Annotated in this window: 32 protein-coding genes and 17 pseudogenes (1 of these 49 only partly in view); 22 read left to right on the top strand and 27 right to left on the bottom strand. The window is 59.2% G+C overall.

Annotation, left to right across the window (positions count from 1 at the left end; translation table 11 throughout):
- Positions 1–267: 267 nt before the first annotated feature.
- A pseudogene (locus MF410_RS33740) lies at positions 268–447 on the bottom strand (IS3 family transposase); the annotation flags it as partial.
- Between the two features lie 528 nt (positions 448–975).
- Here MF410_RS33740 and MF410_RS33735 point away from each other — a divergent pair.
- Positions 976–3,039 (top strand): recombinase family protein, encoded by a 2,064-nt coding sequence (locus tag MF410_RS33735; RefSeq protein WP_097622254.1) that lies wholly within the window; start codon positions 976–978, stop codon positions 3,037–3,039.
- Positions 3,040–3,062: 23 nt separating this feature from the next.
- On the opposite strand, the pseudogene MF410_RS33730 reads toward MF410_RS33735, so the two are convergent.
- The 6 genes and pseudogenes from MF410_RS33730 to MF410_RS33705 form a co-directional block, all read right to left on the bottom strand.
- Positions 3,063–4,077: pseudogene (locus tag MF410_RS33730) on the bottom strand (IS3 family transposase); the annotation flags it as partial.
- A gap of 321 nt (positions 4,078–4,398) precedes the next feature.
- Positions 4,399–4,542 (bottom strand): hypothetical protein, encoded by a 144-nt coding sequence (locus MF410_RS33725; protein ID WP_170961552.1) that lies wholly within the window; start codon positions 4,540–4,542, stop codon positions 4,399–4,401.
- Between the two features lie 47 nt (positions 4,543–4,589).
- Positions 4,590–4,895: a hypothetical protein gene (locus MF410_RS33720; protein WP_097622224.1), complete on the bottom strand. Its 306-nt coding sequence runs from the start codon at positions 4,893–4,895 to the stop codon at positions 4,590–4,592.
- Between the two features lie 507 nt (positions 4,896–5,402).
- A complete protein-coding gene (locus MF410_RS33715) occupies positions 5,403–5,822 on the bottom strand; it encodes a hypothetical protein (RefSeq protein ID WP_170961528.1) in 420 nt (139 codons plus the stop codon).
- Between the two features lie 170 nt (positions 5,823–5,992).
- Positions 5,993–6,982 (bottom strand): type VI secretion system tip protein TssI/VgrG, encoded by a 990-nt coding sequence (tssI, locus tag MF410_RS33710; RefSeq protein WP_239621168.1) that lies wholly within the window; start codon positions 6,980–6,982, stop codon positions 5,993–5,995.
- Positions 6,967–8,019 (bottom strand): annotated as a pseudogene (locus MF410_RS33705) (phage late control D family protein); the annotation flags it as partial. The pseudogene MF410_RS33705 and the gene tssI, both read right to left, overlap by 16 nt.
- 547 nt (positions 8,020–8,566) lie before the next feature.
- Here MF410_RS33705 and MF410_RS33700 point away from each other — a divergent pair.
- Positions 8,567–8,703: pseudogene (locus MF410_RS33700) on the top strand (CoA ester lyase); the annotation flags it as partial.
- Between the two features lie 153 nt (positions 8,704–8,856).
- On the opposite strand, the pseudogene MF410_RS36725 reads toward MF410_RS33700, so the two are convergent.
- From MF410_RS36725 to tssA, 8 genes and pseudogenes are all read right to left on the bottom strand, one after another.
- Positions 8,857–9,243: pseudogene (locus tag MF410_RS36725) on the bottom strand (type VI secretion system baseplate subunit TssG); the annotation flags it as partial.
- Positions 9,137–9,781 carry a type VI secretion system baseplate subunit TssG gene (locus MF410_RS33695; protein WP_275593051.1) on the bottom strand — a complete coding sequence of 215 codons (645 nt, stop codon included), beginning with the start codon at positions 9,779–9,781 and terminating at the stop codon, positions 9,137–9,139. The pseudogene MF410_RS36725 and the gene MF410_RS33695, both read right to left, overlap by 107 nt.
- Positions 9,745–11,631 (bottom strand): type VI secretion system baseplate subunit TssF, encoded by a 1,887-nt coding sequence (gene tssF / locus MF410_RS33690; RefSeq protein WP_096772083.1) that lies wholly within the window; start codon positions 11,629–11,631, stop codon positions 9,745–9,747. The genes MF410_RS33695 and tssF overlap by 37 nt, the downstream gene beginning before the upstream one ends.
- Positions 11,631–12,137 carry a type VI secretion system baseplate subunit TssE gene (gene tssE / locus MF410_RS33685; RefSeq protein WP_054185915.1) on the bottom strand — a complete coding sequence of 169 codons (507 nt, stop codon included), beginning with the start codon at positions 12,135–12,137 and terminating at the stop codon, positions 11,631–11,633. Before tssE ends, tssF begins: the two co-directional genes overlap by 1 nt.
- 84 nt (positions 12,138–12,221) lie before the next feature.
- A complete protein-coding gene (locus tag MF410_RS33680) occupies positions 12,222–12,755 on the bottom strand; it encodes a type VI secretion system tube protein Hcp (RefSeq protein WP_007636660.1) in 534 nt (177 codons plus the stop codon).
- Between the two features lie 115 nt (positions 12,756–12,870).
- Positions 12,871–14,358, bottom strand: coding sequence for a type VI secretion system contractile sheath large subunit (gene tssC, locus MF410_RS33675; protein ID WP_007636661.1), 1,488 nt, complete (start codon positions 14,356–14,358; stop codon positions 12,871–12,873).
- A 2-nt stretch (positions 14,359–14,360) separates the two neighbouring features.
- Positions 14,361–14,915: a type VI secretion system contractile sheath small subunit gene (gene tssB / locus MF410_RS33670; RefSeq protein ID WP_096772082.1), complete on the bottom strand. Its 555-nt coding sequence runs from the start codon at positions 14,913–14,915 to the stop codon at positions 14,361–14,363.
- A gap of 33 nt (positions 14,916–14,948) precedes the next feature.
- On the bottom strand, positions 14,949–15,941 hold the full coding sequence (gene tssA, locus MF410_RS33665; protein ID WP_007636664.1) for a type VI secretion system protein TssA: 993 nt from the start codon (positions 15,939–15,941) through the stop codon (positions 14,949–14,951).
- A 126-nt stretch (positions 15,942–16,067) separates the two neighbouring features.
- Here tssA and MF410_RS33660 point away from each other — a divergent pair.
- Both MF410_RS33660 and MF410_RS33655 read left to right on the top strand, forming a co-directional pair.
- Positions 16,068–16,282: pseudogene (locus MF410_RS33660) on the top strand (IS3 family transposase); the annotation flags it as partial.
- Positions 16,283–17,710: 1,428 nt separating this feature from the next.
- A protein-coding gene (locus MF410_RS33655; protein ID WP_096772081.1) for an IS3 family transposase occupies positions 17,711–18,930 on the top strand; the annotation gives its coding sequence in 2 pieces (ribosomal slippage) (positions 17,711–18,047 and positions 18,047–18,930; 1,221 coding nt in all).
- On the opposite strand, the gene MF410_RS33650 is transcribed toward MF410_RS33655, so the two are convergent.
- Positions 18,921–21,401 (bottom strand): hypothetical protein, encoded by a 2,481-nt coding sequence (locus tag MF410_RS33650; RefSeq protein WP_239621081.1) that lies wholly within the window; start codon positions 21,399–21,401, stop codon positions 18,921–18,923. The two genes, MF410_RS33655 and MF410_RS33650, sit on opposite strands and share 10 nt — an antisense overlap.
- A 1,925-nt stretch (positions 21,402–23,326) precedes the next feature.
- A pseudogene (locus MF410_RS33645) lies at positions 23,327–23,893 on the bottom strand (transposase); the annotation flags it as partial.
- Between the two features lie 590 nt (positions 23,894–24,483).
- Between MF410_RS33645 and tssK the strand changes: the two are divergent.
- The 12 genes and pseudogenes from tssK (at position 24,484) to MF410_RS36910 (ending at position 39,400) form a co-directional block, all read left to right on the top strand.
- A complete protein-coding gene (gene tssK, locus MF410_RS33640) occupies positions 24,484–25,839 on the top strand; it encodes a type VI secretion system baseplate subunit TssK (RefSeq protein WP_007636670.1) in 1,356 nt (451 codons plus the stop codon).
- A 7-nt stretch (positions 25,840–25,846) separates the two neighbouring features.
- Positions 25,847–27,028 carry a type VI secretion system-associated FHA domain protein gene (locus MF410_RS33635; protein ID WP_275593050.1) on the top strand — a complete coding sequence of 394 codons (1,182 nt, stop codon included), beginning with the start codon at positions 25,847–25,849 and terminating at the stop codon, positions 27,026–27,028.
- Positions 27,028–28,317 carry a type IVB secretion system protein IcmH/DotU gene (gene icmH, locus MF410_RS33630; RefSeq protein WP_096772079.1) on the top strand — a complete coding sequence of 430 codons (1,290 nt, stop codon included), beginning with the start codon at positions 27,028–27,030 and terminating at the stop codon, positions 28,315–28,317. The genes MF410_RS33635 and icmH overlap by 1 nt, the downstream gene beginning before the upstream one ends.
- Positions 28,318–28,326: 9 nt before the next feature.
- Positions 28,327–31,932, top strand: a complete 3,606-nt coding sequence (gene tssM, locus MF410_RS33625; protein ID WP_239621080.1) for a type VI secretion system membrane subunit TssM — start codon at positions 28,327–28,329, stop codon at positions 31,930–31,932.
- Positions 31,933–32,228: 296 nt separating this feature from the next.
- Positions 32,229–33,845: a hypothetical protein gene (locus MF410_RS33620; RefSeq protein WP_239621079.1), complete on the top strand. Its 1,617-nt coding sequence runs from the start codon at positions 32,229–32,231 to the stop codon at positions 33,843–33,845.
- A 99-nt stretch (positions 33,846–33,944) separates the two neighbouring features.
- A pseudogene (locus MF410_RS33615) lies at positions 33,945–34,115 on the top strand (SIR2 family protein); the annotation flags it as partial.
- Between the two features lie 56 nt (positions 34,116–34,171).
- Positions 34,172–34,588: a transposase gene (locus tag MF410_RS33610; protein ID WP_345774743.1), complete on the top strand. Its 417-nt coding sequence runs from the start codon at positions 34,172–34,174 to the stop codon at positions 34,586–34,588.
- Positions 34,585–34,935 carry an IS66 family insertion sequence element accessory protein TnpB gene (gene tnpB / locus MF410_RS33605; RefSeq protein ID WP_096772364.1) on the top strand — a complete coding sequence of 117 codons (351 nt, stop codon included), beginning with the start codon at positions 34,585–34,587 and terminating at the stop codon, positions 34,933–34,935. Before MF410_RS33610 ends, tnpB begins: the two co-directional genes overlap by 4 nt.
- A 59-nt stretch (positions 34,936–34,994) precedes the next feature.
- Positions 34,995–36,629, top strand: coding sequence for an IS66 family transposase (locus tag MF410_RS33600; RefSeq protein ID WP_096772363.1), 1,635 nt, complete (start codon positions 34,995–34,997; stop codon positions 36,627–36,629).
- Positions 36,629–36,928, top strand: coding sequence for a hypothetical protein (locus MF410_RS33595; protein ID WP_096772366.1), 300 nt, complete (start codon positions 36,629–36,631; stop codon positions 36,926–36,928). The genes MF410_RS33600 and MF410_RS33595 overlap by 1 nt, the downstream gene beginning before the upstream one ends.
- 943 nt (positions 36,929–37,871) lie before the next feature.
- Positions 37,872–38,198 (top strand): annotated as a pseudogene (locus tag MF410_RS33590) (carbamoyltransferase N-terminal domain-containing protein); the annotation flags it as partial.
- Between the two features lie 192 nt (positions 38,199–38,390).
- Positions 38,391–39,400: pseudogene (locus MF410_RS36910) on the top strand (LysR substrate-binding domain-containing protein).
- Positions 39,401–39,610: 210 nt separating this feature from the next.
- Here MF410_RS36910 and MF410_RS36905 read toward each other — a convergent pair.
- Both MF410_RS36905 and MF410_RS33575 read right to left on the bottom strand, forming a co-directional pair.
- A pseudogene (locus MF410_RS36905) lies at positions 39,611–40,186 on the bottom strand (radical SAM protein); the annotation flags it as partial.
- Positions 40,187–40,462: 276 nt separating this feature from the next.
- Positions 40,463–40,666 carry a transcriptional regulator gene (locus MF410_RS33575; RefSeq protein WP_096772326.1) on the bottom strand — a complete coding sequence of 68 codons (204 nt, stop codon included), beginning with the start codon at positions 40,664–40,666 and terminating at the stop codon, positions 40,463–40,465.
- 284 nt (positions 40,667–40,950) lie between these two features.
- On the opposite strand from MF410_RS33575, the pseudogene MF410_RS33570 reads away from it, so the two are divergent.
- Positions 40,951–41,218 (top strand): annotated as a pseudogene (locus tag MF410_RS33570) (nuclear transport factor 2 family protein); the annotation flags it as partial.
- A 142-nt stretch (positions 41,219–41,360) separates the two neighbouring features.
- Here the strand turns inward: MF410_RS33570 and MF410_RS33565 are convergent.
- From MF410_RS33565 to istA, 3 genes are all read right to left on the bottom strand, one after another.
- Positions 41,361–42,248 carry a host specificity protein gene (locus MF410_RS33565; protein WP_096772325.1) on the bottom strand — a complete coding sequence of 296 codons (888 nt, stop codon included), beginning with the start codon at positions 42,246–42,248 and terminating at the stop codon, positions 41,361–41,363.
- 792 nt (positions 42,249–43,040) lie between these two features.
- On the bottom strand, positions 43,041–43,775 hold the full coding sequence (gene istB / locus MF410_RS33560) for an IS21-like element helper ATPase IstB (RefSeq protein WP_222135253.1): 735 nt from the start codon (positions 43,773–43,775) through the stop codon (positions 43,041–43,043).
- Between the two features lies 1 nt (position 43,776).
- The gene (istA, locus tag MF410_RS33555; RefSeq protein ID WP_222135254.1) at positions 43,777–45,276 is read right to left on the bottom strand and encodes an IS21 family transposase; all 1,500 of its coding nucleotides are present in this window, start codon (positions 45,274–45,276) and stop codon (positions 43,777–43,779) included.
- 2,100 nt (positions 45,277–47,376) lie between these two features.
- Here istA and MF410_RS33550 point away from each other — a divergent pair.
- The 4 genes from MF410_RS33550 to MF410_RS36890 all read left to right on the top strand — a co-directional run bounded on the left by MF410_RS33550 (position 47,377) and on the right by MF410_RS36890 (position 52,676).
- Positions 47,377–48,864, top strand: a complete 1,488-nt coding sequence (locus tag MF410_RS33550) for a Ulp1 family isopeptidase (protein WP_239621076.1) — start codon at positions 47,377–47,379, stop codon at positions 48,862–48,864.
- A gap of 787 nt (positions 48,865–49,651) precedes the next feature.
- Positions 49,652–50,005: a hypothetical protein gene (locus tag MF410_RS36900; RefSeq protein ID WP_345774742.1), complete on the top strand. Its 354-nt coding sequence runs from the start codon at positions 49,652–49,654 to the stop codon at positions 50,003–50,005.
- A 103-nt stretch (positions 50,006–50,108) separates the two neighbouring features.
- Positions 50,109–50,534 carry a hypothetical protein gene (locus tag MF410_RS36895; RefSeq protein WP_345774741.1) on the top strand — a complete coding sequence of 142 codons (426 nt, stop codon included), beginning with the start codon at positions 50,109–50,111 and terminating at the stop codon, positions 50,532–50,534.
- Between the two features lie 663 nt (positions 50,535–51,197).
- Positions 51,198–52,676, top strand: coding sequence for a Ulp1 family isopeptidase (locus MF410_RS36890; RefSeq protein WP_345774740.1), 1,479 nt, complete (start codon positions 51,198–51,200; stop codon positions 52,674–52,676).
- 396 nt (positions 52,677–53,072) lie between these two features.
- On the opposite strand, the pseudogene MF410_RS33540 reads toward MF410_RS36890, so the two are convergent.
- A pseudogene (locus tag MF410_RS33540) lies at positions 53,073–53,745 on the bottom strand (leucine zipper domain-containing protein); the annotation flags it as partial.
- Position 53,746: 1 nt separating this feature from the next.
- On the opposite strand from MF410_RS33540, the pseudogene MF410_RS33535 reads away from it, so the two are divergent.
- Positions 53,747–54,085 (top strand): annotated as a pseudogene (locus MF410_RS33535) (AIR synthase-related protein); the annotation flags it as partial.
- Positions 54,086–54,863: 778 nt separating this feature from the next.
- On the opposite strand, the gene MF410_RS33530 reads toward MF410_RS33535, so the two are convergent.
- The 4 genes and pseudogenes from MF410_RS33530 to MF410_RS33515 all read right to left on the bottom strand — a co-directional run.
- Entirely contained in the window at positions 54,864–55,169 is a 306-nt protein-coding gene (locus MF410_RS33530) for an autotransporter (RefSeq protein WP_096772359.1), read from the bottom strand.
- 77 nt (positions 55,170–55,246) lie between these two features.
- Positions 55,247–56,885: pseudogene (locus tag MF410_RS33525) on the bottom strand (MFS transporter).
- A 211-nt stretch (positions 56,886–57,096) separates the two neighbouring features.
- A pseudogene (locus MF410_RS33520) lies at positions 57,097–57,192 on the bottom strand (integrase catalytic subunit); the annotation flags it as partial.
- Positions 57,193–57,535: 343 nt separating this feature from the next.
- A pseudogene (locus tag MF410_RS33515) lies at positions 57,536–57,671 on the bottom strand (IS30 family transposase); it runs 843 nt beyond the window's last position.

Genomic DNA, 57,671 nt, shown 5'->3' with positions numbered 1-57,671 from the left:
TATTGCCTCATTGGCGAATGCCTCAGCGCCATGCAATCACTGGCTCACGAGACTGCTCCTTTCGCCACCCGCGTAATCGGTCTAAACCCTCGGACTGAATATCTTAGCTGAAGGTTTTGATGCATTTTCTAGCCGGGAAGAAACGGGAGACAATGAAAGGTACAGTAGTTTTCGGTCACGCAGAAAGTGTAGCGTTTTAGCGTCGTATGGAGCGTCCTCAAATATTGAGGTCCAAATTGAGAGCGCCGATGACCTGCCACTGAATTTTCATCCAACGGCGATTAGAGCCCCGGCGGTTTTGAATACGCCAAGTGGCGCGGTGTGAGCAACCGGCGGAAACGCGAAGCTTTCATCTCGCGCAGCGTTGGAGCCGGTTGCGGCAATTGTATCGGCATAGCTTGCCGGGGTCTGGTATCCGAGCGATGAGTGTGGCCGGAAATGGTTGTACAACACGACGACAGAACACCCACGGGACCGAGGTTCGCGAGCTTCTGTATCCGTGGCATCCCTGGTCCGGACGGCTTGTTCACGTGCATGAGGCGGTGTCTAAAGGGACGCATATTTTCCGCTGCAGCCTTTCTGGTTCTTCTTCTGGTCGACTTCTTGAGGTCCCGTCGTGGATGTTCGACCGATCAGTGAGTGGTTGTTGGCGCAGCCTGGCGGTCCCGCACGTCGATCTCGCAAGCCTGCATTCTTTGGCAAGATTGCTGAAGGACGCTGATGCCTCATCGCAATCTTCGGTAATGGGCGCAGCATTGGTCTCTCACGAAACGAGTCGGAGAGATGTTCATGCCTCGCCAGCCCATGACATGCCAGTTCGATCTGTTCTCGGCCCCGCAGCGGGGAAGACGGCAGGGACGCCGCAATGGCCGGAGTTGCCGGAGGAGACCCGCCAAGCGTTGACGGTGCTCATCGTGCGGCTGTTCGTCGATCACGCAAAGTGCGGACATGCCTGCCAACAGAAGGAGGCCGGTCATGATGCATGAGAAGATCGCGCCGCATCATCTGGAGCGGAAGGCCATCCTCTATGTTCGGCAGTCCTCGGCTCACCAGGTTCTGCACAATCGAGAGAGCAGCGCCCTCCAGTACGCCATGCGCGACCGTCTGGCAGCGCTTGGATGGTCACATATAGAGACGGTGGATGACGACCTTGGTCGTTCGGCCGCCGGCGGCGTGACCCGCGCTGGATTTGATCGGATGGTGGCGGAAGTCTGCCTTGGCAAGGTAGGCGCCGTGGCCGCGCGTGAGGTATCGCGCTTCGCCCGGAACAGCCGCGATTGGCAGCAACTCATCGAGATGTGCCGCGTTGTCGATACCGTCCTGGTCGACCAGGAAGCAGTTTATGCGCCCCGCCAGGGCAACGACCGCCTGCTCTTGGGTTTGAAGGGCAGCCTCAACGAGTATGAACTCGATCTCTTGCGTCAGCGTTCCCTTTCCGCCCGCTATGAGAAGGCTCGCCGCGGTGAACTCGTCGTCACTGTTCCGGCCGGCTTCGTAAAGGCCGGTGACAGGATCGAGAAGGATCCCAATCGGCGCATCCAGGAAGCCATCGCACTCGTCTTCGACAAGGTCACCGAACTCGGGAGTGCCCGGCAGGCCTTGCTATGGTTCCTTGAGCAGGGATTGGACCTGCCCGTCAGGTGCGCCAACGGTGACGTCATCTGGCGCAGGCCAAATTATGCCACCATCCACCGGATGATTGCGAACCCGATCTACGGCGGCGCTTATGCTTATGGTAAGAGTCGTTCCGTACCAGGATACGATGGCCGATCTGGAATTCGCCGCAAGGCGCGTGATGAATGGCTGGCGCTGATCCCGGATGCGCACGAAGGTTACATCAGTTGGGAACGGGCGGAGGAGATCCGCAAGATGGTCAGCGACAATGTACCGGCCAGTCGCCATCATGGAGCGCCGAAGCATGGCGACGCTCTGCTTGCCGGCCTGTTCCGCTGCAAAAGGTGCGGCCGGAAGCTGACGGTTCGTTACACAGGAGCCAACCATAACATCCCGCGCTATTCCTGTTGGCGAGGGTTGCTCGACAACGGCGAACCACGTTGCATCGCCTTCGGCGGTCTGCGGGTCGATGACGCGATCGAAGAGGCACTTCTCGGCGTGGTCGAGCCAGGAGCCATTGCCGCCGCCGTCGAGGCGGAACGCAATATGGCCAACCAACGCGATCAGGTTCAGGATGCCCTGATGCGCGACCTCGAGGCAGCACGCTATGTAGCCGACCGGGCATTCCGGCAATATGACGCGGCCGATCCAGAGAATAGGCTGGTGACGTCGGAGCTGGAAGCACGCTGGAACAAGGCGCTGACTGGCGTCGGTGAGATCGAGGCCAAGATTGCCAAACATCGGACAGTTACGCCGCATCCGTTCCCCATGTCCGCATCACAGGTAACCGCACTTGCGGGAAACCTTCGCGCCGTCTGGACGGCGCCGACAACCGATGCAAGGCTGAAGAAGCGCATCGTGCGCACGCTCATCAATGAAGTGGTCGCCGATCTCGATGATGGAACCTCTGAGATCGTCCTCGTCATTCATTGGGTTGGAGGCGTCCACACCGAACTGCGCCTGCCGAAGCGACACCGTGGCCAAAGAAATGCGACCCCTGACGACATTGTCGACGCTGTGAAACAGCTCGTCTTGATCGCCAATGATGATGTGATTGCCGGTGTCCTCAATCGCAACGGACTGACGACCGGCAATGGCAATCGCTGGACACGGGAGCGGGTCACCGCGCTGAGGTCATATCGCAAGATTCCGGTCTTCCGTCCGCAGATCGACGGGGTTGAGCCATGGCTTAATCTGGGCGGTGCGGCGAAGTTACTCGGGATATCGCCAAAGACGCTGCGTCTGGCGGCCGAGGCTGGCGATATTAAGGGGGCTCATCCGCTACCCGATGGCCCATGGATCTTCAGCCGTTCCAAACTCGCGACCCCGCAAGCACGTCAGATTCTCGATCGTGCCCGGAAGAACCCTCGCCACCCCGCGGGATCGCCTCCAGATCAGGAAAATCTATTCCTTTCAATGACATAGAAAGATGGGTGTTATGAAACAGGATTGTAATCGTCGGCCCATTCAGCAATGGCGCTTCGGGCATGGTCGAGGCCAAAGAACAGGCTTTCGTTGAGCAGTTCGTCGCGCATGCGCCCGTTGAAACTCTCAACATAGCCGTTCTGCATCGGCTTTCCCGGCGCGATGTAGTGCCACTCGACCTTATGATCCTTCGACCAGGCAAGGATGGCATTCGAAGTGAGTTCCGTGCCGTTGTCGGAGACGATCATTTTAGGTTTGCCGCGCCGTTCGATGAGGGTCGTCAGTTCGCGAGCGACGCGACGACCGGAGATCGAGGTGTCCGGGATCGCCGCCAGGCATTCGCGCGTCACGTCATCGACGATGTTGAGCACGCGAAACCTCCTTCCGCAAGCGAACTGGTCGTGCACGAAGTCCAGCGACCAGCGGGCATTGGCCTTCGCTTCGACCAGAATCGGAGCTCGCGTGCCGACAGCACGGCGTCTGGCTTTGCGCTTGCGGACAGAGAGACCCTCCTCGCGATAAAGGCGATAGATGCGATTGACCCCGGACGGTTCTCCCTCCCGCCGAAGCAGGACGAACAGCCGCCGGTAGCCGAAACGCCGCCGCTCATTGGCGAGGTCACGTAGCTTTGCCCGCAGTTCTACCTCCGGCGGTCGACTTGACCGATAACGGATCGTCTTGCGGTCGGCGGATATGATCTGGCAGGCCCGCCGTTCCGAAAGACCCATGACGGTCTTCAGATGCGTGACGGCGTCACGCTTGGCGACAGGCCCTACCATTTTTTGAAAGAAGCTCGCGGAGTGCTGCTGCGTCCAACATCTGCTCGGCGAGCAGCTTCTTCAGCTTGGCATTCTCATCTTCAAGCGCCTTCAGCCGCTTCGCCTCAGAGATCTCCATGCCGCCGTATTTGGCTTTCCAATTGTAAAACGTGGCTTCCGAAATTCCGTGCTTGCGGCAAAGGTCGGCCGCCTTCGCACCAGCCTCCTGCTCCTTCAGCACCCCAATTATCTGCTCTTCGGTAAATCTCTGCTTCTTCATTCGTCCGTCCTTTGATGGGCCGGACTCTAATCAATTCTGGAGGAAATTCGCAGGGGCAGGTCACCGAAAGACATGACAATTATCATCGAGGCAAGGCCACGGCTGCAACGGTCATCGACGCGGTCAAGGGGTTTCAAGCTGATATCGGCAAGCCTGCTGGTCTTGCCGCGGTGATTGTGGGCAACAATCCGGCAAGCCACGCCAGTTGCTACAGGATCGCGGGAAGGCCGCCGTTAGGGGCAATGGTGACATTGCCACCATTGATGAAAAAATCGGTGAGGCTGCTGCCGCCCCCGATCCGTGGCTCAGAATGTCAGCGGCTTATTGGTTATGGAGACCCCTGTCGAGACCGCACTCGAAATGGTCGAGCGCCACTTGCTGCGCGGTGAAGTGATCATCGAGCAGCAGCGCATGCTTGTCCAGCGCCTCCGAGAGGCAGGCGCGTCGACGGTCCAGGCTGAGCATGTTTTGGACGCGCCAAATAAGATCGACACCTCGTTTGGGCGAAAGGGTTATTCCTTTGCTGCAAAGCCTAGCTCAACGCGGCTTACATCCAAGATCGCCCGAAGGACGTCGATGCCGAATTTGAGGCTTTCTACCTCGACATCCAGCGAGATGCCCTCGGTGACTGTGCCTTTTGCGTTAGCGATTACCACCTCCTCCAGGTCTTCGAACCACTGAGGATTGTTCCCTTTGTGAAGCTTCGATAGTTCCGCAATCGCGACACTAAATGCCGATTGGACCGCGATTAGAGCGGCGCCGAGCTTTCGTTCGTCCACACCCGAGATGCAAACAATGGGGCTGTTTTTCTCATCCATGGGCTGTCCCTCTGCTGGCTCGCCACGAAACCCTATTTCAACTGATAGGCGACAGAGTCCTCGATCGCCGATGAATCCAAAAAGGCCCGTAGGCTGGAGTCTCGGGTAGTTAGATCAACGAATACGCGATGCTGGGATGTGGAAATGGCCGATGCGCTTGAGGACTGTTGGTATCGGGTCCAGCTTGCGAGGTTTCCAACCGGCAGCAAGGCCTCTAGGCCATAAGCATCGCACCTTTCTGATACGCGAGAGCGGGTAATCCTTTCTACAAAGTGGCTCGCATGCAAGTTCGCCCGAAGGACACAAGTGCCGAGCCTGGGCTTCCTTGTTCGGAACTATTGCCACCACCCCCCTGCCTTCTGCCGTACATTGCGACGCTCCTTAGGTCATTGCGTCACTGCTGATGTTATTTCCGTCGCGACCTTTCCTTCCAATACCAAATTCGTATCCCGTTATGCTTCGGGGGCATGGCCAGCGGCCTTCCTCGAGCTGGACAGCGCATGATTCTTATCGCGACGTTGACCAATTCCACCATTGACATGCTGCGCGAACTCGGCCTGACAGGCATGGCCAGCGCCCATCAGAAACTCGAAACGCAAACGGAAGCGAGACACCTTCGAGCATGGCGAAAGGCTTCGACTGCTGCTCGAGGCGGCCACGCTCCGCCAGAAGCGCTTCGAGGCGAGAGGCCGCCCTACAAAGCAGCGCTATGACGCCCAGATCGAGAACGCTGATTTTTGCGCCGCCCGCGCCCTGATGGCAATTTCGTGACGCCGAGTGATAAAGGTATTTCATCCTCATCGATGGGCTATACTCCAGCTTGGTGGAGACATAAACTAGACGCATTTGGAGCCGCTTGCGGCCGATTTCGCGAGGCAACTCCATCAACTGAGGCGCAAGTTCCCGGAACAAACGCTCACGCACCATAACCTTTCCTCATTTTCGGGCAATCTCGCGGTGTCGCGTTGATTCGGTAGGTCAGCTTACGACGCCGAAGCCGTTCCGCTGTTGATCTCTACGCCTGCAGGGCCCTGACGACTTAAAGGCAACGACTGCCGGACAGCCCAGACCCAGAACCAGTTCACCTTGACATCGTGTCACTCGGGCGTCACAGGCGGCAGCCCGAGTGTCGCAATAAGCTTCATTATCGACGGCGTGGGTGGACCCGGTGTCGGCGGCGGCATGGAGACGATGGACCCGAGCCGCGGAGGCGTTGCCATAACGCCAATCATCGTGCCGATAATGGCTATCCCATCGGCGCTGATTTCGATGGCCTGGGGGCCGGTTCTGCCCGATACTACAAGGCGGATCTTGTCGGGTGTTACCTCGACGCGGCTACCCAAGGCCGCTGCGGCAGAGGACGCGGGCGCGGCGACGCCCGAGGTCAGGAGGAAGTGTCTCTTGACGTCGATGCTGTAGATATTCCCGACCTCGACGGTATGATTCTTCTGCGCCTTCAAATAGACCTCCTCACGGCCTTGCTTGTCCTCAAAGCGCAGTTCATTGTACGCATTAGCGGCGCCGCCATCGGTATGCGTCCGGAAAGTCGACCGCGTTTTGTCAGTCGGCAGGGTTTCAGGCGGCAGATTTGAGCCGTTGTATACGACGCCGGTCACCAGGGGCGTGTCGGGATTGCCGTGGATGAAATCAACGACGACCTCATGGCCGATCCGTGGGACGACCAGGTTGCCAAAACCCTTACCAGCGAAGTTTTGGGCCACCCGAATCCAGCAGGAGCTGTTCTCGTTCTTTTCGCCTTCTCGATCCCAGAAGAACTGAACCTTCACACGGCCGTACTTATCCGTCGCGATCGACTCGCCCTCGGGGCCTACGACGACGGCCGTCTGCGGTCCGTGAATCAACCGCGCCGATGTGCGGCGCCTCGGGCGGTACTGGGTGGTCGCGGGGATAATCTCTACGTTGCTGTGATAGAGGAAGCGCTCGCCCTTCCCCCCACGGTGTCCGCAGTGAGATCGTCCCCCACCTCTCCGATGACAGTGAAGTCCTGTCCGACTGCCAGAAAGCGATCGGTGGGTTTCGGCCGGGAACCGACCTGGCCGTAGTAGAAGGGATTTGCGGCCTTGAATAATGACCCGGTCGTTATCTGGCGCGCAGTGCTTTCGATCCGCGCGCGATAAGCGTTGCAGGCGAGTTCCTCGGCACGGATGGTGGCGTAGAAATCGCCATCGCTTTTTTTTGTATAGTGGCCTGGATACTCGAAGACCTCCCGCATTGCCGTGCAGCCGCTGCTTCCCGACGAGGTCTCGCCCGTTCTGACCGCCACGCTCTCCGGCGGTCGGGTGATGGCGCTTCCCGTGAGCTTGCGGGGCGGAATGCCGCCTGTCCTCACGGGAGGAACGCGCGCGACAGACGTGAGTTCTGCCATCGGCTTCTCATGGTCATAGTCCCTGAGAACGACCTTGTTCGGCTGTAGCGAAACGACCTCGTCCCAATGCAGGATGACGTCTTCTTGGTAAAGACTTCGGGCAGGCCTGAGATTGTGGTGGGTCTCCACGATCTCAGGCGTGCAGGCCATGTGGCTCGCGGCGTTGTCGACCAGCACGAGGTCATGTTGGTCCTCAGCATGTTCAAAATAGTAGTAGATGCCGTCCTGCTCCATGAGGCGGCTGACGAAGGCCAGATCCGTTTCATCGTACTGGACGCAATATGGGCGCTCTGGGAACCGTCGGGCGGTCTGATTCTTGAAATTGCCTTTATGTTCTCGAAAAATCGTGGTGATGATCTCGATGCTGGTCTTGTTCTGAAAGACCCGACTGTTAGAGCGATGCTCGAGCAATGAAATCCACGGGCGCACCTGCGCCACGTAGTTGAGGTGCTCGGTATCGTCGAGGCCGAGATATTGGAAGCGCGTAACAACACCGTTGAAGAAGCGCGTTTGCGAGTCCTTGAGCTTAAGCCCGATTGTCAGGCTTTGACCGGGAATCGTAGCAAAGTTCTGAACTGGATTGCGGCTGGCGAGCTTCACCTCGTAGAGGAAAGGTTCCCCCAGCCGCTCGGTGCCACTGAGCCGTCGGAGAGAGATTTCATTCAACTCGGACGCGGCCGAAGTGACCGCAACAAAACGATTGTGCCTTAAGAGACTCTCGATTCTTGACAGGACCATGGTGGTGTGTGTTCCGCAGATTTGATGAGAAGGCGCGGTTGCGCCCGATAGCGTGAGTAAGATGCCGCCGAAGCCATCGGCGAAGATGCAGAAAGGCGTTTATCTCGTGCATCGAAATCGCAGACCGTTGCTCAGCCAAGATGGCTTGCTGGCCCGCATCGTCAGAGCCAAGCGGGGGGGCGGGGCGAAGAAAGCGTGTGGGCCTCTTGGAACTCACCCACGCTAACTCCCACCCAAATCTCGCCATGCGGCCTTAGAACATCGATGAGTTGGCGGATTCCGGCGGTGCTAGCGACGACGTATCTCCTGGAATTCTCAGCCAGGCCCAGGGCGCAGCGCCCTAGCGGACAACCACGGTGGTCGAGTTTCGCCGCGATCGTCGCCTCGATCGGCCTCTCCGCTGCTGAAGCCTCAAGGGCGTCAAAATGGCGAGAACATTCCAAAGAGGCGTCACGGCGAATTTTGCAAAGGGCCTTGGCGGTCTCATTGCAGTTTGCGTTGAGCTTACTGAAGATAGTCTGGCTTCCGATGCTTGTCATAACGGGCCTTCCAAGCCGCCGCCCGCCGTGCCGCCGCACTTGGCATCGAGGGCACGTGGGCCATTCATCCGATCCAGATCGATCTCGCCAACGAGATCTTCTCCCGCCCGAAAAGAAGGTCGAGCGGGCCCGCCGCATCATGGATGTCCGTTTCGGGAGAGTGCCATGCGGCAGCCGGTGGGCCGCGGTCAGTTGGGGTAGTTGTCAAGTCATCGGCGTGCTGGCGCCTTTTCCGCTTGCCCATCCAACTGGACCAACCGAGTCTGCCGCAGCGACCCAACTGCACTTCCGGGACCTGCTCCTGACGAAGAACGAGGTTAATCTCCCAGTCCAGTTCATCTCCAAGGTAGTTGGAGATGATCTGCGCTATCGACTTGAGGCCGGGAGTTGCGGGCAGAAGCGACTCGTAATGAGCCAGGCTGAGGGGACCCACAATGAGTCGGAACCGATGGTGCCACACTTTGATCCTCGCACCTGCAACAGCCGTGCTGTTCAGCGTACCCGTGCCCGGGTCGCGGCCCAGGAGGCAGAGCGATATGCGGGGCAGCTCGACCCATTTTGGGACAAATTCACGGATATCAACCGGCGCCTCGACGAAGCTGGCGAGGATGGCAGCGAGCCCCTCGGCGTTGCGGGTGTGTGAGGCGAGACGGCCGGTGAAGTGGAGTTTGGCCAGATCGGGCATAGCATCCCGCGCGCGCAGGGAGGTCATCCCGAAGCCGGCTAGCGCGCCGAGTCTGAAGGGCAAATCGATCTTCTTGTGGCCTGTCATAGCTCACGGTCGGTTCGCCCTCCGCCCATGCGCGGAAGAAGAACGAGGCCATTCGATGATGAAAGGTATCAGCAAATCGGATCAGCGTCTCATCCGCGGCGTTGTGCTGCCGGAGAAGGGCGTACTCCGTCAGATGCAATGGGAGGGGACCGTGGGGTCCAAACAAGCCGAAGGCGTAGGTGGAGATTACGGGATCGTTCTCCTCGTGCGCAGTCACGCCCGCGATCGATCGAGTCGGAAATGCAAGGGAGGGCTGCTGGGCGATCCGCACACGATCCAGGCTGGGACCGCTCGATTCTCCCAGCCGAGGCCGATCTGAGCTGATTGCATCGATCCGCCGCAGAGCCTGGAAGAAGTCGCAGGCATGCGGCTCGGCCCCAAGCGAGCTTAGGAAGTCGCCGAGTGCCCCCGAAATCAAAGGATCGCCCGGCGGCCGGCCATCGTCGGCCATCGCATTACCTCCCCGCGCTGTAGCGTCGAGACGACCATCTCGGTGAAGCTGTTGATGGATACGTATTTTGCGAAGAACTGGTTGAGCACGGAGGCGAGCGGAAAGATGCCAACGCCTTCGAAGGCCGCTTCGTCCAGGATGATACCAACCTCAATCCCACGTGCTACGGCGGCTTGTCCACCGCTGGACAATCGCCTGACCGCAGGCCTGGACCGGATCTCCCGGATCCCGTCGATCTGCCGTGAGGCGAAGGCATTGACTGGATCGACGTAGAGGCGGAGGAGTTCACGCAGCGCTTCTGCGCCCCGGTGGTCGTTCCTATCGGAATTGCTGATCGAGAGGTAGTTCAGTGAGAGATGGCTAATTAATCGCCAGGTGATATCGCCATTGGCGAAAGAGTGGCGCGGTCGGCTCGGGGGCGATACGCACCGGGTGGCGGTAACTGGAGCGCCGATTTCCAGGGTGAAGTCTGTCTCGTCCCGGCCAATCGGCAGCAGCAGCGCCAGGTCCCGGTTCGAGCACAGGCAGTTTACAGACAAATGCCGGAGTTCCGCCGAATAGGGAGCCGCCTGGCGATCAACTAGAGAAACGAACGTCTCGCTGCCGATATAGCCAGTCCGCGCGCCATTTAGACGCTGGTGCTCCGACATGAGGCGCTGCTCCCGCCGGATCGCGTAGTATCTGGAATGCTGCTCCTCCTGACCGTGCGCGCTGATGCTATAGAACGGGTAGAACCTCACGGGAGCCGCTTCGTTTTTCGCCCCGTCTCCGCTCATCTCGAGGATCGAGTGGACCTCAAAGTCGAGCGGCCTCATCCTGTCAACAATCACATGATGTTCGGTGTTCTTGTCGCTCACGTGGACGAGATCTGCCTGGCGTTCGAACAGATTAATCGCGGGCGTTGCGAAGAGAACGATATTTTGGGGTCCGAGCTGTCGTTCCAGCCGTGGCTCGACACGTCCAAGTGCGAAGACGATCTCAAGGGTCTCGGCAGTTGACAGGGCTACTGCGTCTGCCAGCCCGCTAACCTCGACGAACAACGTCCGCTCCGCGAGGGCGAAATACTCCTGTAGGAGACGGTACCCGTCGAAAGAGCGTGGCACCTCGGGCAGGAGAGCACAGCTCGGCTCCAAACCGCGCTGCTGCAGCGCATGAACCGGAATCTTTTCCTGCCAAGGGATGGGCCGGCCGACCGGACGGGCTATGATATTGCATGCGTCACCGAGAAGCTGTTCGGCGAGTGCGGCGCCGATGCCACCGGGGCCTGTTAGGTGCAGTGTGAGAGCGTCTAGTGCGAGTCTATTGAACGGCATGCCATTGGTGGTGCGAAGGCGTAGTCGCAAAGCAGCCTTCGCATCTTGCCGGGCCGGAAGATCCAGTGCGGCGATCTGCCCCGGCGTCGAAAAATAATCGGCAGCGCTTACCACAATTGGCCAGAGATGCACATCATGGGCCGTGCGGAACTCGCAATGTGTGACGGCACCCGGAGCAAGGCGGCCCAAAAGCTTGGTTCCCCGCGGCACGACGTATCCATTCTCAAGTCGTCCGGCCTCCTGGTCGGGCTCGAAGCGCACGATCGTCATCGACGGGAGCGGCGGTAGAAAATGCGGATAGACCATCTCCAGGAGGTGCTGGGTGAATTCCGGAAAGCGAGACTGAAGCTTCAATTGCACCCGCGCCGCCATGAAAGCGAAGCCTTCCAGAAGCCGCTCGACGTAGGGGTCGGCGACCTCCACTGATTCCATCCCGAGCCGGGCGGCGACCTTCGGGAATGCGCGGGCGAACTCGGCCCCCATCTCGCGCATATAAGCAAGTTCATCGTTGTACAGTCGCAGGAGCCGGGGATCCATCAGCTTATCTCTGTACCGAGATGAAGGACGCGGGCGGATGCGAGCTCGGAGTTTACCTCCGTACGCATCACCATTCGCACCGGCAATGGCTGCGCCCACAGATCGGCTTCGATCCTAAAGCGAAAAGTGCCGCAACCCTGACCATCGTCCAGGACCGTCACCTTGAGGGTGTCCGGTAAGAGACGCGGCTCAAAGCGCTGAAGGCTCTCGATTATCGCTTCGCGCAATGCGCTCTTATCCATGCCTTCGCGAATTTGTCCGCTGAGAGGCCAGGCACCATAATTAAGTGCACTGGCCGCTACGTGAGGGTACGCTTGTAGATCTACGGTTGCACCCAATTGGTTGGTGTTCAACAACCAGGAAACATCGCGTAGAATCACCTCTTCCAGTTGGCGAACAGAGAAACTGCGCTTGTCCTGCGCTTCACACGAGCTGCGCGGCTCATCGTCCGTAAGCCGGTCCAGGAGGGATGGTTGCACGAGATCCCGCTTAACATCTCTGCCCATGTTACAATCTCCAGGTGCAATATCGAAGAGGCGATCCGCCGTTTTCGCGCGCGGCCCGGAATATTCCCGTTCCCGATGGCCCCATCAGCCGACGAGCCTATTGAAGTCGGTACTGTTCGCGATTTGGTTCCAGATGCCCTCGCCTGCTTTGGTAAGAGCGCCTTTTTCATCCTGCCTGTAATAGATGACCTTGCAGGCGCCGAACCGGAATGTGATCGTCTCCTCGGGGGCCTCTTCCGCATAGGACCACTCGACCTTCTCGACTACCAGCATATTGAAACTCCAGTGCAAGAACAGGTTCGATTCTGATGTAGCTTGTCCGCTCCCCGTCGCTTTGAAAAGTTTTAGTTCAACGTTATTGAAGTGGGCGCCGCGACCGCAGGCAACGTACAAAGAGGGCGATGACGTATCCACCTGCTTCTTGATAGTGAAGACCTCGAATTCGGCCTTGCCCGCGCCCGCCCCGGCGGTATGAGGCCCAATGTTCAGCTTGTTTTCGAGTGAAAAGCTCCATTCGTCCGCTAGCGTGATACCGTCCTTTAGAATGATAGATTCGCCCTTGGGCAAAATGCCGTCCTTGGACGCCTGCGTGAACTTTATAACCGCGTCGAACGCCATGATGGATTTTCCTTATCTCGTTGATCTGATTGGGCCTGGATTGCATCGGCCAGCCCAGGGCAGCCATTCCCGAGTTTTGGCGCCGAGAACGGAGCACAATCATCTGCGGGTTTTCTCAGCCCTTGCGGGCGGATGGCAGGCGCGAGACCAGTCTCAAAGAGATGGTTAGGCCTTCGAGCTGATAGTGTGGCCGCATGTAAAATCTCGCAACGTAATATCCGGGATTATCTTCGACCTCTTCCACCTTGACCTCGGCCGAGGAGAGCGGCTGCTGTGCCTTACTCTCTTCGCTCCCAAGCTCGGGCGAGGGGTGGACGTAGCCCTGAATCCATTGGTTGAGCCACTCCTCGACCTCGTGGCGCTCCTTGAACGTGCCAATCTTGTCCCGGACCATACACTTCAAATAATGTGCGAAGCGGCAGGTTGCGAAGATGTAGGGTAGCCGGGCACTGAGTTCGGCGTTCGCTGACGCGTCGGGGTCTTCGTATTTGACCGGCTTGTTAATAGTCTGAGCGCCAATAAATACGCCGAGGTCCGTGTTCTTGCGGTGCAACAGCGGTAGAAGACCGTTTTTGGAGAGTTCGGCCTCACGGCGGTCGCTGATCGCGATCTCAGTGGGGCATTTTAGGTCGACGCCACCGTCGTCGCTGCGGAAGGTATGTACCGGCAGGCCCTCGACGAGGCCGCCGGATTCGACGCCACGAATTCTGGAGAGCCAGCCATAGAGCTTGAACGAGCGCGTGATATTTACGCCCATGGCGTAGGCTGCGTTCGTCCAAAGGTATTTCTCGCTGTCGCCGCCGTCTGTGTCCTCCTCGAAGGCGAATTCATCGACCGGGTTGGTTTTGGCCCCGTAGGGCAGCCGGCCAAGGGTGCGTGGTAAGGTCAGGGCCACGTACCGCGAGTTCTCGCTTTCGCGGAACGCTCGCCAAGGAGCATGTTCGGGAGTGAGGAAGATTTTGGTGATGTCACGCGGGTTCGCAAGCTCACGCCAAGAATCCATCTGCAGCAGATGTGGTGAGACGGCAGATATAAGCGGTGAGTGGCTCGCCGCCGCGATCTGCGCGAGTCCCGAAAGCAACTCTACGTCCGGTGGGGTATGGTCGAAATAGTAGTCGGCAATCAGGCAGCCATAGGGTTCACCGCCGATTTGGCCATATTCGTCTTCGTAGATTTTTTTGAATAGCGGACTCTGATCCCAGGTGACACCCTTATATTTCCGCAAAGTTCGGGACATCTCCACCTTTGAAACTGGGAGAACGCGAATCTTTAACGTCTCATCGGTTTCGGTGTTGAGGGCAAGGTGATGCAAGCCCCGCCAAGCTGATTCCACGCGCTGGAAATTTTCGTGATGGAGGATCTCGTTGAGTTGCGCAGAAAGCTTCTGGTCGATCGAAGCAATCATTTTTTGGATAGTCGCGACGACATCGTCGCTGATCAGCGACGTGTTTTGAAGTGCCTGCTCGGCCAGTGTTCGGACGGCACTCTCTACCAAGTCACGGGAGTGGTCCGAGCGGATCCTGAACTCGAATCGAAGCATGCGGGTGAAATCGCCGAGATCAACGGTGGCGACCTGTACATCTGTGGCATCTGCAGGCGTCACGATCAGTTCTCCTCTGTGTCTGGGGATGCCAATGGCGGAGCGGCAACCACTGCATCAGGCTTCTCAGTCTCGATGCCACTGCCGAGGGCGCTTAGCAGTGCCGAATCGGCGAGGAAGTGGGTGAGCAACTCTTCGGCACCGTTCTTCCCGTCCATGTAGGCCAGCAGATTGGAGAGCTCCGTTCGCGCTTCGAGCAGCCTGCTAAGGCTGTCGACCTTGCGCGCCACGGCCGCCGGCGAGAAATCTTCGAGCCGCTCGAAGGTCAAGTCGACAGCGAGTTGGCCTTCTCCGGTCAATAGGTTCGGCACCCGCATCACCACCCTGGGCCTCAGCGATCTGAGCCGATCATCGAAATTGTCGATATCGATCTCCATCATCTTACGCTCCGCGACAGGAGCAAGCGGCTCGGCAGCATTGCCAGCGAGATCGGACATCACGCCGACCACGAAGGGAAGCTGAACCTTCTTCTGAGAGCCATAGGTCTCCACGTCGTATTCGATCTGTACGCGAGGCGGACGAACCCGCGCGATGAACTTTTGACTACTCGCCTTTGTCATGTGTTCCACTCCTGATTAGGAAGATTACGCACGTCACGTGCCCTCATCGACCGCCAGGCCGGCAATCGAGCGGTACTGGGCAACCCCTTCTGGCGCCAACTCTTTGACAAGAGCCATGAAGTCCTTCGAGACAAGTCGCTGCGCGCGCTCCAGAAGGGCTGATAGCGGGCTCGCGGGTTCGTTCACCTGGTACCAGTGGCAAATGCGGCCAAGGATTTCGACAACGTCATCGCGGTTGCGGATCACGTCGGGGTATGGGGCCTTGCTGGAGTCTGGCAATGGAGATGCCGCGGCGGCAGGCTGGGCCCTTTTCCGATGGACGTCGACCAGATCCTTGGCCTGGGTGAGTAGCACTATCAGAGGGTCGAATCGAACGGCCTCGTCACTCGCAACGTGCCGCCGAACACTCGCGTCTAGATCGGTGGCGGCTGCTAGGCTGGCGTCGAGACCAGTGCTGATCTGCTCGAGCTGCAGTGGGTCGGTGTCGGTGAAAGCGAGCTCGATAGTCGAACGATCAACTTCCGCAGACTGCGACCGTAGCGCACCAGCCCAATCGCGGAGCGTAAATGCCCCGAATTGCCTGGAGGCGGTGAGTGGAACTTGGCGTATTTCCGCCAAGATCCCGGAGAGATCGCAGAGGCTTGCCAGAGCGTTGAGGCGAACGGTCTGATCTCCGTCATCTTCTGGATCCGGTCGCGGATGTAGCTCTGACCAGTAGAGCTCGACATAGGCCGCGAGCAGCTCAAGCCCCTGACTTAGACCAGGGAAGCCGAACTGACTGAGGGCGGATCGTGTGAGCAAGATGCCGACTCTTAGATCCTTAGTGCGGGCAGAAAGGTCGAGGCCAAGCCGCCACACCTCTGTCCAATTGGGAGCTTCCTCGGTGGCGATGGAGTCGCCTATCTGCTGGTGCGGCTTGCCATGCGACGCGATCTCGAGCTCCAGGAAGCTCAGATCGTAATCGAGAGCATCCCCGCATGCGTTGCCGTCGCTGATCGGTTTTAATAAATGATCTGCATCGAGCATGACCAAAATCCCAGTTTTCCCGACATTAAAGATCGTCGCGCCTCTGTTTCTCAACGTTTAGCAATGAGCAGACGCGATTGCTCATGCACAATCGACATTCGTATATGTCGTGAATGCTTGGGGCGTGAACGCCGCCGCTTCGGATCTTGATGCAGCTATGTGCTGAGGCGCAAAGGACACCTTGTGAACCACAAGAAGCTCTTCCGGCTCCATCGGGAGGAGAAGCTCACGATGCGCAAGCGCCATGGCCGGAAACGAGCGAAAGGCAAGCGTTGGTGTTGATCCCGCTGGCTGCCAATGATCGTTGGTCGCTGGACTTCGTGTCGGATCAACTCACCGATAGCGCGGGGGGCAGTCGGTGCAAAGGGCAACCTGCGGAATACCGTTGCAAACGTGAGCCGGAAGGCCTCCAACTACGGAGTCTTCGCGCGGCCGCCTCCGCGCCAGCACCAGGGTCCGCACCAAGGCGACGGGCTTGGTGTGATACATGTGAAGCTCAACGCCAGCTGGCCTCGAATTGACCTGATGAGGTATACGAGATTGCCGACGTGCGAGGTCCACGCCACCCGGTCAAACGCTTCAGCTTGCTAGCGCGAGAAAGCCTCGGAGCTGCAACCATTCGGCCGTCTGCCGCTCTGCCTAGTGGAGGATTCGAAGCGCAGAGTGTGCAATGGGTGCTGCATAAGGTGGATGGCGTCGTCGGCGATCGGTCTTGGGGGTGTCGGGGCGCGGCCCCACATCGAACGAGCGGCCAGCCGGCGGGTCCATCGCGCGTGCAGCGACCCGCCGTCAGTGGTAGAACGCCTCGAGCACTTCAACGGCATGTAATCTCCTGCGCTCCGCCGGACCGCCGCACGAGGCTTATAGGGCGACAATCTAGATGAGATCCGTATTGACCGCATGTAACGATGCTCCCCGAGATTCGCACGTTGCCTCATTCATTTCGCTCCCAGTTGGAGCGAAGGAGTGGGGTGCGGAGATGGCGGGGTTTCGCAGCGGCCGGCCTCCTTCGCGAGCGCCATTGCCGTTTTCGACGGAAGTCGAAGTCTAATAACCATCGTCGCGGTATATTCTATTGACAATGGGTGTGATGCGGCTTTGCGTGATCTTCTGAAAGGAATCGAATCCCGCCGCCAATCTCCCGTTCTACCGCGCACCTACCGGACCCCAACGTGACTGTCGACCCTGCTTCCATTAATCGTGCAGGGCAACCACGCGGTCTCTCGTGCAGATCCCTGCGATTTCGAATTGACGGACACCGAACCCGTTAGACGGTCGTGGAGTGCACGCACTTAGTCACCCTAGCCGCCCGGGCACTGCAACCCCGCTGTACCGATCCTTCTACCTCTATGCTAAAGAACGTTTTGGGAAAACTTGCCTCCTCGTCATCGTTCGACGGCGGCCTTGGCGCCAATCTTGCGAGGAGCAGGCCGATGGTCGCAGCGGCATGCGAGCCGACATTCTGCGATCCGCGCCGTCGAAGACGAGGTCGCTCTCGGCGTGTTAGTCAGCCGGAATGCGCCGGCCGTCGTGCCCCTAAATCTCGATCTCGAGCCAGGTATTGGCCTCCAGGCTGAAGAAAAATTCGGCGCTCTCACATGCTCATGCAATCCCGTGGTGGACAACCAACGCACATGATGGTGCAGTTCCTAGGGAATGTGGTGATGAGCCATGAGCCGTCCTATATCACCTTGAACGCTGAATTAGCCCCCGAAAGGTCCGGACATGCTCCACCACTTAGCTAAGTGGGTAGGAGTAATGTTGGTAATATGACTAGCAGCAATTTTAAGATGGAAGTCCTCGGGGGGCCGGAACGTCGGCGGCGCTGGAGCACGGCAGAGAAGCTCGCGATCATCCACGAGACCTATGAGGCGGACGCGACGGTGAGCATCGTCGCGCGTCGGCACGGCATCCAGCCGAACCAGTTGTTCGCCTGGCGCAAACTGGCGTCCCAAGGGGCTCTGACGGCGACGGCCGCCGAAGAGGAGGTTGTTCCGGCTTCCGAATACCGGGCGCTTCAGGCCCAGGTGAAGGAGTTGCAACGCCTGTTGGGCAAGAAGACGATGGAGAGCGAAATCCTGAAGGAAGCTCTCGAAATCGCCGGTGGCCCAAAAAAACATCTGTTGCGCTCGCTCTCTCTTCCGAGGGGGATTTTGGAATGAAGACCGTCTGCGAAACTCTAGGTGTCGCCCGCTCGAATATCGCCGCGCGTGCCGCAAGCTCCCCTTCCAGAGCCAGAGGACGCCCGCCACTCCCGGATCGAGAACTGGTGGAGCACATCAAGGCCATCATCGCCGACATGCCCACCTACGGCTATCGGCGTGTCCATGCCATCCTGCGTCGGAATGCCCGGAAAGATGGGCGTTCGTGGCCCAATGCCAAGCGTGTCTACCGGGTGATGAAGCTGCACAATCTGCTGCTGGTGCGTCATACCGGAGCGGTCGATGATCGCCTTCACGACGGCCAAGTCGCCGTCGAGCGTTCGAACGTCAGATGGTGCTCCGACGGCTTCGAGATCGGCTGTGACAACAAAGAGAAGGTCCGCGTCGCCTTCGCCCTCGACTGCTGCGACCGCGAGGCAATCGCCCATGTCGCCACCACCCAGGGCATCAAAAGCGAAGACGTGCAGGACCTCGTGATCACCGCTGTCGAGAACCGTTTCGGCCGCATCAACGTGCTATCCGAGCCCATCGAATGGCTCACCGACAACGGCTCCTGCTTCATCGCGAAGGACACCGCATCCTTGCTACGCGACATCGGCATGGAGCCGTGCACGACACCGGTGCGAAGCCCACAGTCGAACGGAATGGCGGAGGCGTTCGTCAAAACCTTCAAGCGCGACTACGTCTCGGTCAATCCAACCCCGGATGCTGAAACCGTCATCGCTCAACTGCCATTCTGGTTCGAGCATTACAACAATCTTCATCCACACAGTGCTTTAGGATATCAATCGCCGCGCGAGTTCATCAGCTCGCAATCTCAAACCTGAGCATGTCCGGTCTTTTGGGGGCAACTCCATATCACCTTGAACGCTGCCCTCCTGGCTATCCGTTTCTTTGAGGCACCCACAATTATGGCGGCATCGGCGGCGCTGAGATCGGGATGGGCCGCCTTCAGCGCGTCCGCCCAGGCCGCATTGCTCTGCCCCGGCAGCTGCGGTGTCTGCCTCGCGATTTCGTCCAGCCTCGCCTGGTCCTGCGCCGACACCGTCTGGAACGCCGTCCTCACGGCGATATCGCGCCTTACGGCACCCACGATTATGGCGGCATCGGCAGCGCTGAGATCGGGATGGGCCGCCTTCAGCGCGTCCGCCCACGCCCCCTTGCTCTGCCCCGGCAGCTGCGGTATCGCCGCCTTGATCTCGTCCAGCCTCGCCTGATCCTGGGCCGACACCGTCCGGAACGCCGCCCTCCTGGCGATATCGTCCTTAAAGGTGCCCACAATTATGGCGGCATCGGCGGCGCTGAGATCGGGATGGGTCGCCTTCAGCGCGTCCGCCCAGGCCGCATTGCTCCGCCCCTGCCGCGGTGTCGCCGCCGCGATTTCGTCCAGCCTCGCCTGGTCCTGGGCCGACACCGTCCGGAACGCCGCCCTTTTGGCAATATCCTGCTTTACGGCACCCACGATTATGGCGGCATCGGCAGCGCTGAGATCGGGATGGGCCGCCTTCAGCGCGTCCGCCCAGGCCGCATTGCTCTGCCCCGGCAGCTGCGGTGTCTGCCTCGCGATTTCGTCCAGCCTCGCCTGGTCCTGGGCCGACACCGTCCGGAACGCCGCCCTCCTGGCGATTTCGTCCTTTGCGGCGCCCACGATGGTGGCGGCATCGGCGGCGCTGAGATCGGGATGGGCCGCCTTCAGCGCGTCCGCCCACGCCCCCTTGCTCTGCCTCGACTGCCGCGGTGTCTGCCTGGCGATTTCGTCCAGCCTCGCCTGATCCTGGGCCGACACCGTCCGGAACGCCGCCCTCACGGCGATATCGTCCTTTAAGGCGCCCACAATTATGGCGGCATCGGCGGCGCTGAGATCGGGATGGGCCGCCTTCAGCGCGTCCGCCCACGCCCCCTTGCTCTGCCTCGACTGCCGCGGTGTCTGCCTGGCGATTTCGTCCAGCCTCGCCTGATCCTGGGCCGACACCGTCTGGAACGCCGCCCTTTTAGCAATATTATGCTTTACTGAACCCACGATGGTGGCAGTATCGGCGGCGCTGAGATCGGGATGGGCCGCCTTCAGCGCGTCCGCCCACGCCCCCTTGCTCTGCCCCGGCAGCTGCGGTGTCTGCCTGGTGATTTCGTCCAGCCTCGCCTGATCCTGGGCCGACACCGTCTGGAAAGCCGCCCTCCTGGCGATAGCCCGCTTTACGGCGCCCACGATGGCGGCGGCATCGGCGGCGCTGAGATCGGGATGGACCGCCTTCAGTGCGTCCGCCCAGGCCCCCTTGCTCTGCCTCGACTGCCGCGGTGTCTGCCTGGCGATCTCGTCCAGCCTCGCCTGGTCCTGGGCCGATACCGTTTGGAACGTTGTCCTTTTAGCAATATCCTGCTTCAGGGCACCCACGATGGTTGCGGCATCGGCGGCGCTGAGATCGGGATGGGTCGCCTTCAGCGCGTCCGCCCAGGCCGCATTGCTCCGCCCCTGCCGCGGTGTCGCCGCCGCGATTTCGTCCAGCCTCGCCTGGTCCTGGGCCGACACCGTCCGGAACGCCGCCCTTTTGGCAATATCCTGCTTTACGGCGCCCACGATTATGGCGGCATCGGCGGCGCTGAGATCGGGATGAGCCGCCTTCAGCGCGTCCGCCCACGCCCCCTTGCTCTGCCTCGACTGCCGCGGTGTCTGCCTGGCGATTTCGTCCAGCCTCGCCTGGTCCTGGGCCGACACCGTCCGGAACGCCGTCCTCCTGGCAATATCGTCCTTAAAAGTGCCCACAATTATGGCGGCATCGGCGGCACTGAGATCGGGATGGGCCGCCTTCAGCGCGTCGGCCCACGCCCCCTTGCTCTGCCCCGGCAGCTGCGGTGTCGCCGCCTTGATCTCGTCTAGCCTCGCCCGGTCCTGGGCCGACACCGTCCGGAACGCCGCCCTCCTGGCGATAACCCGCTTTACGACGCCCACGATGGCGGCGGCATCGGCGGCGCTGAGATCGGGATGGGCCGCCTTCAGCGCGTCCGCCCACGCCCCCTTGCTCTGCCTCGACTGCCGCGGTGTCTGCCTGGCGACTTCGTCCAGCCTCGCCTGATCCTGGGCCGACACCGTCTGGAACGCCGCTCGATCGACGAGATCGCCCGTTGAGGCCCCCACGATTATGCTGGCATTCGCGGCGCTGAGATCAGGCGCCAACGCCAGCGGCCTTTGAGCATATAACCTCTGCTTGCGGCTGGGCCTGGGATCTGCGCCCTTCTCAGTAGTCTGCCTCTTGCGCCCGCCACCGGTCGGATCGCCGGGCTCCGCGGGCACCTCGGACATGGCCGAATGCTCCTCTCTTTCACCTGTCACCTCGGTCGGCCTGGCAACCGCCGAAGCTTCAAAATTATAAAACTTTTGCTTGCGGCTGGGCCTGGGATCTGCGCCCTTCTCAGTAGTCTGCCTCTTGCGCCCGCCACCGGTCGGATCGCTGGGCTCCGCGGGCACCTCGGACATGGCCGAATGCTCCTCTCTTTCACCCGGCACCTCGGTCGGCCTGGCAACCGCCGAGGCTTCTAAATTCCCAAGGCCATGCAGCCCCCTGCGCTGAGGGCCAGTCTCCAGCGGCTGTCCCTCGACGAGGTGAATAATGCGATCGGCATTATTGTATTCATCTGTTGTCCTCGTGAGGTTGAACGCGGTCTCTGCCGGGACGACCGGAACTCTCATCAGTTCCGTCATGTCAGCCATCATTTGCGGGGTTAGTTCTTCAGGGCTTTGAAGCTCGGTCGGCGGGCTTGGCTGGTCGACGCTTAACGCAGCCCAAGAGGCCGTTTCAGAAGGCTCCAGCCAGAAGTCCTGCGAATTGAAGCTGCCGGCTGACAGCGGACCGGCTTGATCCGTCGCCTGCCAAAGCTCCTCTTGATCGGCAGACGCCACTGAAGGCTGCGGGCTTTGATCCGTTGGCTGCCGAGGGCTGGCTCCCGCCGCTGTCGCGCTCGCGAGGTTGAACGCGGTCTCTGCCGGGGCGACCGGAACTCTCATCAGTTCCGTCATGTCAGCCATCATTTGCGGGGTTAGTTCTTCAGGGCTTTGAAGCTCGGTCGGCGGGCTTGGCTGGTCGACGCTTAACGCAGCCCAAGAGGCCCACTCAGAAGGCTCCAGCCAGAAGTCCTGTGAATTGAAGCTGGCGGCCGACGGCGGACCGGCTTGATCCACCGCCTGCCAAAGCTCCTCTTGATCGGCAGACGCCACCAAAGGCTGCGTGCTTTGATCCATTGGCTGCCGAGGGCTGGCTCCCGCCGCTGTCGCGCTCGCGAGGTTGAACGCGGTCTCTGCCGGGGCGACGGGTACTCGGGTAAGCCCCGTTAGCCTTTCCACGTAACGCAACATCGGATTCTCTTGCCAGATGTCGTCCGAATTGAAGTTGTCGGCCACGTGATCGACACGCGCCACTGAAGACTGCGCTCTTTGATCCGCTGGGTGCCGGCCCTCCTTCGCGCGCGAAGAGCCCTGCCCTTTAGTCCGAGGGTCCCAGTCAACCATGCTCACCCCCCTGGGATATGGCCTTCAGGAAACAAGGGGTCAGCTGTCGAGCACCGACTGCTGACGGGAGGTCAGAATTTATCAGGGGCTCAAGCGACTTAACCAGATCGCAAGGGACGCGACTGCAACCATCGACCGCTCCAGGTTGCCGAGCCTCGTTCGGACGCCGCTCAATCACCGTGGGTCCCGTTTTCTGCTGTTGTGGCATGGGGCGGCTCTGCGGAATCGAGCTCAGGTGACGGGAGGCCGGCAGATCCCGAAGACATGGCCAGGCCGTTGATAGCTGGTGGCGTGAACGCATCATTGCAGCAGAACCTCGAAAACCACGGAGAAGAGCCCGCGATTCAAACTAGCGCAGTCCCGGTATTGGATTGCATGCACAGGTGATATGCTCGCATCCAGTTAGTGAGCGGCTATGGCGCAGCTCCTGCGTGAACCCGTAACGACAGCGGCGATCCTTCGAGAGATGCAGCGACGACCCGTTCTCCAGACCGGAGGTCCGTGCTTGATGTGGCGATCGGTACGGATTGCTATCAACGCTGACGGCCGCCGGTGCCGCGCAAGCCAGTTACGACGCGAACATCGACATAATCTCTTCTATGGTGGGATTGATTGGCCCACCGATACCAGGGTAGTGGCAACTGTCACCAATTGCGGCGCCAGTGAGGTCGGCCCTTCGTCTTCGAACTCTTTGCTGGCTTCCGCTAAACAACGCGGCCTTATCACAAAAGACTGGGAGATTTAACGATAATCCCGGCATCCGGACTTCTGCGCATTGCCGGCCGGTAATAGCGCGAAAGACTTGCAGCAATCGCAGCGCCGGCGGCACCCGTGACCAGTATCCGCACTGCCTGGCTCGTAACAATGCGCTGTGACCAGCGGAAGCCGATCTCGTGGCAAGACAAGGCATGCTGCGGGCTGATATGATGAAAGACGCCGGCAATGGTGCGGCGGACCCGGGACTTGAAACCTCCCACCGAGTTGACGTGGGCGGCGTCTCGAACGAATTCGCGGCTCGAATGCTTTACGTTCTCATGCGTAGCGAAGCTCTTGCCAATCGCCATGAACGCCTCACCGCCCATCAAGCAGGCATGCGGTTCGATCCCTTTTCGCCGTCGCGCGCCCTGCACGTATCGAAAGGCCTTTTCGGCCCCGTCCAGGCGGTAGACCGTCCGGATTCTTCTCGGTCGCTCACCGAGATGAAAACGGTCAATCTCCACCGTGCCATCGAGCATGTGCTCGCGCGCCAACATGAGGCGCAGCGCATATCCCATTCGCTAGCTATTGGGCATCACCAAATGTGCAAATGCCTATCTTCGCCGCATGAATGATCCATGCCGCCAGAGCTGCTATCCCGCTAATCGCTAAACTAGTCGTCAAGGTGCTTTAGGGGCGGCGGCGCGTGAAGACGATGTTGGCGGCGGCACATGCCTTCGGCGTATTCACGAACATTTTCGACGAGGCAATGCGCATCACGTGTCACCTTGCCTGTTGCGCTGCACTTTTGGCCCCGTACTTGCGGCGCCGGCTCTCAAGGCTTCCGGGCGGTCATTTGCAAGATTCATCCCGTACGAGCGACAGGACAGGCCGAATTGGCGCGTAGTAGGTCAGTGTGAACATGAACGACCAATACGGCTCTGAGGGCAACGGGCTGCTGAGCGACAGTCTAGATGAGATCCCTTGCGTGTCGCGCTGCAAGGGGGGCTCATGACCAATCCTGATGAGCTTAGGCACTTGCATATCTGAGCTGTCTCGACACGCGATGCTCTTCTACCAGCGCATTGTTGGATATCAGATGTGCATGCAAGGGGGCAGTGAAGCTCTGCTACTTTTTACGGAGAAAGCCGTTCTGTCAGGTGGACGCGAGGCGAGTTCTTGAATGTCGTGGAATAATAGGGTCGTCTGGTCGGAGGGCTTATTCCTCCGCCCCCAGCATTTTCAGCAGGCCGATCGTCACGTCGAACAGCTGGTGCGTAGCAGGACGGCGGTTTTGCATGGGTACGGGTGGGGTATCAGCGAGCTGCGGCTCAATCGAGAGCTACTTGGTCTCGGCAAGATCGCCATCGAAGCGGCTCGCGGCGTCTTGGAGGACGGCATGCCCTTCAGTATTCCTGACGAAGCCAACCAGCCAACTCCCTACGACGTTCCGCGGGATTTTCGAGATTCGCTTATTCACTTGGCGGTACCGTTTTATCAACCCGGCGCTCTTGAAACCGACGCGCAAGCGGGAATTGACGTACCTATCCGCTTCGCAGTCTCCACTGAGGATGTTGTCGACACCAACGCTGGCGAGCGGGGCAGCGCCTCCATCGACGTAGCGCGGCTGGATTTTCGACTGCTGCCGGACGCGGCAGACCGGTCTGGCTACACTTGCATCCCAATCGCCCGTATCATAGAGGTCCGGGCCGACCGACAGATCATTCTGGACGAGACGCACGTGCCGCCAACCCCCGACTGCGCCAGCTCCCGGGTCCTCTCGAACTACATCACTGAGATCACCGGCCTGCTTCACCATCGTGGTGAAGCTCTGGCTACTCGGGTCTCCCAGTCGGGCACGAACCGGGTTGCAGAGCTCGCGGACTTCCTTCTGCTGCAGGCGATCAATCGGTACGAGCCGTACTTCTGCCACCTGTCCAAGGCCGCCGTTGTAAATCCGGAATCGCTGTATGTTCTCATGCTCCAGCTGGCGGGTGAACTAGCCACGTTCGCCCGCCTCGATAAACGTGCCCCGACCCTTGGTGTTTACAAGCACGACTCTCTCGCGGAGGCGTTTTTGCCAGTGATCCAGTCGATCCGGGCTTCGCTGGGTGCGGTGATTGAGCAGACTGCGGTCTCCGTACCGCTGCAGCGGCAAAAATACGGTATCCATGTGGCTGAGGTGGCCGACCGCTCTCTCTTTACGACCTCGAGCTTCGTGCTGGCTGCTCGGGCTGATATTGAGGTCGAGCGCCTCCGGCGCGAGTTCCCGTCTCAGATTAAGATCGGCCCGGCGGAGAAAATCACGGAACTCGTCAATGTCGCACTGCCCGGCATTATCATCAATCCCCTACCGGTCGCGCCGCGTCAGATCCCGTTCCATGTTGGATTCAGCTATTTCGAGATCGATCAAAATAGCCGCTTCTGGAAGGATATGCCCCAATCCGCTGGCTTGGCGCTGCACGTTGCTGGCGACTTCCCAAATCTCGAAATGGCTCTTTGGGCCATCCGAGCCGGACAGAACCCAAATTTGAGTTAGCCCACCAATGCCCCTCACGCTACGTGTACACTGCAATAGATGCAGTTTTCCGGAATATCTCGTGCCGGGCGACGCGGCTGGTGGGCTGACTACCAGCCGAGCAGGCAACAGCCTCGTTCTGCCGGATGATCAGCAGATGGTCTCGAAATACCACTGCTCAATCGAATGCATGGCACGGCGATACGGACTGATCGACCGAGGCCGCGGCAACACATGTCTGAGTGACGAGGCTGTGCCGCTTCCGTCAGAGGCGCCGGTCGCCCGGAAAACCAGCGATGTTATTCAGATCGGCGCCTATAGGATCGATGTCGTCGTGTCGCCTTCGATATCCATTGCGGAGAGTGCCGCCGAACCGGAGGGACAACTTGCAGCGACAAGTGAGGAGTTGAGTTTTCTTGGCCCCCTCGAAATGGCCTCGTCGCTCCTGGCGGGCAATTGCACCCGGGGTGAAGAAGCGCTGCTGGACCTGAGGGACGGCGATTTCCCACCATTGCCAGTCTTAGACACTCGGTTTGACGCGCTGGCGGGCATGATGAGAAGTCCGTTGGATATCTACGCAGACAGTGTGCCGGATCGGGCCCCCATCTTGGCGCAACCCAAGGTAGATCAATCATCTCGACAAGAATCATCGGGCGGCCGTCACGGCTTTTCTTGCCGCCTGCGGCTTATCATTGGCAGATGTCCGGAATGCCGGCATCGTAAGCGTGCTGGATCGTGCAGGGAAAATGCTTCTGTATTCCGCCGCGCTGCACAGCATTCTCTCCGAGCGAGAGCTGGCGAACAATCATTCAGAAATAAGAGTCCCGACGAAAAACCCCTGAGGTTCGTTCCGGATGTCAGGGGGTTCCTCCGCGGAGACCTGGCCATTGAGCATGCCTTCGCCGACCGTGGGACGCATGACGTGTTATTCGCGGCTGTGCAGAAGGCTCTGTCCAGCGTCCGTGCACGCTTGTCCCTACCAGGGATCGAGAAGGCGATGGGGCGGACCCGTTCCCTTTTGCACTGCAACCATAAGGCGCGAAACCGGAGTGCGTACGTGCGTGTCTTCAATGACGTCGTATCGAACATCGAAACTGATTTGCTCCGGAGCTTCGGCGCCGACTTCGCGCGCCCAGTGCGAGAGCGTCGCCGACCCGCCCGCCGATCCCACGATGAGAGCGTCCGCTCCGAAGGGAAGTGGGCGGGTTGATGATGGTGATTGAGGAAACGATGCCAAAATCCCAGCCACTCGTCCTCCTCCACGCCGAGGAGCAGTTGGCTGTCCCTTCGCCGTCATCGCCAGTGCCGGACGAACTTACCTGGGAGATGCTTGCGCTCGACCGACTTAATCCACTGGTCGCCGCCGCGGCGGCGCTGCTGGGTCTCAGCGCTCAGCTCAAGAGCAGTGCTAGCCATATCGACGTTGAAGCACTGCGCCTTAGAGTGCTGCAGGAGATCGATGCTTTTGAGCGTCGGATCACGCCGCTCGGATTGCCATCGCGAGCGATCAAGGTCTGCAAATACGCCCTCTGCGCGACCATCGATGACATCGTTCTGAACACAGTCTGGGGCAGCAACAGCGTCTGGACGACGCGCAGCTTGGTGGGATCGCTGTTCAGCGATACCTGGGGCGGCGAGCGTTTCTTCGATCTACTGACGCAATTGAAATATGAACCGGCCATCAATATTGAACTGCTGGAGCTGCTCTACTACTGCATGAGGTTGGGCTTCGAAGGCCGCTACCGCGTCACTGCGGGAGGAGCCGCAGAGCTCAGTGTGCTGTGCGAAGACGTCTACCGCCTGATCCGAGCAGCCCGTGGTGACTTCGAGCGCGAACTATCCCCGCACTGGCGGAGGAACTCTAATAATCCGAAGCCACGCCGCACAATCGTTCCAATCTGGGCTGTCGTAGCGTTTGGGGCAGGGTTACTCCTCTCGATCTATACCGGACTCCTGCATGCATTAAATGCCCGCGCCGATGCTGTCTTCAACGATCTCGCGACATTGCCGCCGAACGGCGCTGTCAGATCGGTGAGAATCGTATTGCCGCCAAAGGTTGTGATGAGCAGCGGCCGACTGCGTAACTTCCTCGAGCCCGAAATCCGCGAAGGGCTTGTCACTGTGTCCGAGGACCCACAGCAGATCGTCGTTACCATTCGCGCCTCCGGGATGTTCGATTCTGCTAGTCCGGAAGTGAAGAAAATGTTCCTGCCGCTTCTTTTACGAATTGGTCGTTCTCTGAACGATGAGTCGGGAGCAATCCTCCTGACCGGGCACACCGACGCCATGCCGGTGCAATCGCTCGCCTTCCCTTCAAACGATTCCCTTTCGCTCGCGCGTGCGAGGACAGCTGCCGAGATTATTAAATCCATCATGGATGACCCAGGCCGCGTGCGAGAAGAGGGCAGAGGGAGCGGTGAACCGGTCGCTTCGAACCATACGCCCGAGGGCCGCGCGCGGAACCGTCGGATTGAAATCATCATCACAAAGACACGATGAAGGCAGGCCATGCAGTCAATCAAAAAAGCGCTTAGGTGGCAATGGCTCCGTGTCGGCGGGGCAGGGATCGTGTGTGCCTTAATCTTCACGCTCGGACCACACATCTCGGTCGGAGGATTTGCGCCGCTTGACAGCCTTCGCAGCCAGATCGCGGCATCGATGCTGATTCCGGTCGGATACACCGTGATCTACTTGATCCAGTCCCAGCTTTACAAGGTTCAGGCCTATTTTGAAGACCTCGTCCAATCACGAGTGTCGGGAGCCCTGGACGAGGTTGGGGCCGAGCAGAAGAAGGGAGACCCAAGGCCTTCCGACCGAAGTGTGGGCCAAGCCAGCACGCTTGCTGAAAGAGAGCTTGAGGCGATTCGTCATCGTTTCCGCGAGGCCCTTACCACACTCAAGGGGCGCCGCTACGCAGGAGGTATCAGCAGGCGGTGGCTCTATCAGCGGCCATGGTATGTGATGATCGGTCCGCCCAACTCGGGGAAGACCACAGCAATAGTCAATTCCGGGCTCAGCTTTCCGCTGGCGGCAAGGTCCGGTCTGAGAGCCGCCGGTGGGGTCGCGGGTACGGAAAACTGCGACTGGTGGATCACCGATGACGCGGTGTTCGTCGACACTGCTGGGCGCTACACGATACAGGAGGGTGATGCAGACCGGGACAAAGCGGTTTGGCGTGGCTTGCTTCGTATGCTCAGACGCTCCCGGCCACGGCAGCCGCTGAACGGGGTCTTAGTCACGATCGGGATCAGCGAGCTGAACTCGACATCCGAGGAAGTGCTCGCCGATCGCGCGCGCTGTATCCGTGAGCGGCTCCTCGAAATTTACAGGGAGCTTCGCCTGCAACTGCCGATTTATGTGCTTTTCACTAAGAGCGATCTGCTGGCGGGATTTGTTGAATTCTTCGACGATCTGGGTCGCGAGGGGCGGGAGGCGGTGTGGGGGTTCACCTTTGCGCAAGAGGCTTCGGAGGACGAAGACGATCCGATGGCGTTTGCCGCAGCATACGATGCGCTGGTTGGCCGCCTAAACGAAAGGCTGCTTGAACGAATGCAGCATGAAAGCAACCTCCAGCGTCGCGCGCTCATGTTCGGCTTCCCACAGCAGGTCGCTAGCCTCAAGCACCTGACGCAACAGTTCTTGAAGGAAGCCTTTGGCGGGAATTCGTTCCAGGAACCGCTTATGCTCCGCGGCGTCTACTTCTTAAGCGGCACGCAAATTGGCATGCCCTTCGATCGAGTTGCGAACGCCAGATCTCAGACCTTCGAGATCGCTCAGCCGCCCTGTACAGCGCTTCGTGGCCCGGGGCGTGGTTATTTCATCAGCCGGCTGCTGCGCGAAGTCGTTTTCGCCGAAGCTGGGCTCGTCGGTGCCAATCACCGCTTCGATCGGCGCCAGCGGCGGATCCGATATAGCGCCTACACGATGATAGCGGCGGTCATCGTTAGCGCCGGCGTCTTGTGGACGTTCAGCTATATTCGGAATGTTGAGCGGATCGAGAGCGTTCGCCTAATGGCTGGCAGCTATGCCAGAGGGGCCGAAAAGCTGAAGCTCGACCGGGTTGAGAGTGGCGATCTTCGACCCATCCTGCCACTGCTTCAGCGGCTGCGTGATTCTAACGGCGACAGCGCGGGCGGCCGCCTATCAAGTTCGGGTCTCGACCAGAGTAAGAAAATCAAGGTTCAAACGCTCGCGGCGTACCGCCGCGCCTTGAACACCGTCCTGCTGCCGCGGCTGATCTTCCGGTTGGAAACCTTACTGGCCGAGCGGCACGACGATGATCAGTTCGTCTACCAGGCGTTAAAGGTTTACCTGATGCTGGGTCAGCAGGGTCCGCTCCAGCGCGCGGTCGTCAAGAACTGGATGGCTGCCGACTGGGGAGTGATGTTTCCGGCCGAAGCCGATGCCGGCCTGCGCCGCGCGCTCGCTGATCATCTGGATGCCCTCATGGAAGGGCCGCTGCCCCATAGTGAGCTTAACGGCGAACTGATAGAGAGGAGCCGCGCGAAGCTCCAGGCCGTCTCGATGGCGCGCCGCGTCCTCGACATCATCGCGACCAGTCCCGAAGCCTCGCGGGCGCCAACCTGGCGTCTGGCCGACCATGCCGGGCCGCTGGCGCAGGGCGTCCTGGCTCGCAAATCGGGACAGCCGCTCAGCGAGGGGGTTCCTGGCATCTACACGAGGGCGGGGTTTTACGGAATTTTTCTGCGATTGCTGCCGCAGGTGGCTGACGCTGTCGCTGCAGAAGGCTGGGTTCTCGACGCACAGGTAGTCGCGCCGACCGCAGCCGATGATGTGAGCCAGAAGCTGCGGCGTTCGGCGGCGGATCTCTACGCTCAGGAGTTCGCGTTGCGCTGGGACCAGCTCATTGGCGATATGTCGATCCACCCGTTTGGGGGCATCGATGACGCGCTGCGCACCTTGAACACGCTGTCCGCGCCGACGTCACCAATGCGCCTGTTCCTTTTCGCGGCGGCGCAGGAGCTAAAGCTCAAGCAACCACCGGCTCCCGAGGACGGCTTGACGAAAGGTGACAGTGTCCCCCAGGGCGAGGTGTTGCCAAGCGAGCTCGAGGCACTGTTCCGCTCTCAACCGGCCGCGGACACGCCTGAAGCTCACGTCCGGCTCTATATGGGCGATCATTTCCAGTGGCTGCACCAGTTGGTCGAAGTGCCGTCGAACAGCCAAGCGGGCGCGCAGGCGCCGATCGACAGTGCTCTCCGCGATCTGGGCGAACTGTATCGCTCCCTCAGCCAGGCGCAGGGGCTGGCGGGTTCGAACATCTTGGAACACAACGGGCAGGCGGGCGTCGCCATCCACCAGATCGAGGCGGGAGCGACCAATCTGCCCGAACCCATCCGGCAATGGATCCTCGGCCTCAGCCGCCACAGCTCGGACCTAACCGTCAGCGGCGTGAGGCGCGAGTTGGCGAGCGGTTGGGCGGGCGGCCCCGGCGATTTGTGCCGGCGGGCTACGGAAGGACGGTATCCCTTCGCGCGCGGATCCCGCCGGGATGTCCCTTTGAGCGATTTCGCCCGACTGTTCGGCCGCAAGGCGGAGATCGACACTTTCTTCGCCGAGAACCTTTCCCCCTTCGTCGACAAATCCACAGGTTCGTGGCAGTTTCGGCCAACGAGCGGTGTCGATTTCCCTATCGGCCGCAATACCTTGGCCCAGTTCCAACGGGCAGCCACAATCCGCGACACCATGTTCGAGGATACCGGCCAGTTGTCAGTTGGATTCCTGCTCACCGTCGCCGAGACCGATCCGTTGACAGACCAGGTGGTGGTGGACATCGACGGCCAGCGCCTCGAACATCGACGAGGAACGGCCGCCGCGGCCATGCATTTCCATTGGCCCACGGCCAGCGGCGTCGGCGGCGCTTCCGTCGCTTTCATCGGTTTTCAAGGCGCCATTCTCTCCAAGAGCGGCCATTGGGCGCTATTTCGCCTCTTAAATGAGGCGGACAAGCGGCCCTTGGGAGGAGGGGACCTTATTCAGGTACGACTGGTGTCGGGTGACCATTGGGCGGTTTTTAACCTCCAGCCTGACAGCGTGATGAGCCCGTTGTCCCGCAATCTGCTGTCAGAATTCCGATGTCCAGATTTCTTATGACCGCCGGGATAGCATCCGACTTGCGCTGGGAAGGCCCTATGGGATCACGAGACGCCCACGCAGGTCCGCGGCGGGAGAGGTCGGCATTTCGGTTGCCGGCCGGATCGGAGGCGGTCACGGCTGCGACTGGCGGCGATCGTTGCTTGATCTCGGCGCGCCGCTTTCCGGCTCGACTAGACCGCTGGAGAGCGCGGTCACCTCCATCAGGCAGATCTTCGGGAAGTTGGGTGATCAGATCCTGTCCCATCCTATCAACCGACGTACACTGATCTAGAACAGGAAACTGGAGAGATATAATGGCCGGAATGAAGCACAATAGGACAAGAGCAAAGAAGTTTATGCAGTTGATCGACCAGACGAGGAACAGTGCGGATTTGGAGTTCTGCTTTGCGGTTGGCACGGTTGGCGATCTGCGGAAGCCTGCTGTCCTGGTGAGTAAGAAAAAGCTCAATGGATTGGCACAAACTTTGAAAAGCATGCCTTTTGAAGATGATGAGGATAGTGGTAAGGAGACCTTTTCGCTTCTGCGGAGAGGCACGGGCAGGATGAACGAAAACGGCGTTATCCTCGTCAAGTTGGCTGATGGTGGAAAGGCCGGGTTCCCGCAGGTCCAAAAGGTGATGAAGAAGTATTTCGTGAACTTCCGCATGAGGCTGCCTGACATGCAGGAAGCAGGAATTTTAACTGAAGAAGACATTCAGCAGTTTGAGATGAACGCCGAGGAGAACTCTCAATTTCTTCCACCCGACAACTCTGAAGAATTAAATCGGCCGATGGCGGCACTCGATAGCGCGGAAGGGAACTCCGCAGGGAGTGTTGAGGAAACTGAAGAGAGAAGCAAGCGTGAAGGCGGGGCTGAGTTCCTGGAGCAGCTTCTCCCGGAAGTGAAGGAGGGCATTGCCGCCGCGGCAGCGACCATTTCCAATCACGCAGTAAGTCTCAGCGCGCAAATTGGCGCGGGACAGACCGCAGAGTTGTCCCATCTGACCACGAAGATCGCGGATTGGCTGCAACGTGTGCTGGCTGCGACGCCTCAGGAAGAGCAGGAGGCAACGCTGCACAACTTCGCCGGCCGGCTTCTGTTGATGCTGGCCTATCCTGAGAATCTGCGAAATCTTCAATATGTGGATGACATGCCCGATGGGGCGGGGCAGGGCGAGACAAACGGCGACCGCCGCGAAGAGGTCGTGGTGAATGGGATCGATCTGAACAGAGTCCCAACGGGTGCTCTCGATCAAGACGAGGTAGTAGAGTCCTTGTTCCGTCTGATCAAGGCAAAGGCTCAGGAGCGACAGCTTTCTTATCCGCTAGAGAACGCGAATTCTGAAAGGATTGCGAAGATAGTGTCGTCGCAATGGCCGAAGGAACTAGGCGATGCAGCCCGTAGGCGCGCGGTTGTGGAGCGTCTGATCGCAGCGGTGGTCCCGCGGCTCGGTAACGATGATCAACTTCTGGTCCTTCTTGGCATCACAGACCAGCCCGAAAGGACCAAGTCCGTCGAAAACTCGGTCGAAAGTATCATAGCTGCATGGCAGGCTCATCTCGACACTGCCTTGACGCTGAGGGATGAGGTAAAGAGCAAGATCAACCAGATGGTCGATGTGGAAGCCCGCGGCGGAACGTGGAGGTATGTCGACGACATCTTCCTGCAGTTCGGTGGAGAGCTTTCGGATCAGCTCTCCGCCATCACCGAACGCAACGGTGACGCAATGTCGAGCGCGACCGAGCGTGTCAGAACCACAGTCCAGAAGAAGCTCGACTATCTCAACGGCAGCGACATTGTAGCCATGCTTGACAATCCTCCAATCGACATCGGTCCGGGCACTATAGGGCAGACGCTGCGGGAAGGGCTCGCCGCCATCACCGATGGACTGAAGCGCATCGAAACCTCGCGCGCCGCGCCCGCCGCGTAGTGATCGCCTGCCTCGATGCCGGTCGGCCCACCGGAAGGCCGGCCGAGCACGCCATCAACGGCTGCATCAGCGACGGAAGGAGTTCCGCCGCTCAGGTGGATCAGCGAAGCGGTGAAGGAGCGGCGCACCAACAGAGGCTTCTTCATCATCGGCTGCCGCTTCAACGACCAGATGCTGCGCACCTACGCCCGACAGATCACGAAGCGATCCAACGCCCCACGTTTGGCGGTGCTGGATGCGGCAGCGCTGACCAACAACGAACGCCGTTTCTTTGTACCCATCCGGCGAAGGCCGTCTGCCGCGATTTGCTGATTGGCTTTAAGTGCATGCCTTATGTCATGCGCTACAATTATTTCCCCATTGAGGTCTTGTCCGCCGATGATCTTGGTCGCCGGCGGGATTGGTCGGACGAAGAGAAAGTTCGGATCGTCGAGGAAAGCCTGCAAGGTTTTCGTCAGGGGTCAGCGACGGCGCGACGATATGGATTGTCGCGATCTTTGTTGACGGCCTGGCGTCGACAATACCGCAGCGGCCTTCTGAGTGTTTCAGCGTCAACGGGTTTCGTGCCGCTTACGATTTCGCCACCGCCGCCGGCGGCATCTGCGGAGATGACCGCGCCGCTGCGTTCTGAAGACGACATGACGATCGAGATCGGCCTGCCGAACGGCCGACGGCTGACGATCCCGGCCTCACTTGATCCGATCGTCCTCGCCCGGCTGTTGCCGATTCTGGATATGTCATGATCGCATTTCCCGCGGGGGTGAAGGTGTGGATCGCGGGCGGCGTGACAGACATGCGTTGCGGCATGAACAGTCTGGCGCTGAGGGTGCAGGAAGGCCTCGGCCGCGATCCTCATGGCGGTGAGGTCTTCTGCTTCCGGGGTCGCAAGGGTGACCTGATCAAGGTCCTCTGGCATGACGGCGTCGGCATGTCGCTTTACCTGAAGCGGCTGGAAGCTGGAAAATTCATCTGGCCGGTCAGCCAGAATGGCTCCGCCGTGTCTGTATCGTCGGCGCAGCTCGGCTATCTCCTGGAAGGGATCGACTGGCGCAACCCGCGCTGGACGCAGCGGCCTTCGAAGGCAGGCTGATCGCCTGCATTGCTCTGTTTTTGTTGGGCTTTCGACATGCGGCATGGTAGCTTTCGGCCATGGATGATGCTGCTTCGGAGATAGCCAGACTGCGCGCCGCGCTTGCGGCATCGGAAGTGCGTGCCGCCTCTGCCGAGTCCGACCTCGCACAGGTGCGCGCCTTCGTGACGACCTCCGAGGCGATGATCCGGCACCTCAAGCTCGAGATTGCCAAAATGCGCCGCGAGCAATATGGCCAGAGTTCGGAACGGCGCGCCCGGCTGATCGACCAGATGGAACTGCAGCTCGAAGAACTCGAGGCCGATGCCACCGAGGACGAGATCGCCGCGGAACGCGTGGCGGCGAAGATCACAAATGTCTCTGCCTTCGAACGCCGTCGCCCGGCACGCAAGCCGTTCCCGGAACATTTGCCGCGCGAGCGCCTGATCATCGAAGCTCCCTCGATTTGCACCTGCTGCGGCTCGGCGCGGATCGTGAAGATGGGCGAAGACGTCACTGAGACGCTGGAGGCGATCCCGCGCCAGTGGAAGGTGATCCAGACGGTGCGCGAGAAGTTCACCTGCCGGGATTGCGAGAAGATCAGCCAGCCACCGGCCCCTTTCCATGCGACACCGCGGGGATGGGCGGGACCGAACCTGCTGGCGACGATCCTGTTCGAGAAGTTCGGCCAACATCAGCCATTGAACCGCCAGGCCGAGCGCTACGCCAGGGAAGGCGTCGATCTCAGTCTCTCCACGCTGGCCGATCAGGTCGGAGCCTGCACGACGGCGCTGCAGCCGATCCATGATCTAATCCGCGCCCATGTGCTGGCCGCCGAGCGGCTGCATAGTGACGACACCACCGTGCCGCTTCTGGCCAGGGGAGCAACAAGGCAGGCACGGTTATGGACTTATGTGCGCGATGACCGTCCCTTCGCGGGCGGCGCGCCTCCCGCCGCACTCTTCCATTTCTCTCCCGATCGCGAGAAGACCCATCCCAACACGCATCTTGCCGGATGGCATGGCACACTGCAGGCCGATGCCTATGGCGGCTACAACGACCTCTATCGTGCCGATCGCCGCCCCGCGCCGGTCAGGAGCGCGCTCTGCTGGAGCCATGCGCGACGCAAGTTCTTCGAACTCGCTGACATCGCCGGCAACGTGCGCAAGGGCAAACCTGCCCATGAGATATCGCCCGTCGCGCTTGAGGCCGTGGCCCGCATCGACGCGCTCTTCGACATCGAGCGCGGCATAAACGGAATGCCTGCCGAGGATCGGCTCACAACGCGGCAGCAACATGCTCGTCCGCTCGTCGAAGAACTGCACGATTGGCTCATGGCTCAGCGTGGGCAAATGTCGAAGCACAATCCCGTCGCCAAGGCGATCAACTACATGTTCGAGAAGGAGGGTCGCTGGGAAGCCTTCACCCGGTTCCTCGACGACGGCAGACTGTGTCTGTCAAACAATGCCGCTGAACGAGCCCTGCGCGGCGTTGCTCTCGGAAGAAAGGCATGGCTATTCGCCGGTTCCCAGCGCGGAGGCGAGCGTGCTGCCTTCATGTATTCCCTAATCGTCACGGCAAAGATGAACGATATCGATCCGCAGGCCTGGTTGGCGGACGTGCTCGCCCGCATGCCCGGCATTCCCGTATCACGGCTGCCGGAGCTGTTGCCGTGGAACTGGCCCGCCGGAAGCGCCCGGCAGATGGCGGCGTGATGGCGCGCCCGACGCATGTCTACACGATCGACTATGTCGCCATGCTGATCGGCGAGAACCTCGAACTCATCCAGGAAGTCGCCAGCAACTCCGACAACATCGACTATGGTGAGACGATCCATGCCCATGACGGCAGCGAAGAGGGCATCACGACCTTCACCGACCGGGGCATCGAAAGCTTGAAGGAGTTCCTCGCCGATATCCGCACCTGGGAAGGAGGTCTTCGCCAGTTCCTTGTCGACGAGCAATGTGATCCGGAAAAGATCGAACGCATCATGGCAGACGAGCCGAAATCATAAGTGCCGCGGCCTTCGCCGGATGGATACGTTTCTTTGCAGCAAGCCCGATCACGCTTATCGACGTGCAGACTGGCGAAGCTGCGGCTCGGCTTGTCGGCTGAAAACTAGAGTAGAGAAGGAGTATTGCGGATGCGACGATACACGAGGATTTCGTCGGTCGGTCGGTCGACACCGACGTCGGAGGCGGATTTGCCGTAAACGTTGATCATCACGGCCGCCATTTGAAAGGAAGGATGGTAGTGCCGCTCGCCTTCCTATCAATCCACCCATCCCTTTTTTGCACGCATTCCATCCAAACAAACAATTTTACTGGTCAAAACAATTGCCCTTAGAAAAAACGCTGAAGAGCGCTGTGCAGAACGATTGTGTGGAGTTCTAAAAATGGGTCCTCAGGTTCGGTAGAGACTGTGCTGGAAAACGAGTTGGAGCACTCTGTCAGTTGCCTGGCCTCGATTGTTATCACGTTGGACGTGATCGGCCAAATCTTGGCCGTTGCTTCTGCCGTTTCAGTGCTAATGGGCTCTCACAAGAAGCACTGTTGCCTGGTCGACTAAATCTGTGAGTGCATCCCTCACAATGACTAGAAGCCAGAGCAGGCGCGCTCGCAGCCGCAAGGACATGATCTGCGCCTTTTGCAGGAACACCAAACCTCGTGATGTTTTCTTGCGGCTGTCGGGCCGAAATATGAAGGACTGAGTAATGTGGATAGGTTACGTGGCAGTTCTGCTGCAAATGCTTCGGTCAGGGTTTCCGTGCGGCGTCGCAACTATAGCATCAAGAAGGTTGCGCAGCATCGATTGTCGGCAATGTCGCCGAGCCGGTCGCTATTAGTATCGGCTTCGCCTGTGAGCTCTATCTGACACGTCAAACACAAGCTTTGAACTTACGAAAGCCGGCGGTCGGGCCAGAGCGACCTACCTTTCGAAACGGACTGGAGAGCAACATGCTGTGTCTAGGGCTGAGTGGGCGTCTAAGCAGAGTCTACGAAAATTCGTTCGATCTACCGAACAGCTTTATGCACGATGGGGCTGCGGTTCGCGTTCGCGACGGCCGAGTGATAGCGGCTGTCGAAGAGGAACGGCCTAACCGAATCAAGCACTCCAACACGCTACCAATTCGTTCGATTCAATATTGCCTCGCATCTGCAGGTGTTCAGCTCAGCGACATCGACCGCATCGCGTATTATGCAACCGAGGCCTATTGCAACGCTGTGCTCGAGCGCGTGCGCCTCTCTCACCCAAGCACCCCAGTATCGGATGCGAGGCTGTTGCAACGGGCTCAGGGAGGTCGACACGGGCTCTATATTCCTGTGGGACACCCCGATGTTCCATGTGATCGCCATCGTCACACAGATCTGGCCGCCCATTGGACGCGTGATGGCACAATGCCATGGAGGTTGTCACCCACGCTCCACCGCCGAGATGAACTCGAAAACGTTGGACCCGGAATTGATTGTTGAGGAATGAACTTCATGAAACGCAATGTAGAACAAGAGGTGACGGATCAACTCGCTTATAGGCGAAAGATGTTGCAAGATTGGAGAGGAGAGCGCCTCACTGGACACCAGATAAACCTAGCATCAATAGACCTCAACCTCCTGGTGGCGCTCGAGGCTCTGCTCGAATACCGGAACGTGACGCACGCGGGCCAGCACATCGGGCGGAGTCAACCGGCGATGAGCCGCGCACTGGGAAGGCTGCGCGGCTTGTTCAATGATGATCTCCTGGTGCGGTCTTCAACGGGTTTGATCCCAACGCCGCAAGGCGAACATTTGGCTCAAAGGCTGCCGTCGGCACTGCGTACGATCCGAGAGATGGTGACAAGCCGCAGCGTAATCTCAAAAGAAGCGGGGAGGGGGGCAACGCTGGCGATCCCCGATCATCAAGCTTTGGCTGTACTACCGCGCCTCCTGCCGTGGTTACGCGAGCGTGCCCCTCATCTCGACACACTCGCCTGTTTGCCATTTGATCGTGCCGTGCGGGGGCTTGAGCAAGGTGATATTGATTTGGCCGTTGGGCATATCGACGTGCAACTGCCTGGCTATTTTCGGCGGAGTCTTTATACAGACCGCTTCGCGTGTTTGTTGCGCCACGACCATCCAGCGCTGGCGCAGGAATGGACGATCGACAACTTCGCGACCTTGCGTCACGCTGCCATCAGTACGGACTCCCCGACCACTTCGGCCCGATCTACGACCACTTGCCCAACCTGCGAGCGGATCGTAGTCCCATACTGTTTTCCAGCGTTCTCACGGCAGCGGTGGTAGCTTCGGCAACGGATTTGGTATTGCTCGTCCCGCGCCGCGTTGCGACCCAAGTTTCCGCGATGCTGCCGCTTAGGGTTGTTGATCCACCCCTCGAGCCGGCACCGTATAAGGTCATGCTCATCTGGCACGAGCGGTGCCATCACGACCCGCAGCATAAATGGCTGCGCAAGGAGGTCGCCGCCGCGTTGGAGACGGGAGCGGACTGACACAAGAAGCGGTGATCGGGATGCTCCTGAAGCATCAAAGAGAGCAACCGGGCATTTTGCGCGGGGAGATGACCAAGGCCCCAGCGCTGCTGCGACCGAGAGTGCCAGGCATGTTGGACGAATATCGAGACTTGGCTGCCTATGTGCTCGCGGGGCCTGCTTGTGTCCGGGCTTCTGCTGAGCTGCGGCACGGCCCGGCAGTGGCGCGGATATCTTCGCGCCAACTCTCGGATCGACCATGTTGATGGTGATCGTCAAGTGATCAACATTCATGTCAGCAAGCTCGCCGACACGGTCCGGCAGTGCCAGACCGTTGGTTGAAAGACACAGCTTGATATCGGGGATCTCTGTGGCTCCACGTTCAAATGTCGCCTTTGTCTTCTTCCGGTCATAACAGGCATCGCTTGGTCCGGTGATAAAGAGCACGGAAAGCTGAGGGACTTCATTGGCGACCGCAACGACCTTTCGCAGCGCCTGGTCAGGCGTCAGCTTTTCCGAGACGACCCCAGGCCGGCTTTCGTTGGCGCAGTATTTACGATCGCAGTAGTTGCACTGGATATTGCAGGCTGGTGCGGCTACGACGTGCATGCGCGCGAAATAGTAAGCTTCTTCTGAATAGCAGGAAAGGTCCTTGATTTTCTCCCACACAGCCGGCTCGGCGTGGTGCGGCTTTGCGGACGAACCGCACAATGACGCGGCGCAAGCAGTGGACTTCGCTGTGGCCAGCAGTTGGTTCATGGTTGTCGTGCTGGTCAGGCTCTTGAGCGAAATCATTGGTGGGGACATTGAAGGCTCCGTTGCTGCTTAACATCGCGGTTCAAAAAGCAAGGGCCATGCCAATGAAAATCACTACTTTTTTTCAATATGTTAGCGTTTTTTGTCCGGTTCCCTCCATTTGCGACCCGACATAGGGTTGTCAGGCATTTGACAATAGACAGACACCGGTAAAATGGCGGCTCGCCTCGGGTGCATGAGTTGAGGAGGGCAGGTCGGGCCGTTCGACCACACCAGGCGTAGAACTTTCTTTCACCCCGATTTGAACCCGCGGATGGCATAACCAACCTAAGGTCGGGTGAGGCCGGAGGCGAGCCGCCTGGCCTGAACCCACCCAGATTTCTCCATCGCGTCGATCAGCCGTTCCCGCTCGGTCAGACGCGCACCGATTGCGAGCCAGGCAGGATCGTTCGGATCACAGGCTTTGGAGGAGGCTTCGCCGAGGCAGGCGCCAGCGCGCCCGGCGGCCGCAAACGGGGATCCAGTCGACATTCGGCTCTTTCTGGCGAACTCGTCAATCGCATTGTTGCCGAATGGACCGTTAGCTCCCTTCCACACAAGCGCAGAGAGGCACTGGCTGTTCTTGCAGGCAAAATCCAACGGAGCAATGGTCCTTGATTGCGCGAGAGTTGCTGTCTTACGCACGCGGTTTCAAGTTCACAGACGTTCCCTGGGAAGCGGCTTTGCGAGGCCAGGTCAAGCGCCGACGGCGCGAATGTCCGTTCGCAGATGCACCGAACGCCACTTTCAACTCAAGACTAGACTTGCGACGGGCCATGGACCACGAGAAAATGGTCGAATTGCATGATCGCGAAACGATCCGCGACTGTCTCTATCGGTATTGCCGCGCGATAGACGGGCGGACGAGGCGGCGCTGCGCAGCTCCTTCTGGCTCGCGCAGGACAATCACGGAGCGTATACGGGCTCCGCCGAGGCTTCATTGAGTTCGCGCTTGGTGTCTTCAAGACCGAACCGCCCAACATCCACCAGATCACGAAAGTTCTGATTGAGTTTATCAGCCCGACTGAAGCAGCTGTCAGAGCTACTTCACAGTGCAGCTTGAGGCGGGCCGTCGCAGACAGTCGCAGCAAGATTGCAGTCTCTAATCTTCGCCTGCGTCCTCGTAATAGAGGGGCGTATCAACTCGGCCGGCGGCGCAAAAGGTCATCACGATGACGGCAAACTTTTATCCGCGGTTCAAATTGAGTTGTTCGAAGTACCAAGACGGGTCATCATCGGAAGAATCTGTCTCGACACTGGCTTCACTCGAATGCCCCTCGACACCTGCTTCATCGTCGCTAAGATAGCCCACGGTTTTAGAGAGATAACTCGAAGGTTTGTCTGCGCGCTGCCATCCACCCTTGCTATTCTTTATCCACTTGTCGGGATGTTGCGTAGGGTCGAGCACCCAGCGATTTTCACCCACGTCAACGAAACCCATCTGCTCAAGACGGGTTCCCATCTCTGGCGAAGCGGGACGTGACATGATCAACGGCTGTTCGCCGTCGAGTTGAAGTTGATGTTCGAGCAGAATATCGCCAGCGTTCTCGACAAGCGGATGAGTAACGCGAAGGTCTACAATCGACGTGATTCTTTTTCGACCGGGAAATAGTTCCCGCCACGGCTCGTTTTCGATGCTAAATCCATCCTCTGTTCTTAAAAGCCCAACGCTTCGTTCTCCCAGATCATAGCTGAAATATCGCGCGCTGGGCGTATCATCGTCGGTGCCGCCGTAGAGTCGAGCGATGGTAGCCGCACGCAGGGCTTTAGAGGACACGAAGGGCGAGTACTCTTGTGGATTGACGGAAATGTGCTTGATATCATCACCGTAAAATTCCCTCACTTTTCTGGCAAATGTAGATCTGTCGAGCACCTTAATTGGAGGTTCGGAAGAGAGCGAGTATGGCCGCGTTGGCGACGAAGGCGAACGAGCATTGGGATCTGGCGTTGATCGGGACGGCATGCCCGTAAGTGTTTGTGCCCCGGTCATATTCTCGATCCACCCCGCCATGGCCCCGGTGCGATCATCTTCCTCGGAAATGTTGTAGCGCAGCGATCGTTCTGAGTTATCCATGGCGGTCTCTCCTGAGAGTGAAAGGTGTGATGAAGCGCATCCTGTTCAGTCGCTTCACATGTGGGAACGGTGCGCTCACTGTCCGGCCTATAAAGCGGATACGTGACTGCTAAGCTTCGATGAAGCGGGGGGTACGCGTTGCATGCGCGGCTCCTGGTCTCGCCTAGAGGGGACTAAACTTCCGCGAACTGGGCGGAAAGACGACCTGCGGGGCCCATATAGCCCGATGCGATCACTGGTTCTGCCAGCGTCGTCCGGACCCGCTCGGGAAGCTGCTCACAGCCGGTTGTCGTCCGCGAGCTTCTGGAGCTCTGGCGGAACAGTGCCGGCGGCTTGGCCAGCCGCAGTGATTGTAGTTGCATTAACATCGCCAGCGTCCATCCACGTTATAGTTCGTCTTACCGCCTCCAGCCGCTCCTCGTCTCCTCCTGATTCCTTTCCTCAGCCCAAGCCCCGAGGATTCGTGAAAGCGTGGTCCCTTCGCCAAACCATCGTCGAAGTCCGTCGGAGGTGTCTGCGCCGCGGCAGGGCTAAGATTAGCTTGAATGTTAGAGGTGTCCTCGGAGGATTTACCGCCCCGCGGGCCTGTTCTGTGTTCACCGCTGTTGGTCTCCAATTGCAGATTACGCATATGCTAGTGCAACCGGACTGTCAATCGGCTTGGTAACGGGACCCCTTATCGGCTCCCAAAAGTGACCCCTGCCTCTGGTTGCATAGGGTCAGCGCGCGTAGGCCCGGAGCTTTTCATTTAGCGCAGGGGCCTGCGGGCGCGGGTTGGTTGTCTTTTCGGCTTTAGCTTTGAGAGCGGTTTTTGAAGCGCCAGGATTCATTTCCGGTTTCCAGGATCTCGCAATGGTGGGTGAGCCTGTCGAGAAGAGCGGCGGTCATCTTGGCGTCGCCGAACACAGCGGGCCATTCTCCGAAGGCTAGGTTGGTCGTGACGATGACCGACGTCCGCTCGTAAAGCCTGCTGATCAAATGGAAGAGAAGCTGGCCGCCGGCCTGAGCGAACGGGAGATAGCCGAGTTCGTCCATGATGACGAAGTCGAGCCTGGTGATGAAGTCGGCAAGCCGCCCCTGTTTGCCATTGCGTGCTTCTGTCTCAAGCCGATTGACGAGATCGACAACATTGAAGAACCGGCCCCGCGCTCCGTTGCGGATAAGAGCACGGGCAAGCGCGATGGACAGATGGGACTTCCCTGTGCCGGTCCCGCCGACCAGAACAACATTGTGTTGCTCGGCGAGGAACGCCCCGGTCGCGAGCTGGCGCACTAACCCTTCATTGACCGGTGTATCGGTGAAGTCAAAGTCGTTGATATCCTTGGCCAGCGGCAATTTGGCGATGGCGATCTGGTATTTGATCGACCGGGCCTGCTTCTCAGCAATCTCTGACTGCAACAAGTCACCGACAATACGGGGCGGTTCATGCTGGCGTTTGATGCCGGAAGCCATTGTCTCGTCGTATGCGCTGCGCATGCCAAACAGCTTCAGCGTGCCCATCATGTCGAGGATTTGGGATCGTTCCATATCAGCTTGCCCTCCTGAGGCTGTCGTAACGTGCGCAATCGGCCAGAGGCTCATGGGTCAGGCGAAGCGCATCGGGAATGGAAAGGATGGCGGCCGGTTGCGGATCACGCTTACGGGCCAGAATGTTGATGATGACGGCGGATGAGAACACGCCCTGATCGAGCGCCTCCTGGCAGGCTGCTTCAACGGTGGGAAGCCCGGCCTCACCGACACATTCCAGGATCGCCACCATCTGCCGGTCGCCGTCATGCATGGCCTTCAACCGGCGGCGCACCTTCTCCATGGCGGCGGGCAAAACCCAGTCATGGAACGGGGCGCCGTTGCGTAGGGCTCCCGGCTTGCGGGTCAGGACCGGAACGTAATGCCATGGATTATAGATCGTCTCGCCGCGGCCGAAGCAGCGGTCGTGCTGACCGATCTCGATGCCATCTTGCCGGATGACGATGCGGTCGGCATAGGCATGTACCTCTGCCGGGCGACCGACCGCGGTGGACAGCACCGAGTATTTGTTGTTGTCGAAACGCACGAGGCAGGTCTTGCCGATCGAGGCCTGGACGGCGTGGAAGCCATCGAACTTGCCGGGATAACTGATCATATGCGGCCGCTCCGCATCGAACACCTCCCAGATCGTGTGCTCCGTCTGATCGACATGCTTATGGGCGCGGGCATAGCTGATGCACTTGTCCAGCAGCCAGCCGTTCAGCTCATCGTAGGATTTGAAGCGCAGACGTGGGGTGAAGAAGCGCTCTCTCACCAGATTGACCTGGTTCTCGACCTGGCCCTTCTCCCAGCCGGACGCCGGCGTGCAGGCCACCGGCTCGACAAGGAAATGGCTGCACATCTGCAGGAAACGACGGTTATATTGCCGTTCCTTGCCAACGAAGACCGTCTCCACCGCCGTCTTCATATTATCATAGATGCCGCGCGTGCAGGCTCCGCCGAAGAACGCGAACGCCTTGTCATGGGCGTCGAAGACCATCTCCTGCGTCTCTCGCGGATAGGCCCTCACAAACATCATTCGGCTGTGGCAAAGCCGGACATGAGCCACCTTCACCGTTGTCGTCACGCCGTTCAGTACGACAATCTCGTGGCTCCAGTCGAACTGGTAGGCTTCGCCGGGCGCGTAATAAAGCGGGACATAGGCTTCCGCCGTCACGGCCCCGCGCTCTTTCGACCATGTCCTCGCATAACGCCGAACGGTGTCGTAACCGCCTTCATAGCCGAGGTCGCGTAAATCCTCGTATATCCGGATCAGCGTCAGGCGCTCGCGGGAAGCCTTGGCCTCATTGGCAAGCAATATCCGATCGAGTTGTTCGCGCCATGGTCCGAGCTTCGGCTGAGGTTGACGGGCTCGCTCGTATTTGAACTCCGTCTCATCGGTGCGCAAAACCTTCCGCACCACTTTCCGCGATATGCCCAACTCCCGGCAGATCGCCTTGATCGACTTGCCTTGCACATGGGCCAGCCGTCGTATCTTCAGAATTGTTTCCACAATAAGCATCCAAACAAAAAGCCTCCGATGAAACCGGAGGCTGTTGTAACCCCATCGCAGATGGGGGTCCCGTTTGGACGCCGATCACCCCAAATGCGGGGTCCTTATTCCATGCCTAATCACAACCGGACTGGCCGCCACCATGCAAAATCGATATTCCAAAATGCTTTGGAAAAGCGGATCCACGGAGTTCCCTTAGGTGGTGAAGGCTCTGAGGAGTAGGTGGGCATCAGTGGTTTTTCGGCAGGGTCGGGTGGTTCAAGCACAGCCCGATAGAAGGCCACTGATGACCAATGAGATGATGGACCTCCGCTCGGGAATACGTCATGCCAAGCTGATAGCTGCTTGGCGGCGCAAGTCCCATCCGGCCAAAGTCCCATCCGGCCAAGGTCACAGCGGCGAAGCCGGGGCGAGTTTTGCGGGCGTCGCGGTAACGGGGGGCTGAAGTGTAGACAGATACGGGTGCGGGAATGAGCCTCGAAAGTTGAATGATCACGGAAGGCCGAGTGGGTTCTGTAGAGCGACAATCTGGCTGAGTCTCACCTTGTTTGCCGCCGCGCACTGAGGCGGTGAAATCAGAAGGCCGGCGGATGGATTGGTTGGAATTGGAAATTCTGACGGCACCTTCACGCTGCATGTTCCACACATCACCCGAAACTGCTTAAATGAAGGCCAATTTTAGCGGGCTCCGCATGGCAAGCGGCAAGCTGGCGAGCCTCTCAAGCCATGTGCCGGCCTGATGGTCGAGTGCAGACGATTGTCGGCAAGCCGTCGCCATATGGTGTTCGGCCATGCCTTGAGGGCATGATTGGATCTGGCTTTAGCATGCTTGGCGGCGGTCGGCAGGCATTAGGATCGAGGTTCCAAATTTGATTTCCGGAGGACCGGCATCGATGTACCCAAGACGGAACCAGCCGCGCGATGACGATTCTCGCGAAGTAAGTGAGTGGATCGAAGGCGTGACCGGAGCTGTCGCGACGGACGCCTGGATCCGGGACTACTATTCACTGAGACGAGACATGGAACAGGATCTGAGCGACTTGCGCCTCGGGTCGCACGACAGTGACGCCGGCGATCGTGTGCCGCGTCGCAGATCCGTGGGCGGTTCGATGCGAGTGACGCCGCAGTCGCGGGCGCCAGAGAACTCGTTGAGCGGCGCCCGCCACAGCATAGACGTCTCTCGGGCGGGCTCCAGCAGCTTGCGATTCGGCGGCTCGGGGGCAAGACATCGAGCAATATGGCGGAGGCGGGCGAAGTCGCCGCGGCGCCGCAGGGCAAAAGCCGCGGATTTAAGTCGCGCATGGCGTCAGGGTTCAAGAAGGCGTTCGGATGGAGCAGCAAGACGTCGTCGCGGGGTTCGGGGCAGCAAGACGTCGATGCCGCAACGGAGACTCACGTGGTCTCAACCACGGTTCGCGTCGATTACGCCAAGCGTGGTCGCCCCGCCGACCGGGACATGTATCCCGATGACGAGTCCCGCATCAACCAGTTCGCGGAAGCAGTCCGAGACTACGAAATTCTACCCGACGGTAGCATCGGCCGAGGGGACGGAAGGGTTCCCGAGGGTACCCTCACGAACAATTTAAAGATTCTTCAGGAGGTTCGCTCGTTGGCTCAAAGCAGAGAACAGAGATTCGATGGCTTCTCGGCTTTTAAACGATCCAGATTCACTAGCCGTTGATATCGCGGATTATTGGGCAAGCGGTGGGGATGGTCAGGACCGTCTTAAGTCAGCACTGTCTCATTTCAGGAGGCTCGGGCCTGAGGGGCAAGAACTCCAAGCCGTTGGACCTGGGCCGCGCCTGATGGGGCGCCAGATACATGATCCTTATCCCGACGACGCCCTCATCATTGATAGCTTGGCCAAGGAAGAGCTGAGTAAGTTCGGACCGGTCCCGAATTCTCAGAAAAATACCAGTAACCAACGAAGGTTTAGTGCTTGGCTCCAAAGGACGGGCAGGGGGAGCATAGCCAGCCGACTCACGGGTACTGATCAGCAGCAACAGTCGTTGAAGGACGATTTTAGGGCCTTTACCAAGGATGAAGGAAAAAATATTGGCGGCGTGGGTCTCGATCGGCTGCGGCAGTATCTAGGCGCCGAGTTCGCAGTTGAAACAGCATCATCCTTATCCCGACGACGCCCTCATGATTGATGGCTTCGCCAAGGAAGAGCTGAGCAAGCTCGGATCGGACTCGACTTCCAAGAGGCAAGTTGCCCGGAATGTGGCCAGCAATCAACGAAAGTTTAGTGCTTGGCTGCAAACCAGGGGTAGGGAGAGCATAGCGAGCCGGCTCAACGGCAGTGATCAGCAGCAATGGTCGTTGAAAATAGATTACCAAGACTTCAGCGAAGCCATGGGAAAAAAACTCACTATGTCTTTCAAGCGGCTTCGGCAGTACCAGCAAGTCGTTGAGGCGAACGCAGCGTCGGGGTTGTCCCCTGAGCAGGCAAGTGGCCGGGAACCGGCCGGTCTGGACGGCCGTTCGGATCCACGTGCCGAGTTCAGATCAACTTCGCCGCTGCAGCAGGTTGATCCATCGATCGAAGGCCGCAGCGGATTGTCGCTCGACCATACCGAATGGCTGGGCGACCAGCATATCCAGACGGATTATGAGCTGCTAATGCAGGACTTGCAGCGAAACGATCCGGATCTCGCAGCCAGGACGCGGCTTATCGATCCCCTGATAGCCCATTATCATCTGCGCCTGGGCGATGAGAGCACCGCGCTGAGCGCTTTCCAGCGCATCGTTAATGATCAGAATGGAAGAGATACAGCCGACTTCCTGTTCCTTCCAGTGAGCGATGCCAGTGCTTCGGATCCTGATCACCGCGGCACCCATTGGTCGCTGCTACTCGTTGACCGTCGCAACCGCGAGGGGCCGGCTGCCTATCACTATGACTCCTTCCGGGGACAGAACGACGAGTTTGCAGCAATGCTCGCACAAAGGTTGGGTACCCGTCTGGAGCCCGTCCGCATGACCCAACAGCGCAACGACTATGATTGCGGAGTCTTCGTGGTTGACGGCACGCGGGCGCTCGTTAGACGTCTGGCGCGAAGAGGCCGGCCAGCCGTGCTGCACCTCGACAACCTCGTCGCCGATCGGGAGCAACTCCAACGACGTCTGAGCCCCGCGCCCAACAGTGCTCGAGCGGGGGCTGCGGCGGCTGAACCGGAGTCCTCCACACAGAGCGCCGATCCCGCAGAGTTTTGGCATGGAGTGGGTCAACCCGGCCAGCTTCCCGATAGCTGGAATACAGCGACCTTCCGGCAGGATTTGCCGTCAGCCGCCTATTCACCGGTGCAAAGCCTCAATCCGCCAGACGCACCATGGGAGCAAAGCTTGGGGGCATCGATCTTCGGCACCCCACAGTACATGCTGCCTGTGGACGACTTGGGAGGAGCTGTCCCTTCGAGCTGGCAACACCGCAATCAACCGGCACCGGCTGGCCTTCGGCTTGCAATGTACTATTATGACTTGCTGCCGAGCGCGGACAAACCCCAGACCAGCATCACTATCCATGGTGTGCCCTACACGGCCACTCTGGGGCCATCAGGCAGGGAGAACGACATTTACCTTTTCCTGCAATATCAATAGGGTGGAGATGGATCGAGCAATAGATGCCAGTCGTTCTTGAAAAAACATCAAACCGTTGAGGGAGAATCCGTTTTTACGCGGTACGTGCAGCGCGCCAACCCAGATGAGACGATCCCCAGTGCCGGGGGCGACATCGAATGTGCACGTCGCCAGTCTTCCTTCAAAACGTTGACGTTTGGCCAGCATCCCAAGAGGCGACGGCTGTCGCATCTCTCTTATGTCGTATGCAACTTCCTTCCGGCTTTGACGACGAAAGCACCGTGTGAAGCTACTGAGCAAACGAGGGAGACAGGGCATTTTGACGACGGCTCCCTTCCCAGACCATCGTCGAAACGGCTGACAGTCCGCCGGAGGTGTCTGCGCCGCGGCCGGGCTAAGATTAGCTTGAATGTTGGAGGTGGCCTTGGAAGATTTACCGCCCGGCGGATGGATTGGTTGGAATCGGAAATCCTGACGGCGCCTTCACGCTGCATGTCCCACACATCACTCGAAACTGCTTAAATTAAGGCCAATTCTGGCGGGCTCCGCATGGCAAGCGGCAAGCTGGCGAGGCTCTGTGACGGCCTGATGGTCGAGTGCAGACGATTGTCGGCAAGCCGTCGCCATATGGTGTTCGGCCATGCCTTGAGGGCATGATCGGATCTGGCTTTTGCATGCTGGGCGGCGGTCGGCAGGCATTAGGATCGAGGTTCCAAATTTGATTTCCGGAGGACCGGCATCGATGTACCCAAGACGGAACCAGCCGCGCGATGACGATTCTCGCGAAGTAAGTGGGTGGATCGAAGGCGTGACCGGAGCTTTCGATACGGACGCCTGGATCGAGGACTACTATCCAGAGAGCCGAGACATGGAGCAGGATCCGACCGACTTGCGCCTCGGTTCGCACGATAGTGACGCCGGCGACCGTGTGCCGCGTCGCAGTTCCGTGGGCGGTTCGATGCGAGTGACGCCGCAGTCGCTGGCGCCGGAGAGGGGTTCGGGGCAGCAAGAGGTTGATGCCGCAACGGAGGTCTCAACCGAGGTTCGCGTCGGCGCCAAGCGTGGTCGCCCCGCCGACCGGGACATGCATCCCGATGACGAGTTCCCGCATCAACCAGTTCGCGGAAGCAGTCCGAAACTACGAAATTCTACCCGACGGTAGCATCGGCCGAGGGGACGGAAGGGTTCCCGAGCGTACCGTCGAGAACAATTTAGGTATTCTTAGGGGTTTCGCTCGTTGGCTCCGAGCAGAGAACAGAGATTCGATGACTTCTCGGTTTTTAAACGATCCAGATTCACTAGCCGGTGATATCGCGGATTATTGGGCAAGCGGTGAGGACGATCAGAACCGTCTTAACTCAGCACTGTCTCATTTCAGGAGGCTCGCGTCTGAGGGGCAAGAACTCCAAGCCGTTGGACCTGGGCCGCGCCTGATGGGCCGCCGAATTCATGATCCCTATCCCGATGACGCCCGCGTCATTGATGACTTGGTCAACGAAGAGCTGAGTAAGCTCAGACCGGCCTCGATTTCCCGGAAAAATGCCAGTAGCCAACGAAAGTTTAGCGATTGGCTCAAAAGGGAGGGCAGGGGGAGCATAGTCAGCCGACTCACCGGTAGTGATGAGCAGCAACAGTCGTTGCAGGACGATTTTAGGGCCTTTACCAAGGCTGAAGGAAAAAAGTGGTCGTGAGTTTCGATCGGCTGCGGCAGTATCTAGGCGCCGAGTTCGCAGTTGAAACCGCATGAACCTTATCCCGACGACGCCCGCATCATTGATGACCTAGCCAACGAACATTTGAGCAAGCTCGGACCGGACTCGACTTCGCAGAGGAAAGTTGTCCGGACTATGGCCATAAATCAACGGAGGTTTAGTGGTTGGCTCCAAAAGAATGGTCGGGGGAGCATAGTCAGCCGACTCACCGGTAGTGATCAGCAGCAACAGTCGTTGAAGGACGATTTTAGGGAATTTACTACTAACGTTGAAGTAAAAATAAGCGTTGGTTTCGATCGGCTGCGGCAGTATCTAGGCGCCGAGTTCGCAGTTGAAACAGCATCATCCTTATCCCGACGACGCCCTCATGATTGATGCCTTCACCAACGAAGAGCTGAGCAAGCTCGGATCGGACTCGACTTCGCAGAGGAAAGGCGTCTTGAATCTGGCCAGCAATCAACGGAGGTTTAGTAATTGGCTCCATAAGAATGGTCGGGGGAGCATAGGCAGTCGACTCACGGGAACTGATCAGCAGCAACAGTCGTTGAAGGACGATTTTAAGGCCTTTACCAAGGCTGAAGGAAAAAAAATAAACGTGAGTTCTCGATCGGTTGCGGCAGTATCTAGGCGCCGAGTTCGCAGTTGAAACAGCATGATCCTTATCCCGACGACGCCCGCATGATTGATGGCTTCGCCAATGAAGAGCTGAGCAAGCTCGGATCGGACTCGACTTCCAAGAGAAAAGGCGTCTCGAGGCTGGCCAGCAATCAACGAAAGTTTAGTGCTTGGCTGCAAACCAGGGGTAGGGAGAGCATAGCGAGCCGGCTCAACGGCAGTGATCAGCAGCAATGGTCGTTGAAAAAAGATTACCAAGACTTCACCGAAGCCATGGGAAAAAAACTCACTATGTCTTTCAAGCGGCTTCGGCAGTACCAGCAAGTCGTTGAGGCGAACGCAGCGTCGGGGTTGTCCCCTGAGCAGGCAAGTGGCCGGGAACCGGCCGGTCTGGACGGCCGTTCGGATCCACGTGCCGAGTTCAGATCAACTTCGCCGCTGCAGCAGGTTGATCCACCGATCGAAGGCCGCAGCGGATTGTCGCTCGACCATACCGAATGGCTGGGCGACCAGCATATCCAGACGGATTATGAGCTGCTAATGCAGGACTTGCAGCGAAACGATCCGGATCTCGCAGCCAGGACGCGGCTTATCGATCCCCTGATAGCCCATTATCATCTGCGCCTGGGCGATGAGAGCACCGCGCTGAGCGCTTTCCAGCGCATCGTTAATGATCAGAATGGAAGAGATACAGCCGACTTCCTGTTCCTTCCAGTGAGCGATGCCAGTGCTTCGGATCCTGATCACCGCGGCACCCATTGGTCGCTGCTACTCGTTGACCGTCGCAACCGCGAGGGGCCGGCTGCCTATCACTATGACTCCTTCCGGGGACAGAACGACGAGTTTGCAGCAATGCTCGCACAAAGGTTGGGTACCCGTCTGGAGCCCGTCCGCATGACCCAACAGCGCAACGACTATGATTGCGGAGTCTTCGTGGTTGACGGCACGCGGGCGCTCGTTAGACGTCTGGCGCGAAGAGGCCGGCCAGCCGTGCTGCACCTCGACAACCTCGTCGCCGATCGGGAGCAACTCCAACGACGTCTGAGCCCCGCGCCCAACAGTGCTCGAGCGGGGGCTGCGGCGGCTGAACCGGAGTCCTCCACACAGAGCGCCGATCCCGCAGAGTTTTGGCATGGAGTGGGTCAACCCGGCCAGCTTCCCGATAGCTGGAATACAGCGACCTTCCGGCAGGATTTGCCATCAGCCGCCTATTCACCGGTGCAAAGCGTCAATCCGCCAGACGCACCATGGGAGCAAAGCTTGGGGGCATCGATCTTCGGCACCCCACAGTACACGCTGCCTGTGGAAGACTTGGGAGGATTTGTCCCTCCGAGCTGGCAACACGGCAATCAACCGGTACCAGATGACCTTCTGCCTGCAATGTACTTGTATGACTTGCTGCCGAGCGCGGACAAACCCACCAACTTCAGTATCCATGGTGTGCCCTACACGGCCACTCTGGGGCCATCAGGCATGCAGAGCGACATTTACCTTTTCATGCAATAGGGTGGAGATGGATCGAGCAATAGATGCCAGTCGTTCTTGAAAAGCACCAAACCGTTGAGGGAGAATCCGTTTTTACGCGGCCACGTGCAGCGCGCCAACCAGATAAGACGATCCCCAGTGCCGGGGGCGACATCGAATGTGCACGTCGCCAGTCTTCCTTCAAAACGTTGACGTTTGGCCAGCATCCCAAGAGGCGACGACTGTCGCATCTCTCTTATGTCGTATGCAAGCTCTTTGTCATGCTTTTTCCTTCCGGCTTTGACGACGGAAGCAAAGCGTGAAACTATTGAGCAAACGAGGGAGACAGGGCATTTTGACGACGGCTGACATACTCTTATGCGCGAGCTGGGTCCCGCATTTCCGTATGTTCGTCTGGGGCTGTCTCTATCTAATGTCGCAGGGACCGTTATCGGTCATGACGCGCTCGACGGTAATGCCGAGGTTATTATAGTAGGTCAGTGCCGCCTTGAGAAAGGCGACCGCGCTGTCCTTCTTTTCGTCTGGCAATATCTGCGAGAAGGCAATGCGCGAGGCGTCATCAATGGCGACGTGAACGTACTCCCAGCCGGCGCCCCAGCCTTTGCCCCTGCGCGAACTTTGGCGGGTTCGATCACCCGTGATGCGGTGGCTAACCTGGCTGAAGCGGCCAAGTTTCTTGATGTTGATATGGATCATTTCGCCAGGCCGCTCGCGCTCATAGCGTCACACCGGTTCGGCCGGCTCGATATCCTTCAGCCGGGAAAGACCGGCGCGCTTGAGAACCCGGCTCACCGTTGCCGCCGACACGCCCGTCTGCTTGGCGATGTGCTTGCCCGTCAGCCGCTGTCGGCGCAACACTGCAATCTCGCCGGCAATGTTGGCCGCGGTGCGTCTCGGACTTGTCCTCGGCCGCGACGACCGGTCCGCCATGCCGGCGGCGCCATCCGCCAGAAATCGCGCCTTCCAACGAGCGACCACCTTCGACGGCACTCCGCGCAGCCTCGGCTTTGGGACAAGCGCCCTCAATAACGGCGCGCGCCATCTCCTCTCGACGCCGCGGTGTCAAACGGGCATTCTTGTAAATGTTCATTCGGTCCTCCTGCGTTTTCATCTCGACGGCGGGTGTCGGCATGGCTCCCGACGGGCTCGATTTTCGTCCCGATGCGGCCCGGCTGGGCGATGCTGTGATCATCCCAGACTCCATCTGTGACCACGGTGTCGCCGTGATGTCGAAGCGCGAGAACCTGGAATTCGATAGAGATATCGTCTCCGCAGCGCAACGCTGCACCAGCTCGTAGCCGTGATGGTCGCGGCGGCGGGAGGCATATCCGGTTGATGCGGATCCAACGCGCGGCGGCATCGCCGCTACCCTGAACGAAATCGCCAGCCAGTCGAAAGCCGGCTTTCGCATCGAGGAGGATGCGATCCCCTTTTCGTCAGGCCGAAGGTATCGGATACCACGACATTTTCATGATGCGTCGATGGTACAATATGGAATTCACATATAACCTTCCGGAAGCTGAACGTATCTGCGGGAAGATGATTGACGCATCATCAAATAATCCGCGAGCCCTTAGTGAGTTCTGGAGCAAGCGCGGACAATGCCATTTCGCGAGGGCAACTTCTCTGGCAACGTCAAGTCGCGAAAAGCCTTTTATCTCTTCGGGACTCTATCGTTAATCCTTTCGAAGGATGGTGGATTGCGGCGACAGCTCGAATCGATGCTTGGGAGGGCAGTTGTTGGGCAGAACGTCCTTTGCACCGCCTCGTTTCGTGGATGGGGCAGGATGTTGAGCATATATTTTTGCTGATTGAGGAGTTAGCGTAGAAGCGTCACGATATCACTCCTGGCGCAGCCCAATTACTTATCCGCTATATTAGGCAGGTACCCGCACCGGGAAATGTAAGGAAGAAAATTAAGGGGCTCAGCTCAAGGGTAAGCCAGAAGTCTTGTCAAGACGCTACGAGACCTCGAGCGTTACCCAGGCTTTGCAAGTGTTTATGACGAACCGTAGAGATTTAGTCCTTGCTTTAGAAGCAAGTCAGCCCGCGGGGTGCGCGTGCCAATGGGGGCGCCACTATGACACGCGCACAACCCACAGACCTGTCCGCGGCAAAGGAGACGTCCGCTTGTTTAGAAGCGGAATGTTAGTGAGCCGTCCAACCCTATTGCCTTATTTGCACCCATAGGCCGAGATGAAATCTAAGTCACCGTGACAGCCGCCTGTGCGATGCCTTCGGCCGGCTTACTGCGACGAATGCGTCTTCACGGGAACGTGCGTCGCGGGGGAACCCGTGGACCACGCGAGCGAGTGAGGTCGCCTCATCGCGGCCATAAAGCTTGTCGTTGTCCCCACCAAGGAGGGCCGCATCCAGGTTGCGAGGCTTAAAGCGACCCATGTCGCCGTAGAAGTAGTCGTTGCCCTCGTCGCCAAAGACGTGATCATTGCCCATGCTACCGAATACGCGGTCATTATCCTCGCCGACCGAGATGGAGTCTTTTCCGGAGACCACCGTCGATCCTGAGATCTCAACAAGAGTTCTGCCTTGTGCGAGCCTTGTTCCGAATGAACCACTTGAGACGCAATTGCTCATTTCTGCGATACGTAGGGATCTGGCGGGGAATTGCGCGCAACTGGCGGGCGCTCCACCAAAATGGTCGTCCGTGGCAGGTTGCATGCTGCGCTCAACCCCTTCAGCTCATCGTCCAAGCGCTTGTCCGCTGCCGTGAGGCGGTGATTAAGGCGATGAAAATCAACCCGAGTCGGCGTCCGGAAGGTCTCGAGCCATCGCGAAGGCTGCTGAACGTCGCGCGTGAGGGTCCAATGGCGTGCGCCGGCTCGGCTTTGAACATGCCGCCGTCTGCGCATGATCTCAAGAAAGACAGCGGCATTCTCTTCGGCAATCGCATATTCCGTCGTCACCAGGATCGGGCCGCTTCTCGGCTTCAGATCGAGTGCAGGTACTGGCGCATCGAAGGCGCCGGAGGCTTCGAGTTCAGACTTCAAGCGGTTTCTGATCGGCAGCTTGAGCCCAAGTGCGGCGACCAGCAACGAGGCGGCAGCAGAACATGCCAAGGATAGGGAGAGGGAATGGTTTTCGGCGATAATTCCCCAGAGCCAACTGCCAGCGGCGATCCCCCCATAAGTAAAAGCGCTGTAGATGGAAATCGTGCGACCCACCACCCAGCGCGGGCTTGCCAACTGCACGTTGACGCCGAACCCCGACCATCCGGTTACCCAGCCGGCGCCGCCGAAGGCGAGGCAGACTGTTGCGATGATCAGGGAAGACGTCAGCGCAAGTGAGATCGCACATACCGCGCACGCGACACATGCCAGAACAATCAGCAGTTCCTGCGTGACCGCGCGCCTGAGTGGTGGGTTCACGAGCCCCGCGATCAGCGCGCCGGCGCCGAAGCCACCCATGAGAATACCGTAGTCGATTGGGCCGCCCTTCAAGAGGTCTCTTGCGACGAGCGGCAGGAGCGCCAGCATCGAGGTTCCGGTCAGCCCAAACAGCGTACCGCGGACAATAGCTGCCTTGATTTCCGAGGATATCGCCGTGAACCGCAGTCCATCATAGATCGCCGTCATAAGCGCTTCGCGAGGGAGGGGCGACGCTTTCACGGTCCACTTGTTTCGCCACAGAGCGGTGAGGGGCGCGACGAAGCCAAGCGTGGTGAGCGCGAAAGTGACGAGCGGCCCAAAAATCGCAACGATGATGCCGCCAAGCGCGGGACCGACGCTACGGACCGTGTTGAATCCGACATTGAGAAGGGTGACGGCCGACGGCAGATGGCGGCGTTCCAGCATGTCGCCAAGCGAAGCGCGCCACGCGGGATCGCTGAGTGCGATACCGCAGCCGTCAAGGAAACTGAACGCCAGGATCATCCATGGATCGGTGATGCCGAAAGCCATCAGGATCGTCAGCATCGCCGAGGCCGCCATCATCAGGCTTCGGCCGACGATCATGACCATGCGCCGGCTGTAGTTGTCGGCAATCGCGCCAACGAAAATCGCAAGAAAAAAGGCAGGCAGGGTAGACGAGGCCTGGACCAGGGCGACCATCACATCCGAGGTGGAAACGGTGGCCATCAGCCAGCTGAGAGCCACCGTCTGCATCAGCCAACCCAGGCTGGAGAGACTGCGACGCGAAGAAAATCGAACGGAACGTCGAATTCTTCAGTGGCGCTAACAGCGCCGAGGATGCTCGCTCTTCAATGGCGTCCATGTCGATCAGTCTCTTTCGGGCGGGTCGGCTTCGGTGAGACCGAGCGGCGTTTGGTCATGGTGGTGGGCGTCCGTCATGCGCGTTACCGCCAGCGTTGTAGAAGCCGCACGCAAGAAGTCGGCCAACTTCGCGTCGACGCAACGCGGCAAGACCGCGAATCGAAATCAATGACAGCAGGCCGTCGTCGAAGCAGGTTGAACGACAGCCGAATGAACCGAGCATCGAAGTCCGCCATGAACGCCGGCGCATAGGCTTTAGCCCCGTCGATCGTGTCGATGCCGCGCAGCCGCAGTTCCTTGACGATCCTGCCGATCCGGCGAACCGCAGATGCAGACGAGCGGTTCTTAACCACCAGCGGTGCAAGCCGTCGATCTGGATGAGTTCACCGAAACAGTCGCGCCAGTAATTTTTGAATGACTTCGAGGCGATGCAATTCTTTCTGCGACATGGTGATCAAACAGGACATCACGCCTCCGAACGCTCCTGGTCTCCACCAGGCTGAAGTCGGCATCCTTGCTCCCAACGTTGACCTTGACCAGCGCATCGAGAGGCGAGACTGTCGCATCTCTAACTGGCCCAACTGTCGCATTACTAAATCGCCGTGGAGAAGCTAACCCAAGTGCATCATGCCAGTTCTGCAGGATAGGGGATCACCTGTCTTCGTGCAAATGCGCCATAAACACCTCGGTCGGTGTCCTGTATCCGAGGCACTTGCGCGGTTGATCGTTGATATGGCGCGTGAGGTGGAGAAGGTCGCGTTGCGACACAACTGCCAGATCTGTGGTG

This window comes from Rhizobium sp. C104, assembly GCF_022354505.1.
GTDB classification, from domain to species: Bacteria; Pseudomonadota; Alphaproteobacteria; order Rhizobiales; family Rhizobiaceae; genus Rhizobium; species Rhizobium redzepovicii.
This window is presented reverse-complemented; position numbering and strand designations above follow the sequence as displayed.

Bases quoted from the DNA above. Each gene is read 5' to 3' on its own strand.
- tssA (WP_007636664.1), bottom strand. From the start codon at position 15,941: ATGCTCGATGCAGATCATTTATTAAAACCGATCAGCGACGGCAACGCA.
- tssK (WP_007636670.1), top strand. From the start codon at position 24,484: ATGTCGTGGAATAATAGGGTCGTCTGGTCGGAGGGCTTATTCCTCCGC.
- MF410_RS33695 (WP_275593051.1), bottom strand. From the start codon at position 9,781: ATGGCCGACGATGGCCGGCCGCCGGGCGATCCTTTGATTTCGGGGGCA.
- MF410_RS33620 (WP_239621079.1), top strand. From the start codon at position 32,229: ATGGCCGGAATGAAGCACAATAGGACAAGAGCAAAGAAGTTTATGCAG.
- MF410_RS33650 (WP_239621081.1), bottom strand. From the start codon at position 21,401: ATGTCCGAGGTGCCCGCGGAGCCCGGCGATCCGACCGGTGGCGGGCGC.
- tssM (WP_239621080.1), top strand. From the start codon at position 28,327: ATGCAGTCAATCAAAAAAGCGCTTAGGTGGCAATGGCTCCGTGTCGGC.
- istB (WP_222135253.1), bottom strand. From the start codon at position 43,775: ATGGAACGATCCCAAATCCTCGACATGATGGGCACGCTGAAGCTGTTT.
- MF410_RS33575 (WP_096772326.1), bottom strand. From the start codon at position 40,666: ATGTCGACTGGATCCCCGTTTGCGGCCGCCGGGCGCGCTGGCGCCTGC.
- MF410_RS33735 (WP_097622254.1), top strand. From the start codon at position 976: ATGATGCATGAGAAGATCGCGCCGCATCATCTGGAGCGGAAGGCCATC.
- MF410_RS33680 (WP_007636660.1), bottom strand. From the start codon at position 12,755: ATGGCGTTCGACGCGGTTATAAAGTTCACGCAGGCGTCCAAGGACGGC.
- tssF (WP_096772083.1), bottom strand. From the start codon at position 11,631: ATGGATCCCCGGCTCCTGCGACTGTACAACGATGAACTTGCTTATATG.
- tssE (WP_054185915.1), bottom strand. From the start codon at position 12,137: ATGGGCAGAGATGTTAAGCGGGATCTCGTGCAACCATCCCTCCTGGAC.
- MF410_RS33610 (WP_345774743.1), top strand. From the start codon at position 34,172: ATGCCTTATGTCATGCGCTACAATTATTTCCCCATTGAGGTCTTGTCC.
- MF410_RS33595 (WP_096772366.1), top strand. From the start codon at position 36,629: ATGGCGCGCCCGACGCATGTCTACACGATCGACTATGTCGCCATGCTG.
- MF410_RS33720 (WP_097622224.1), bottom strand. From the start codon at position 4,895: ATGGATGAGAAAAACAGCCCCATTGTTTGCATCTCGGGTGTGGACGAA.
- MF410_RS33725 (WP_170961552.1), bottom strand. From the start codon at position 4,542: ATGCTCAGCCTGGACCGTCGACGCGCCTGCCTCTCGGAGGCGCTGGAC.
- MF410_RS36895 (WP_345774741.1), top strand. From the start codon at position 50,109: ATGACTTCTCGGTTTTTAAACGATCCAGATTCACTAGCCGGTGATATC.
- tssB (WP_096772082.1), bottom strand. From the start codon at position 14,915: ATGACAAAGGCGAGTAGTCAAAAGTTCATCGCGCGGGTTCGTCCGCCT.
- tnpB (WP_096772364.1), top strand. From the start codon at position 34,585: ATGATCGCATTTCCCGCGGGGGTGAAGGTGTGGATCGCGGGCGGCGTG.
- MF410_RS33600 (WP_096772363.1), top strand. From the start codon at position 34,995: ATGGATGATGCTGCTTCGGAGATAGCCAGACTGCGCGCCGCGCTTGCG.
- MF410_RS33565 (WP_096772325.1), bottom strand. From the start codon at position 42,248: ATGGATAACTCAGAACGATCGCTGCGCTACAACATTTCCGAGGAAGAT.
- MF410_RS33635 (WP_275593050.1), top strand. From the start codon at position 25,847: ATGCCCCTCACGCTACGTGTACACTGCAATAGATGCAGTTTTCCGGAA.
- MF410_RS33715 (WP_170961528.1), bottom strand. From the start codon at position 5,822: ATGGTGCGTGAGCGTTTGTTCCGGGAACTTGCGCCTCAGTTGATGGAG.
- icmH (WP_096772079.1), top strand. From the start codon at position 27,028: ATGATGGTGATTGAGGAAACGATGCCAAAATCCCAGCCACTCGTCCTC.
- istA (WP_222135254.1), bottom strand. From the start codon at position 45,276: ATGCTTATTGTGGAAACAATTCTGAAGATACGACGGCTGGCCCATGTG.